General features: G+C 72.4%; 53 protein-coding genes (2 of these 53 running past the window's edge). 12 read left to right on the forward strand and 41 right to left on the reverse strand.

Translation table 11 applies throughout. From position 1 onward, the window contains the following. The 16 genes from whiG to AC3ET3_RS20375 all read right to left on the reverse strand — a co-directional run. Window positions 1–797, reverse strand: the 5' portion of a protein-coding gene (gene whiG / locus AC3ET3_RS20300) for an RNA polymerase sigma factor WhiG (protein ID WP_432137922.1). The gene continues 46 nt to the left of window position 1, outside the view; 797 of the gene's 843 nt are visible here — the first part of the coding sequence; its start codon is at window positions 795–797; the stop codon falls past the left edge of the window. Between the two features lie 254 nt (window positions 798–1,051). Next, entirely contained in the window at window positions 1,052–2,209 is a 1,158-nt protein-coding gene (gene dprA, locus AC3ET3_RS20305; RefSeq protein WP_435612609.1) for a DNA-processing protein DprA, read from the reverse strand. After that, window positions 2,206–3,831, reverse strand: coding sequence for a YifB family Mg chelatase-like AAA ATPase (locus tag AC3ET3_RS20310; RefSeq protein WP_435612610.1), 1,626 nt, complete (start codon window positions 3,829–3,831; stop codon window positions 2,206–2,208). The genes dprA and AC3ET3_RS20310 overlap by 4 nt, the downstream gene beginning before the upstream one ends. A gap of 1 nt (window position 3,832) precedes the next feature. Next, complete coding sequence (locus AC3ET3_RS20315; RefSeq protein WP_432138889.1) at window positions 3,833–4,234, reverse strand: YraN family protein; 402 nt, start codon at window positions 4,232–4,234, stop codon at window positions 3,833–3,835. Between the two features lie 88 nt (window positions 4,235–4,322). Beyond that, window positions 4,323–4,631, reverse strand: a complete 309-nt coding sequence (locus tag AC3ET3_RS20320; protein ID WP_003965949.1) for a DUF2469 domain-containing protein — start codon at window positions 4,629–4,631, stop codon at window positions 4,323–4,325. 56 nt (window positions 4,632–4,687) lie between these two features. Then, on the reverse strand, window positions 4,688–5,206 hold the full coding sequence (locus tag AC3ET3_RS20325) for an NUDIX hydrolase (protein WP_432138942.1): 519 nt from the start codon (window positions 5,204–5,206) through the stop codon (window positions 4,688–4,690). 229 nt (window positions 5,207–5,435) lie between these two features. After that, complete coding sequence (gene lepB / locus AC3ET3_RS20330; protein WP_432138890.1) at window positions 5,436–6,200, reverse strand: signal peptidase I; 765 nt, start codon at window positions 6,198–6,200, stop codon at window positions 5,436–5,438. Between the two features lie 98 nt (window positions 6,201–6,298). Further along, on the reverse strand, window positions 6,299–7,279 hold the full coding sequence (lepB, locus tag AC3ET3_RS20335) for a signal peptidase I (protein WP_432138891.1): 981 nt from the start codon (window positions 7,277–7,279) through the stop codon (window positions 6,299–6,301). Then, complete coding sequence (gene lepB / locus AC3ET3_RS20340; protein WP_432138892.1) at window positions 7,167–8,258, reverse strand: signal peptidase I; 1,092 nt, start codon at window positions 8,256–8,258, stop codon at window positions 7,167–7,169. Before lepB (AC3ET3_RS20340) ends, lepB (AC3ET3_RS20335) begins: the two co-directional genes overlap by 113 nt. Further along, window positions 8,251–8,943, reverse strand: a complete 693-nt coding sequence (lepB, locus tag AC3ET3_RS20345) for a signal peptidase I (RefSeq protein WP_432138893.1) — start codon at window positions 8,941–8,943, stop codon at window positions 8,251–8,253. Before lepB (AC3ET3_RS20345) ends, lepB (AC3ET3_RS20340) begins: the two co-directional genes overlap by 8 nt. Window positions 8,944–8,988: 45 nt before the next feature. After that, window positions 8,989–9,339 carry a 50S ribosomal protein L19 gene (gene rplS, locus AC3ET3_RS20350; RefSeq protein WP_037886451.1) on the reverse strand — a complete coding sequence of 117 codons (351 nt, stop codon included), beginning with the start codon at window positions 9,337–9,339 and terminating at the stop codon, window positions 8,989–8,991. A gap of 133 nt (window positions 9,340–9,472) precedes the next feature. After that, window positions 9,473–10,306: a tRNA (guanosine(37)-N1)-methyltransferase TrmD gene (gene trmD, locus AC3ET3_RS20355; protein ID WP_432138894.1), complete on the reverse strand. Its 834-nt coding sequence runs from the start codon at window positions 10,304–10,306 to the stop codon at window positions 9,473–9,475. Continuing rightward, complete coding sequence (gene rimM / locus AC3ET3_RS20360; protein WP_432138895.1) at window positions 10,306–10,851, reverse strand: ribosome maturation factor RimM; 546 nt, start codon at window positions 10,849–10,851, stop codon at window positions 10,306–10,308. The genes trmD and rimM overlap by 1 nt, the downstream gene beginning before the upstream one ends. An 88-nt stretch (window positions 10,852–10,939) precedes the next feature. Beyond that, entirely contained in the window at window positions 10,940–11,179 is a 240-nt protein-coding gene (locus tag AC3ET3_RS20365; RefSeq protein WP_003973401.1) for an RNA-binding protein, read from the reverse strand. Window positions 11,180–11,181: 2 nt separating this feature from the next. Then, window positions 11,182–11,601 (reverse strand): 30S ribosomal protein S16, encoded by a 420-nt coding sequence (gene rpsP, locus AC3ET3_RS20370; protein WP_432138896.1) that lies wholly within the window; start codon window positions 11,599–11,601, stop codon window positions 11,182–11,184. 361 nt (window positions 11,602–11,962) lie between these two features. Then, on the reverse strand, window positions 11,963–12,559 hold the full coding sequence (locus AC3ET3_RS20375) for a hypothetical protein (protein ID WP_432138897.1): 597 nt from the start codon (window positions 12,557–12,559) through the stop codon (window positions 11,963–11,965). A gap of 601 nt (window positions 12,560–13,160) precedes the next feature. Between AC3ET3_RS20375 and AC3ET3_RS20380 the strand changes: the two genes are divergently transcribed. Further along, window positions 13,161–14,021 (forward strand): SAM-dependent methyltransferase, encoded by an 861-nt coding sequence (locus AC3ET3_RS20380; protein ID WP_435612611.1) that lies wholly within the window; start codon window positions 13,161–13,163, stop codon window positions 14,019–14,021. Between the two features lie 97 nt (window positions 14,022–14,118). On the opposite strand, the gene ffh is transcribed toward AC3ET3_RS20380, so the two are convergent. From ffh to nsdA, 5 genes are all read right to left on the reverse strand, one after another. Further along, entirely contained in the window at window positions 14,119–15,669 is a 1,551-nt protein-coding gene (gene ffh / locus AC3ET3_RS20385) for a signal recognition particle protein (protein ID WP_435612612.1), read from the reverse strand. Between the two features lie 121 nt (window positions 15,670–15,790). Further along, the gene (locus tag AC3ET3_RS20390; RefSeq protein WP_435612613.1) at window positions 15,791–18,235 is read right to left on the reverse strand and encodes a [protein-PII] uridylyltransferase; all 2,445 of its coding nucleotides are present in this window, start codon (window positions 18,233–18,235) and stop codon (window positions 15,791–15,793) included. A 26-nt stretch (window positions 18,236–18,261) separates the two neighbouring features. Further along, window positions 18,262–18,600: a P-II family nitrogen regulator gene (locus AC3ET3_RS20395; protein WP_003997576.1), complete on the reverse strand. Its 339-nt coding sequence runs from the start codon at window positions 18,598–18,600 to the stop codon at window positions 18,262–18,264. Next, window positions 18,597–19,895, reverse strand: a complete 1,299-nt coding sequence (locus AC3ET3_RS20400; protein WP_432138901.1) for an ammonium transporter — start codon at window positions 19,893–19,895, stop codon at window positions 18,597–18,599. The genes AC3ET3_RS20395 and AC3ET3_RS20400 overlap by 4 nt, the downstream gene beginning before the upstream one ends. Before the next feature lie 351 nt (window positions 19,896–20,246). After that, on the reverse strand, window positions 20,247–21,737 hold the full coding sequence (gene nsdA, locus AC3ET3_RS20405; RefSeq protein WP_432138902.1) for a transcriptional repressor NsdA: 1,491 nt from the start codon (window positions 21,735–21,737) through the stop codon (window positions 20,247–20,249). 471 nt (window positions 21,738–22,208) lie between these two features. Between nsdA and AC3ET3_RS20410 the strand changes: the two genes are divergently transcribed. Next, window positions 22,209–22,865: a bifunctional DNA primase/polymerase gene (locus AC3ET3_RS20410; RefSeq protein ID WP_435612614.1), complete on the forward strand. Its 657-nt coding sequence runs from the start codon at window positions 22,209–22,211 to the stop codon at window positions 22,863–22,865. Between the two features lie 141 nt (window positions 22,866–23,006). Here the strand turns inward: AC3ET3_RS20410 and ftsY are convergent, their stop codons facing one another. Next, window positions 23,007–24,215, reverse strand: a complete 1,209-nt coding sequence (gene ftsY / locus AC3ET3_RS20415; protein WP_432138904.1) for a signal recognition particle-docking protein FtsY — start codon at window positions 24,213–24,215, stop codon at window positions 23,007–23,009. A 288-nt stretch (window positions 24,216–24,503) separates the two neighbouring features. On the opposite strand from ftsY, the gene AC3ET3_RS20420 reads away from it, so the two are divergent. Further along, window positions 24,504–25,475: an LLM class flavin-dependent oxidoreductase gene (locus tag AC3ET3_RS20420; RefSeq protein ID WP_435612615.1), complete on the forward strand. Its 972-nt coding sequence runs from the start codon at window positions 24,504–24,506 to the stop codon at window positions 25,473–25,475. 81 nt (window positions 25,476–25,556) lie between these two features. Here the strand turns inward: AC3ET3_RS20420 and AC3ET3_RS20425 are convergent, their stop codons facing one another. From AC3ET3_RS20425 to AC3ET3_RS20440, 4 genes are all read right to left on the reverse strand, one after another. Next, a complete protein-coding gene (locus tag AC3ET3_RS20425) occupies window positions 25,557–26,975 on the reverse strand; it encodes a sugar porter family MFS transporter (protein ID WP_432138906.1) in 1,419 nt (472 codons plus the stop codon). 228 nt (window positions 26,976–27,203) lie between these two features. Continuing rightward, entirely contained in the window at window positions 27,204–31,250 is a 4,047-nt protein-coding gene (locus tag AC3ET3_RS20430) for an AAA family ATPase (protein ID WP_435612616.1), read from the reverse strand. Between the two features lie 261 nt (window positions 31,251–31,511). Further along, the gene (locus AC3ET3_RS20435) at window positions 31,512–31,715 is read right to left on the reverse strand and encodes a hypothetical protein (RefSeq protein ID WP_031485142.1); all 204 of its coding nucleotides are present in this window, start codon (window positions 31,713–31,715) and stop codon (window positions 31,512–31,514) included. Window positions 31,716–32,094: 379 nt separating this feature from the next. Further along, a complete protein-coding gene (locus AC3ET3_RS20440; RefSeq protein WP_432138908.1) occupies window positions 32,095–32,376 on the reverse strand; it encodes an acylphosphatase in 282 nt (93 codons plus the stop codon). Between the two features lie 166 nt (window positions 32,377–32,542). Here AC3ET3_RS20440 and AC3ET3_RS20445 point away from each other — a divergent pair, with 166 nt between their 5' ends. Beyond that, window positions 32,543–33,712 carry a CAP domain-containing protein gene (locus tag AC3ET3_RS20445; protein ID WP_435612626.1) on the forward strand — a complete coding sequence of 390 codons (1,170 nt, stop codon included), beginning with the start codon at window positions 32,543–32,545 and terminating at the stop codon, window positions 33,710–33,712. 69 nt (window positions 33,713–33,781) lie between these two features. Here AC3ET3_RS20445 and AC3ET3_RS20450 read toward each other — a convergent pair whose 3' ends face one another. Continuing rightward, window positions 33,782–34,372 (reverse strand): flavodoxin family protein, encoded by a 591-nt coding sequence (locus tag AC3ET3_RS20450; protein ID WP_435612617.1) that lies wholly within the window; start codon window positions 34,370–34,372, stop codon window positions 33,782–33,784. Window positions 34,373–34,533: 161 nt separating this feature from the next. Here AC3ET3_RS20450 and AC3ET3_RS20455 point away from each other — a divergent pair, with 161 nt between their 5' ends. After that, window positions 34,534–34,971: a winged helix-turn-helix transcriptional regulator gene (locus tag AC3ET3_RS20455; RefSeq protein WP_432138910.1), complete on the forward strand. Its 438-nt coding sequence runs from the start codon at window positions 34,534–34,536 to the stop codon at window positions 34,969–34,971. On the opposite strand, the gene mutM is transcribed toward AC3ET3_RS20455, so the two are convergent. From mutM to recG, 8 genes are all read right to left on the reverse strand, one after another. Further along, window positions 34,944–35,804: a bifunctional DNA-formamidopyrimidine glycosylase/DNA-(apurinic or apyrimidinic site) lyase gene (gene mutM, locus AC3ET3_RS20460; RefSeq protein ID WP_435612618.1), complete on the reverse strand. Its 861-nt coding sequence runs from the start codon at window positions 35,802–35,804 to the stop codon at window positions 34,944–34,946. The genes AC3ET3_RS20455 and mutM overlap by 28 nt on opposite strands. An 80-nt stretch (window positions 35,805–35,884) precedes the next feature. Next, window positions 35,885–36,712 carry a ribonuclease III gene (gene rnc / locus AC3ET3_RS20465; RefSeq protein WP_432138912.1) on the reverse strand — a complete coding sequence of 276 codons (828 nt, stop codon included), beginning with the start codon at window positions 36,710–36,712 and terminating at the stop codon, window positions 35,885–35,887. 7 nt (window positions 36,713–36,719) lie between these two features. Beyond that, the gene (rpmF, locus tag AC3ET3_RS20470; protein ID WP_003951102.1) at window positions 36,720–36,893 is read right to left on the reverse strand and encodes a 50S ribosomal protein L32; all 174 of its coding nucleotides are present in this window, start codon (window positions 36,891–36,893) and stop codon (window positions 36,720–36,722) included. Window positions 36,894–36,895: 2 nt separating this feature from the next. After that, a complete protein-coding gene (locus AC3ET3_RS20475) occupies window positions 36,896–37,543 on the reverse strand; it encodes a YceD family protein (RefSeq protein WP_432138913.1) in 648 nt (215 codons plus the stop codon). A 144-nt stretch (window positions 37,544–37,687) separates the two neighbouring features. Then, window positions 37,688–38,845, reverse strand: a complete 1,158-nt coding sequence (locus tag AC3ET3_RS20480; protein WP_432138914.1) for a cell division initiation protein — start codon at window positions 38,843–38,845, stop codon at window positions 37,688–37,690. Between the two features lie 57 nt (window positions 38,846–38,902). Next, a complete protein-coding gene (gene coaD / locus AC3ET3_RS20485) occupies window positions 38,903–39,382 on the reverse strand; it encodes a pantetheine-phosphate adenylyltransferase (protein WP_432138944.1) in 480 nt (159 codons plus the stop codon). A 26-nt stretch (window positions 39,383–39,408) separates the two neighbouring features. Further along, window positions 39,409–39,993 (reverse strand): 16S rRNA (guanine(966)-N(2))-methyltransferase RsmD, encoded by a 585-nt coding sequence (rsmD, locus tag AC3ET3_RS20490; RefSeq protein WP_432138915.1) that lies wholly within the window; start codon window positions 39,991–39,993, stop codon window positions 39,409–39,411. A 173-nt stretch (window positions 39,994–40,166) separates the two neighbouring features. Continuing rightward, window positions 40,167–42,386, reverse strand: a complete 2,220-nt coding sequence (recG, locus tag AC3ET3_RS20495) for an ATP-dependent DNA helicase RecG (protein ID WP_435612619.1) — start codon at window positions 42,384–42,386, stop codon at window positions 40,167–40,169. Between the two features lie 163 nt (window positions 42,387–42,549). Here recG and AC3ET3_RS20500 point away from each other — a divergent pair, with 163 nt between their 5' ends. Together AC3ET3_RS20500 and AC3ET3_RS20505 are read left to right on the forward strand one after the other, a co-directional pair. Further along, window positions 42,550–44,379 carry an HSP90 family protein gene (locus AC3ET3_RS20500; protein WP_432155504.1) on the forward strand — a complete coding sequence of 610 codons (1,830 nt, stop codon included), beginning with the start codon at window positions 42,550–42,552 and terminating at the stop codon, window positions 44,377–44,379. Next, window positions 44,376–47,333, forward strand: coding sequence for a tetratricopeptide repeat protein (locus AC3ET3_RS20505; protein WP_432155503.1), 2,958 nt, complete (start codon window positions 44,376–44,378; stop codon window positions 47,331–47,333). The genes AC3ET3_RS20500 and AC3ET3_RS20505 overlap by 4 nt, the downstream gene beginning before the upstream one ends. Window positions 47,334–47,366: 33 nt before the next feature. On the opposite strand, the gene AC3ET3_RS20510 is transcribed toward AC3ET3_RS20505, so the two are convergent. Continuing rightward, window positions 47,367–49,313, reverse strand: coding sequence for a DAK2 domain-containing protein (locus AC3ET3_RS20510; protein WP_435612620.1), 1,947 nt, complete (start codon window positions 49,311–49,313; stop codon window positions 47,367–47,369). 279 nt (window positions 49,314–49,592) lie between these two features. Between AC3ET3_RS20510 and rpmB the strand changes: the two genes are divergently transcribed. Continuing rightward, complete coding sequence (gene rpmB / locus AC3ET3_RS20515) at window positions 49,593–49,778, forward strand: 50S ribosomal protein L28 (protein ID WP_003993230.1); 186 nt, start codon at window positions 49,593–49,595, stop codon at window positions 49,776–49,778. Between the two features lie 107 nt (window positions 49,779–49,885). On the opposite strand, the gene thiD is transcribed toward rpmB, so the two are convergent. Together thiD and AC3ET3_RS20525 are read right to left on the reverse strand one after the other, a co-directional pair. Then, window positions 49,886–50,722: a bifunctional hydroxymethylpyrimidine kinase/phosphomethylpyrimidine kinase gene (gene thiD / locus AC3ET3_RS20520; protein ID WP_435612621.1), complete on the reverse strand. Its 837-nt coding sequence runs from the start codon at window positions 50,720–50,722 to the stop codon at window positions 49,886–49,888. Then, the gene (locus tag AC3ET3_RS20525; protein WP_432138921.1) at window positions 50,719–51,684 is read right to left on the reverse strand and encodes a thiamine-phosphate kinase; all 966 of its coding nucleotides are present in this window, start codon (window positions 51,682–51,684) and stop codon (window positions 50,719–50,721) included. The genes thiD and AC3ET3_RS20525 overlap by 4 nt, the downstream gene beginning before the upstream one ends. Window positions 51,685–51,884: 200 nt before the next feature. On the opposite strand from AC3ET3_RS20525, the gene AC3ET3_RS20530 reads away from it, so the two are divergent. Further along, window positions 51,885–52,118, forward strand: a complete 234-nt coding sequence (locus tag AC3ET3_RS20530) for an Lrp/AsnC family transcriptional regulator (protein WP_037677600.1) — start codon at window positions 51,885–51,887, stop codon at window positions 52,116–52,118. A 20-nt stretch (window positions 52,119–52,138) separates the two neighbouring features. Further along, window positions 52,139–52,630, forward strand: a complete 492-nt coding sequence (locus tag AC3ET3_RS20535; RefSeq protein ID WP_432138922.1) for a DUF3515 domain-containing protein — start codon at window positions 52,139–52,141, stop codon at window positions 52,628–52,630. A 39-nt stretch (window positions 52,631–52,669) separates the two neighbouring features. On the opposite strand, the gene AC3ET3_RS20540 is transcribed toward AC3ET3_RS20535, so the two are convergent. The 3 genes from AC3ET3_RS20540 to AC3ET3_RS20550 form a co-directional block, all read right to left on the reverse strand. Beyond that, on the reverse strand, window positions 52,670–53,827 hold the full coding sequence (locus AC3ET3_RS20540; protein WP_432138923.1) for a D-alanine--D-alanine ligase family protein: 1,158 nt from the start codon (window positions 53,825–53,827) through the stop codon (window positions 52,670–52,672). A gap of 80 nt (window positions 53,828–53,907) precedes the next feature. Beyond that, window positions 53,908–54,918 carry an NAD(P)H-dependent glycerol-3-phosphate dehydrogenase gene (locus AC3ET3_RS20545; protein ID WP_432138924.1) on the reverse strand — a complete coding sequence of 337 codons (1,011 nt, stop codon included), beginning with the start codon at window positions 54,916–54,918 and terminating at the stop codon, window positions 53,908–53,910. Beyond that, entirely contained in the window at window positions 54,915–55,679 is a 765-nt protein-coding gene (locus AC3ET3_RS20550; RefSeq protein ID WP_432138925.1) for a lysophospholipid acyltransferase family protein, read from the reverse strand. Before AC3ET3_RS20550 ends, AC3ET3_RS20545 begins: the two co-directional genes overlap by 4 nt. A gap of 218 nt (window positions 55,680–55,897) precedes the next feature. Here AC3ET3_RS20550 and cofC point away from each other — a divergent pair, with 218 nt between their 5' ends. Beyond that, on the forward strand, window positions 55,898–56,536 hold the full coding sequence (cofC, locus tag AC3ET3_RS20555; RefSeq protein WP_432138926.1) for a 2-phospho-L-lactate guanylyltransferase: 639 nt from the start codon (window positions 55,898–55,900) through the stop codon (window positions 56,534–56,536). A 10-nt stretch (window positions 56,537–56,546) separates the two neighbouring features. Continuing rightward, on the forward strand, window positions 56,547–56,622 hold the start of the coding sequence (locus tag AC3ET3_RS20560) for a hypothetical protein (RefSeq protein WP_432138927.1). Its footprint extends 128 nt past the window's final position; 76 of the gene's 204 nt are visible here — the first part of the coding sequence; it begins with the start codon at window positions 56,547–56,549; the stop codon falls past the right edge of the window.

Raw genomic sequence — 56,622 nt, forward strand, 5'->3', positions numbered from 1 at the left:
TTGGTGTGGATCTGGCTGACCCTGCTCTCGGTCACCCCGAGCACGTTGCCGATCTCCGCGAGTGTGAGTCCCTCGTAGTAGTAGAGCGTGACGACGGTCTTCTCCCGGTCGGGGAGCGTATTGATCGCCCTGGCCAGGAAACGTCGCAGCTCGCGGTCCTCGGCCACCTCGACGGGGTTGTCGGCGGCGGGGTCCTCCAGCGTGTCCATGAAGCTGAGTCCGTCCCCGCTCTCACCCCCGACGTGCAACAGCTCCTCCAGCGCCACCACGTTCGCCAGGGACAGCTGGCTGAACACCGCGTGCAGCTCGTCCACCCCGATGCCCAGTTCGCCCGCCACCTCGACCTCGCTCGGGGTGCGCCGCAGCCGCGCCTCCAGCGTGGCGTACGCCCGCTCCACGTTGCGCGCCTTCTGCCGGACCGACCGCGGGATCCAGTCCAGGGCGCGCAGCTCGTCGATCATCGCGCCCCGGATCCGGGTGATCGCGTAGGTCTCGAACTTGATCTCCCGGTCGATGTCGAACTTCTCGATCGCGTCGATCAGCCCGAACACGCCCGAGGAGACGAAGTCGGCCTGCTCCACATTGGGCGGCAGCCCGACACTGACCCGCCCCGCCACGTACTTCACGAGCGGCGAGTAGTGCAGGATCAGTTGTTCCCGCAGCCGCTCGTCCCCTGTCGCCTTGTACGACCGCCACAGCTCGTCGAGCGTGGAGGGAGCGGGCGGCCGCACGCTGCCACCGTCGCGGGCGGCTGGGGGGATCGCCGCCCGGTCGGACCCGGAGGTGTGCTGGGGCATTCGTCGCCTTGTGCCGTTCTGCCGTGAAGTACGAGAGGTAGGGGTGCCTGGGGTCGGTCTGTGCCGGAATCCTCGTGAGCGTAGCGTGACTGGACTGTCGCGGTGTGCGAAGAGATGGACGGAGCCCATGCGCAGATACGTTCCGCCAGGCGTCCTCACGGGGGTCCGGGGAAATCCGCGCGACCGTCCGGAGGCGTCAACTGGGGGAATTCCCAAGGGGGTCCGCGTTCCCCCGGACGGCCGAACCGGACGGGTCAGCACTGACGCCGGTCCATCCTGACGGAGAGCACCGCCTGGCGTGTCAACTTCCAGCCGTCGCCGTGACGTTCGACGTAGCCCAGTGCGCGCAGCTCGTACAGTCTCGCGACGGCCTCGTCCTCGACGGTCTGCGCGCCGCGCGCGATCTCGTCGACGGCGGCGGCCCGGCGGGCGGGCAGCGCGGCCAGGACCCGGCGGGCGCCGGGGGCCAGCAGGTCGCGCGGGAGGACGGGCCCGCGCCGCTCGGGGGCCAGCTCGCCCATGTCCCCGACGAGTTCGACCACTTCTGCGGCGTCGTTCACGAGCACCGCCTCGCCGCGCAGAAGCTCGTGCACGCCGGCGGAGAGGGCGCTGGTGGCCGGGCCCGGCACCCCCATCGTGTGCCGGCCGAGGCGCTGCGCCGCCCGCGCGGTGACGAGGGAGCCGCTGCGGTGGGCCGCCTCCACGACGACGGTTCCCCTGGTCAGAGCGGCGATGACCCGGTTGCGCAGGATGAACCGGCTCGGCGTCGGGTGGTCGCCCGGCGGCAACTCGCCGACGACCAGGCCCTGGTCCGCGATCCGGTTGATCAGTTGAGTGTGGCCGCGCGGGTAGGGCCGGTCGACTCCGCAGGCGAGGACGGCGACGGTGGCGCCTCCGGCGCCGAGTGCTCCGCGGTGGGCGGCGCCGTCGACGCCGTAGGCTCCGCCGGAGACGACGACCCAGCCGCGCTCGGCGAGTCCGGCGGACAGGGTGGCGGCCATGTGGGCGCCGTACTCGGTGCAGGCCCGTGCTCCCACCACGGCGACCGACCGCAGTGTCCACATCCGCAGGCTGGGCCTGCCCCGGATCCACAGTCCGAGCGGCCGGGCGTCGCCGAGGTCGTCCAATGTTCCCGGCCACTCCACGTCGCCCGGGACGACGAACCGCACCCCCGCCGCCGCGGCGACCGCCAGATCCCGCTCCGGCTCGGCCCGCTCGGCCCGGGCACGCAGCCCGGCCCAGCGGTTCTCACTCAACCCGGGCGGCGCGGCCCCGCCGCCCCGCAGTCTGCGCACGACCTCCGTGGCCCCCGCCTCCCGCACCCACCGCCCTCCCACCTCGTCCCCCGGCTCGATCACCCGTCCGAGGAAGATCCGCGCCCACCGCTCGCCGCCCGGTCCGCCGCCGCTCACAGCAGGGCTCCGATGGCCATGGGCACCCCGCGGGGCACTCCGGTGCGCAGGTGCAGCGCCAGGGCGACGTCCGTGGCGTCGGGCCGGTCGTGTCCGACCAGGTCGGCGATGGTCCAGGCGACGCGCAGCACCCGGTCGAGCCCCCGGACGGTGAGCACGCCCCGCTCCAGGCTCCGCTCGGCCTCGTCCATGGCGCCGCCTGCCGCGTGCCACCGGCTGCGCAGTTCCCGTCCCGGGACCTCGCTGTTGGTACGCCACGGGGTGCCGGCCAGCCGTCGCGCGGCCCGCTCGCGGGCGGCCAGCACCCGGGCGGCCACGGTCGCCGTGGACTCCCCTCCGGCGCCCCGGTGGGCGAGTTCGGACCGGCTGACCGGTTCCACCTCCACGCGCAGGTCCACCCGGTCGAGCAGGGGCCCGGACAGCCGCGCCTGATAGCGACGGATCGCGGAGGGCGGGCACTCGCAGAGGGTGTCGCGCTGCGAGAAGCGGCCGCACGGGCAGGGATTGGCCGCCAGGGCCATCAGGAAGCGGGCGGGGAAGCGCACCACCCCGGCGCTGCGGGCGATCACCACGTGGCCCGCCTCCAGCGGCTGCCGGAGCGCGTCCAGGGTCTGTCCGCTGAACTCGGGCGCCTCGTCCAGGAAGAGCACCCCGCGGTGAGCCAGGGACACGGCCCCCGGCCGGGCGACGCCCGGGCCGCCGCCGACGAGCGCCTGCATGGTGGCCGAGTGGTGCGGGGCGCAGTAGGGCGCAGCGCCGATCAGCGGTTTGCCCGGCGGCAGCAGGCCGGCCACCGAGTGCACCGCCGTGACTTCCAGCGAGTCCTCCCTGGTCAGTGGGGGCAGCACGGTCGGCAGGCGTTCCGCGAGCATGGTCTTGCCGGCGCCGGGCGGGCCTTCCAGGAAGAGGTGGTGGCCGCCCGCCGCGGACACCTCGACCGCTGTCCGCGCCGGGATCTGGCCCACGACGTCCGCCAGGTCGTGTCCCGGGTCCTGGTGGGCGGCGCGGGCGCTGTGCAGCCCGGTGGCCGCGCCGGTGCCGGGGACTCGCAGGCCGGTCAGCAGCGGGTCGGGGCGGCCGTTGTCGTCGGGCTCCTCCTCGGGTACGGGTTCGTCGGCGAGCACCGCGATCAGCTGGCGCAGACTGCGCACGCCGAGCACGGACACCCCCGGTACGAGCGAGGCCTCGGCGGCGGCGCACTCGGGGACGACGACCTGTTCGTACCCGGCGTCGGCCGCGGCCAGCACCGCGGGCAGGATGCCCCGCACCGGGCGCACCCGGCCGTCGAGGCCCAGCTCACCGATCATCACGATGTCGGCGAGCACCCGCGGGTCGATCCGCTCGGCGGCGCCCAGCACGGCGCAGGCCACGGCGAGGTCGAACCCCGAGCCGGCCTTGGGCACGGAGGCGGGGCTGAGTCCGACGGTGAGCTTCTTCTGCGGCCACTCGCCGCCCGAGTTGACCACGGCGGCCCGGACCCGGTCCCGGCTCTCCGTCAGGCTCTTGTCGGGGAGGCCGACGAGGGTGAAGGCGGCGACGCCGGGTTCGAGGTCGGCCTGGACCTCGACGACGACGCCCTCGACGCCGACCAGCGTGACCGAGCAGGTACGCGCGAAGCCCATGTCAGGCCACCCCCCGCGCATGTTCGACGAGCGGGGCGCCCCGCTCGGGCAGGACGACGCCGACGAGGTCGATGCGGACGCCGCCCGGTGGCGCTCCTCCGTGGGTGTGCAGCCATTTCTCGGCGAGGCTCCGCAACCGCCGGGCCTTCTCGGGCGTGACCGCGGCCATCGGATGCTCGTATCCGCCGCCCCGGCGGGTCTTCACCTCGCAGATGACCAGCACGTCGCCGTCCCGGGCGACGATGTCGATCTCCCCGTCGCGGCCACAGCGCCAGTTGCGCTGCAGCACGCTCATCCCGGCGTCGGCCAGCCGCCGCGCGGCCAGTTCCTCGCCATACCTGCCGAGTGCCCTGCGGGCCAGGTCCGTGTGCATGTCGGCACCACCTCCGGCACCGACGATCACCCGGATCCGGCCCGGGAGTGGATCTTGGTGGACAAGTCGGTGGGTGTGGAAAACTCCGTCACCCGTCCGAGTGTCTACCGCCCGCCACTCACCCGCCCGGCAGCTCCAGGTCGCTCTTGTTCAGCTCTTCGATGTTCACGTCCTTGAACGTGAGGACCCGCACCTGCTTCACGAACCGAGCCGGTCGGTACATGTCCCAGACCCACGCGTCCGCCATGGACACCTCGAAGAACACCTCACCCTGGACCGAGTGGACCTGCATCTCGTAGTCATTGGTGAGATAGAAGCGCCGCTCGGTCTCGATCACGTACTTGAACAGACCGACGACATCGCGGTACTCCCGATAGAGCTTCAGCTCCATCTCGGTCTCGTACTTCTCGAGGTCCTCGGCGCTCATGGCATGTTCCCCTTCAGCCGTGCGATCCCCCCATTGTGCGCCAGTCCTGGGCGCCCCTAGACGATTTCCGTGTCCAGGGTCACGGGCCTGGCCGGGGGACCGTCGTCGAGCAGGCCGCGCAACAGCTCGGCGAGTCTGGTCGGATACACCGTCTCATGCGACCCGGTCAGTTCCGCACAGGTCCACCACCTCGCCCCCGCCACGCTGCGCCGCTCCAGTTCGGTGAGCGCCGCGGCGCGGGTCGCCGTCGTCGTGGTACGGGCCAGGTAGTACCACTCGTCCTGGTCCCAGCGGCGGCCCGCGAACGGGAACGAGCAGCGGCGCCGCCACAGCACCGGGCCCAGTTCGACCTCGGTGATACCCGTCTCCTCCGCGAGTTCCCTCAGTGCGGCCTCTTCACGACTCTCCGTGCCCTCCAGGCCGCCGCCGGGGGTGAACCACCAGTCGTCGGTCGGATCGTCCGGTTCGTGGCCGTGCAGCAGCAGGATGCGGTCCTCGGGGTCCAGCAGCACCACCCGGGCCACCTTGCGCAACCCGTCACCGAGCCCGTCAGGCCCTACGTCACCGCGCTCCACGTGTGCGGTCTCAGCATCCCCGGGCTCCGCGGACACCGTCTCAGCGTCGCCGCGCTCCGCGTACACGGTCTCAGCCGCGACGGGCTCCACCGGGGCAGTCACTGCCCCTTCCGGCGGGACCCGCCGTCCTCTTTCGCCGGCCGCCCCGTCCAGCGGCGCCCGTCGCTCCCCGTTCCAGGCCGGCTCGTCCGTCCGCGTCGCACCGGCCGCTCCGGGCCCCTCCGCCGGCTCAGCGCGCACCGGCAGGCTCCGTCCGTCCGCGCCGGGACAGCAGCTTGGCGACCGGGCCGTACGCGCCGCCGCCCAGCACCAGCACGGCGCCGGCGACGATCAGCGCGACGATGGTGCGCAGGGGGCCGGGCGAGGACAGCGCGCCGAGTGCCTCGAACCCGGTCGGCCGCTTGAGCATGCCGTCCATGGGCCAGACCACGGCGTCCACCCGGGCGGTGACCGCGCCGCGCGCGACCGTGCCGCTGGCCGCGTCGGTGATGTGCGCGGTGGAGTCCAGGGAGCCGGCACGCTCGTCGCCGAGGAGGAAGAGCCGGCCCTCGGGGACGGTGACGGTCGGAAAACCGGTGAGCTCGGCCCGGCTGCCCGGGGTCAGATAAGGTTCGTCGATCTTCTTGCCGTTGACGGTCAGCTTGCCGTCGGTGCAGCAGGCGACCGTGTCCCCACCGACGGCGACGACCCGCTTGACGACCGGCGCGTTGGAGACCCAGTTCTCGTCGGTGAAGACGACGACGTCGCCGCGGCGGACCTCGTCACCGTCCACCCGCTCGGCGAGGACCCGCTCCCCCGCCTTGATGGTGGGGGTCATGGAGTTGGTGGGCACGGTGTACGGCCGGTAGACCAGGGCCGCCCATGCGAACCCGCCGAGGAACAGCACCAGGCCCAGTGCCACCGCCAGCCCGGACAGCCGTTGTCCGGTCCGGCTGCCCACCAGGTCGTTGCCGCCGCCGCGCGGAGCCGTCCGTGTCCCGCTCTGACCACCCATGGGTCCGCACCCTACCCGGCAGTACCGAACGGGGGCAGCCCCCGTCCCGGCGCCTCGGTCACAAGCTTGGGGAAGGGTTTACCCGGGGGGCCGTCGGCTCAGCGTGTCTCGGCCGGCGCCGGGCGCCTGCGCCGCCACAGGACCAGCGGTACCGCACCGAGGAGTGCCAGGCTCTGCGGCGCCACGGTCAGCGCGGCGGACGGCGCGGCCGAGGTACCGAAGTTCTGGTCGAAGGTGTCCGGCACCGGGAGCGTGCCCCAGCGGTTGATCGGCCAGGCCTTCACGATGGCGCGCCCGACGACCTCGTCGACGGGGACCATGCCGTGGTGCCGGTCGGCCTGGTTGTAGCGGGAGTCCCGGGAGTTCTGGCGGTGGTCGCCCATGACCCAGATGTAGCCCTCGGGGATGGTCACCTTGAACTGGCCGCCGGTGTCGTCGACCGTGCAGGGGGTGTTGCCCGGGTAGACGTAAGACTCCTCGTCGAGGGGCTTGCCGTTGACCTTCACCGGGCCGGTGCCCTTGCACTCGACGGTGTCGCCGCCGACGCCGATGACCCGTTTGATCAGGTCCTTCTCCTCCGCCGACGGCATCAGGCCGATCCAGCTGAGGGCGGTCTGGAAGGCGTTCGGCGTCGGCGGTTCCTCACCGGCAAGCCAGTTGTCCGGGTCGTGGAAGACGACGACCTCGCCCCGCTCTGGCTCGGAGCCGAACCACGGGGTCAGCTTGTCGACGAGGACGCGGTCGCCCTCCAGCAGCGTGTCGTTCATCGAGGCCGACGGGATCGAGAACGCCTGCACCAGGAATGTCTTGATCAGGAGCGCCAGGACCAGCGCGATGCCGATCAGGATCGGCAGCTCCTTCCAGAAGGAGCGCGGCTTCTTCGCCTGGGGCGCCGAGTCCCCGGGGCCCTGTCCGCCGGGTCCGGCCGAGGCGCCCGCCGTGGGCTCGTCCTCGGGGGCCCCGGGCTCACTCCCGGAGGTCACTGTGTCGTCCGCGGCCGGATCGGCCGCTTCCACGGGGTGTCCGCGGTGCTCCTCGCCGTCGTGTCCGGATCGTGCGCCAACCGCCACATCCCCCACGCCAACTCCTAACTCTGTGCCGCTGCCTGCCCCGGATGCGACGCAGGCCCACCACTCCCATAACGAGCGGGAGTTCCGCAGGGGTCGGGAGGTGGATCGTTCCGTTCGGGTCGTGGTCAACCCTAAGCGACCGCCCGGGGGTGGTCGGGGCAGCGACGGCGGCCGAGTCGGCCACGGCGGAAAAGGTTTGCGGTTCCTTGAGACTGTTCCAGTGGCCCATGGGCCACGCGATGACCATGGCACGGCCCACCACCTGGTCGAGGGAGACCGTGCCGCCGTCCTCGTCCTGGTGGCTGCGGGAGTCCGCGGAGTTGTCCCGGTGGTCGCCCATGACCCACAGCCGTCCCTCGGGGACGGTGATGTCGAAGGGGGTCTCGGAGGGAGCGCTGCCCGGGTAGAGGTAATCCCCCTCGTTCAGGGGAACGCCGTTGACGGTGATTCGCCCTTGCGTGTCACAGCACTTGACATGGTCGCCCCCCACGCCGACGACCCGCTTGATGAGATCCTTCTCGTCGTCGGACGGCAGCAGGCCGATGAAGGTCAGGGCCTGCTTGACCTGCTTGATGACGACCGGGTCGTCCTTCTTCGCGGTGGTCTGCTCGTCCTTGAGCCAGCCGCCGGGGTCCTTGAACACGACGACGTCCCCACGCTCGGGCTCGGAGCCGAACCACGGGGTGAACTTGTCGACCAGGACCCGGTCGCCGATCTGGATGGTCTGCTCCATGGAGCCCGACGGGATCACGAAGGCCTGGACGAGGAAGGTCTTCAGGACCAGCGCTATGAGAACCGCGACGCCGACCAGGAGCGGAATCTCCCTGATGGCGGAGCGCCTGCGCTTGCGCTTCACCTTGCGCTGCAGTTTGCGCCGCTCCGCGCGGGTGCGTCCGCTCGACGGGGCGGCGGCGCGCCGCGTGCCGGTGGGCAGGAGGTTGTCCGCGGGGCTGCCGGCGCCTCCTCGGGGCTTGCCGCGGCTACCCATGCGCACCGCCGGCGACGGGCACGCGCGCGTAGGCGCTCGGCCGGTGGAGTCGGGTGAGGTGGCCGAACGGCCAGACGATCCAGTCGACGCGCCCGATCACGTCGTCCACGGGGACCATGCCGCCGCCGGGCGAGCCGAGGTGGTCGCGGGAGTCCCTGGACGCGCCGCGGTGGTCCCCGAGGAGGAACAGGGTGCCCTCGGGCACGGCCACGTCGAAGGGCACGCCGGACGGGCTGTCACCCGGGTACAGGAAGGTCGACTCGTCGACCGACCGGCCGTTCACCTGGATCCTCCCCTCCTGGTCGCAGCAGACCACGTGGTCTCCCCCGACCCCCACGACGCGTTTGACGTAGTCACCGTCACCGAAATACCCCGTGCCGTCGAACACGACGACATCGCCGCGTCGTGGCTCGGCACCGAAACGGTACGCCAACTTGTTTACGAGAACGCGGTCGCCGATCCTCAATGCGTTCTCCATGGACCCGCTGGGGATCTGGAAGGGCTGCACCACGAAGGTGGCCAGGAGCAGCAGGAAGACCAGGCAGCTCAGCAGGGTGAGGCTGATCCGGCCGCCGGGGATGAGATCCGCGATCCGCGCCGCCAACGACGAGCGCGACCGCTCCTCCGTACCCTCACCAGGGCGGGAGGAGCGGTCGCGCTCGCTCGGCTGTGCTTCGGTGTCCATCGAGGCCAGATGCTATCCGGCCCGCCTGTGACGCCGGGGAGGCGCTCAGTTCTCGCGCTTCTCCTTGATCTTCGCGGCCTTGCCGCGCAGCTCGCGCAGGTAGTACAGCTTGGCGCGACGGACGTCACCCTTGGTGACGAGCTCGATCTTCTCGACGATCGGGGTGTGCACCGGGAAGGTGCGCTCGACGCCGACGGAGAACGAGACCTTGCGGACCGTGAAGGTCTCGCGGACACCGGCGCCCTGGCGACGGATCACCACGCCCTTGAACTGCTGCACACGAGAGCGGTTGCCCTCGATGACGCGGACGTGGACGTTGACGGTGTCACCCGGGCGGAAGGCCGGGATGTCGCTGCGCAGCGACGCGGAGTCGACGGAGTCGAGCAGGTGAGACATTTCGTCTGCTTTCTTCGCCGATGCCACAGGTCATCAGCGGTAGCTAGGTGTGTGCACGAAGCAGTGTGCGGTCGGGGCGGGCGTCGTGTCCCCCTGTGGCAGGGGCGCACGCCGGACGGCGCACAGCAGCGGCCTATTCTTCCACGCCGTCGACCCTGCGCCAAAATCGGCCCTGGGCTTCGCCTGCGGGGTCCGGTGCCCAGCCGAGGATGGAGAGCATCTCGCGGTCCTTCTTGTCGAAGGCCTTGGGGTCGCAGCGCTCGATGAGGTCGGGACGGTGGCTGGTGGTGCGTCGCAGCGCCTCGTCGCGGCGCCAGCGGGCGATCCTGCCGTGGTGGCCGCTGAGCAGCACCTCGGGGATCTCCCGGCCGCGCCACTGGGGCGGTTTGGTGTAGACGGGGCCTTCCAGGAGGTTGGCCATGGCGCCGGGCGCGAAGGAGTCGTCGCGGTGGGACTCGGCGTTGCCGAGGACGCCGGGCAGCAGCCGGGCCACGGCCTCGGTGATCACCAGGACGGCCGCCTCGCCGCCGGCCAGGACGTAGTCCCCGATGGACACCTCGTAGACGGGCATGCGGGTGGCGTACTCGTCGATGACGCGCCGGTCGATGCCCTCGTAGCGGGCGGGGGTGAAGACCAGCCAGTCCCGCCCGGACAGCTCGACGGCGAGTTCCTGGGTGAAGGGGCGGCCGCTGGGCGTGGGGACGATCAGGGCCGGACCGTGGGAGCCGGTCTCGTAGCCGTCGGCGAGAACCGAGTCGAGGGCGTCGCCCCAGGGCCCGGTCATCATCACCATGCCGGGGCCGCCGCCGTACGGCGTGTCGTCGACGGTGTTGTGCCGGTCGTGGGTCCAGGAGCGCAGGTCGTGCACGTGGACGTCGAGCTGTCCACGCGCGCGTGCCTTGCCGACCAGGGAGACGTTCAGCGGCTCCAGGTACTCCGGGAAGATGGTGACGACGTCGAGCCGCATCAGGACTCCTCGTCCCGGGAGGAGGCGATCTCCGCGCGGTCGTCGATCAGCCCGGGCGGCGGCGAGACGACCGCCTTCTGCTCGGCCAGGTCGATCTCTGTGACGATCTGCTCGACGAAGGGGATCATGACCTCGCTGCCGTCGGGCCGTTCGACGATGAACAGGTCCTGGGAGGGCAGGTGGGAGATCTCGGTGATCCGGCCGATCTCGGTGCCGTCCTCGGTGACGACGTCCAGGTCGATCAGCTGGTGGTCGTAGTACTCGTCCTCCTCCTCGGGCAGCTCGTCCGGGTCGACCTCGGCGATCAGGAGAGTGTTGCGCAGCGCCTCGGCGGCGGTGCGGCCGGCGACGCCTTCGAACCGCAGCAGGAGGCGGCCGCTGTGGACCCGCCCGGCGGCGATGGTGAGCGGCCCCACGGCGGCGGGGTCGGTGGCGAGGACGGCGCCGGGCGCCAGCCGGAGTTCCGGCTCGTCGGTGCGGACCTCCACGGTGACCTCGCCCTTGATGCCGTGGGCACGGCCGATCCGGGCGACTACGAGCTGCACGAGTCCCAATCTCCTGTCATACGACTACGGGCCGGGGAGGCCCAACGGCCCTCCCCGGCCCGAGCCGGCGCTGTTGCTGTTTGAAGCGTCAGCGAACGTGGTCCACGTCGACGAGGTCGACCCGGACACCGCGTCCGCCGATGGCGCCCACGACGGTGCGCAGAGCGCGTGCGGTGCGGCCGTTACGGCCGATCACCTTGCCGAGGTCGTCGGGGTGGACCCGGACCTCCAGCACACGCCCGCGACGCAGGTTGCGCGAGGCGACCTGCACATCGTCAGGGTTGTCGACGATGCCCTTCACGAGGTGCTCAAGCGCCTCTTCGAGCATGCTCAGGCCTCGGTCGACTCGGACGCAGCCGCGGCCTCGTCCTTCTTCTCAGCCTTCTTCTTCTGGGTGATCGCCTCACCCTTGCCCTCGTCGTCGCCGCCCAGGGCCTCGAACGACGGGCGCGCCTTCTTGGGCTCGGCGGTCAGCAGCGGCGCCGGGGCGGGCTCGCCCTTGAACTTCTGCCAGTCGCCGGTCTTCTTCAGGATGGCGAGCACGGGCTCGGTCGGCTGGGCGCCGACGGAGAGCCAGTACGCCACGCGGTCGGCGTCGACCTCCATGACGGACGGGTTGTACGTCGGGTGGTACTTGCCGATCTCCTCGATCGCACGGCCGTCACGGCGGGTGCGGGAGTCGGCGACGACGATGCGGTAGTGAGGCGAACGGATCTTGCCCAGACGCTTCAGCTTGATCTTGACTGCCACGGGAGTGGGTTCTCCTGGATTTGACGTGGTTGGGCACGGCGAGATTGCCGCGTGGGGTTGCGGTACCCGAGTGCCCGACGGACGCGTCAGCCGGAGGAGAGAGGGGTCCTGTGCGGCTGTCGAGTACAGCTAGCCATTGTGCCATACCCCGCGGACCGCTTCCGGCCGAGGGTCCGCGGAACGGCCCTGCGAGGACAGGGGAAGGGCCGCGGACGGCCGGTGAGGGACCGAAGGACGGGAGAGGGCCGGAAGGCCGCGTCGGGCACGACTGAGGGGGGTGCCGCGCCGTGGGGAGGCGACGGCACCCCGGGTCGTCCGGCCGCACCGGCAGCCACGAGATGCCGGTACATCCGACGCGCGTCTAGGCCGCGCCGACCACCTCGGGGATGCGGAACGGCTTGCCGCACCCGCCGCACACGATCGGCGCCTGGGCGAGCACCGACGGGACGACCCGTACGTTGCGTCCGCAGTCGCAGACCGCCTTGACCCGTACGCCGCCACCGGAGGAGCCGTGGCGGGCGGCCGGGCCCCGGAAGGAGCGCGTGGTGTCGGCGGAGGTGGCCGCCATGTGGGCCTTCAGGGCCCGCTGGAGGCGCTCGATGGTCGGCCGGTAGCGCCGCTTGGCCTCGGGACTGAGCGTGACCAGGGAGAAGCCGCTGCTGGGGTGCGGCTCCTCGGGGTGGTCCAAGCCCAGTTCCTCGGCGATGGCGAGAAATCTGCGGTTGTGGTATCGGCCGGCACGGGAGGTGTCACGCACGCCGCGCGCGGCGGCGATGCCATGGACCGCCTCATGGAGCAGTCGCTCGAAGGAGAGCTCGTGACCGCACGCGGACGACGACTCCCCGATCAGGGATTCGGGCGCGGCAAGGTCCGGCAGTTCGGGGTGGTGCCGCTGAATGTCGGCCCACGCCTGTGCCAGCTCTGCGGCGAGAACAGGTGGTGTCTGTGTCGTGCTCACGTAATGACAACGAGCGGGGGTGCCGCTGTGTTCCTATTCCGGGGCATCCCAAATAATTTGCACGTACCCGTCAGTTGCCACTGATGCCCCCCGACGAGGGCGGGTGCGCTGATCTGCGGAGAAGCCACGCAGCTCATCCCAAGCTGGTGCGTAGACACCCGTACGTACCGGCGCGTACGCAGTCTCCTCGCGCCGGGGTGCGAAGGCGTGGGTGGGGCGCAAGGGGAGTTCCGGCCGCTCTCACGCCCCACCCCACGCCTCGTTCAGCGCGCGCCACGCCCGCGACGTTACCCGGTGCGTCCTCGTCCCGGGCACCGACCCGTCCTCCGTGGCCGGAACAATGCCTGGTCCTCCGGCCGGCCGCCCCGGGACGACGGGTGTCCGCGCCATGGCGCGATGGTACGGGCCCGCATTGCCGGAACGTGAATTCCCGCCACGCGCGCCCCCCGCCCGCAAACCGGGCTCCACAACCTCTGGACGCGGTCGCGGGCGGGGAGTTACCTGACATACGGGGGGAGTGCGAGCGCACTGCACGGGGGCCAGGACAGACGGGCACGGTGGAGAACTCTCTCGAACTCTCGGCGGATTGGGGCGCTTATCCATGACACCTACGCTCGTGCGGCAGCACCGGACCCACACGGGAGCGCATCCCCGCGTGGACCGCGATGCACGCGCGCGTGACTGGTCAGAGATCCAGGAGCGCATGCTCGTCCCGCTCTACGAGGCCGTCTACGAACGGCTGGAAGTGGGCCCCGGCACCCGGCTGCTGGGCCTGGGCTGCGGTTCCGGACTCGCGCTGCTGATGGCGGCCGCCCGGGGCGCCACCCTCACCGGCGTCGAAACCACCCACCCGGAGCGGCTCGCCCTCGCCCGGCAGCGACTGCAGGCCGAACCGCCGGGCCCGCACGCGCGCGTGGACGCGCGCCTCCTCGACGGTCCGCCCCAGGACGCCGTCGGCCCGCGCACACCCCCGTACGACCTCGTCACCGCCTTCGACCCCGTCGGCTGCGCCGGCGGGGACCCCGAGCGGCTCGCGGGCCTCCTGAGCGCCGCCCTCCCGCTCGCCGAGCACGGCACGGCCGTCGTCCTCACCGGGTGGGGGCCGCCCGAACGGTGCGCCACTTCGGCCGTGCTGCGGGTGGCCGTCGAGCTGGCCGATCCCCTGCCGGGCGGCACCGGCTCCCGGCACACCAGCCGGCGCGACGACCTGGAGGACATCGCCCGTCGGGCCGGCCTGCGGCCCGACGGCTCCGGCCGGGTCGCCTGCCCCTTCGGCTACGCCGACACGGACAGCGCGGTCCGCGGGCTGCTCTCCACCGGCCTCTTCGACGCGGCCGTCGCCGCCACCGACCCGGCCCAGGTCGACAAGGAACTCACCGAGGCGCTCCACCCCCACCGCCGACCCGACGGCACGGTGTGGATGCCGAACGTCTTCCGCTACCTCATCGCACGCGTGCCCTGACCGGCGACGCGCCCGGCACGCGTCGAGGGCGCCCCTCGGAGAAGGGCGCCCTCGACGGTGTGTACGCGGCTCCCCCGGACGGGAGCCTTCGGCCCGGTCAGCCCATGAACTTCTTGAACTCGTCCGGCAGCTCGAACTCCTGCCCGCCCTGCTGCGGCACCCCGAAGGCGCCCCCGCCCTGAGCGGCGGCCGCGCGCCGGGCGGCCTCCTCCTGCTCCTGCTGCCTGCGCTTCATCGGGTTGCCGGAACGCTGCTTGCCCTTGGCCTTCTTCGGCTGCTTCTTGCTGCGGCCCGGGCCACCGCCCATGCCCGGCATCCCCGGCATGCCGGGCATTCCGCCGCCCTGGGCCATGCGGGACATCATCTTGCGGGCCTCGAAGAACCGCTCGACCAGGTTCTTCACCGCGCTGACCTCGACGCCGGAACCGCGTGCGATACGCGCCCGCCGCGAGCCGTTGATGATCGTCGGGTCCTGGCGCTCCCCCGGCGTCATCGACTTGATGATCGCGGCGGTGCGGTCCACGTCCCGCTCGTCGAGGTTGTTGATCTGGTCCTTGATCTGCCCCATGCCGGGCAGCATCCCGAGGAGCTTCGAGATGGAGCCCATCTTCCTGACCTGCTCCATCTGGGCCAGGAAGTCGTCCAGGGTGAAGTCCTGGCCCTTCTTCGACGCCAGCTTGGAGGCCATCTTGGCGGCCTCTTCCTGGCTGAACGTCTTCTCCGCCTGCTCGATCAGGGTGAGCAGGTCACCCATGTCGAGGATGCGCGAGGCCATCCGGTCGGGGTGGAACGCGTCGAAGTCGTCCAGCTGCTCGCCGTTCGACGCGAACATGATCGGCTCGCCGGTGATCTGCCGGATCGACAGCGCCGCACCACCGCGGGCGTCACCGTCGAGCTTGGACAGCACCACACCGTCGAAGCCGACGCCGTCCCGGAACGCCTCGGCGGTGTTCACGGCGTCCTGGCCGATCATGGCGTCGACGACGAAGAGGATCTCGTCGGGGCTGACCGCGTCGCGGATGTCGGCGGCCTGCTGCATCATCTCGGCGTCGATGCCGAGCCGGCCCGCGGTGTCCACGATCACGATGTCGTGGACCTTGGCCTTCGCGTGGTCGATGGAGTCCTTGGCGACCTGGACCGGGTCACCGACGCCGTTGCCCGGCTGCGGCGCGTACACGGCGACACCGGCGCGCTCGGCGACCACGCTGAGCTGGTTCACGGCGTTCGGGCGCTGCAGGTCACAGGCGACCAGCAGCGGTGAGTGCCCCTGCTCCTTCAGCCACCGGCCCAGCTTGCCCGCGAGGGTGGTCTTACCGGCGCCCTGCAGACCGGCCAGCATGATGACGGTCGGCGGCTGCTTGGCGAAGCGGAGGCGGCGGGTCTCGCCGCCGAGGATCGTGACGAGTTCGTCGTTCACGATCTTCAGTACCTGCTGCGCCGGATTCAGGGCCTTGGAGACCTCGGCCCCGAGCGCGCGCTCCTTGACGTTCTTGATGAACGTGCGGACCACGGGCAGGGCCACGTCCGCTTCGAGGAGCGCGATGCGGATCTCGCGCGCGGTGGCGTCGATGTCCGCCTCGGAGAGCCGTCCTTTGCCGCGCAGGTTCTTGAAAGTCGCTGAGAGGCGATCGGAAAGAGTATCGAACACGGCGCTCGCGGTCCTCGGGGTCGGGGTCGGCTTCGGGAATCGCCCTCCAGGGTATCCCGGAGCGACAGAACCGGGTCACGGTCGTGTCCAACACCTCGCCGACCCGGCCCGTCGCCCCGGTTCACCCGCGCAGCGTCGTCTCCAGCTTCCCCGCCACCGCGGCCGCCTCCTCGCTCGGCAGGGGGGCACCGCCGGCTCCCGTGACGTAGAAGGCGTCGACGGCGTTCGCGCCCAGCGTGCTCACGTGCGCACTCCGCATCCGCACCCCCGCGTCCTCCAGCGCCCGTCCGATGCGGAACAGCAGCCCGGGCGCGTCCTGGGCACGGACCTCGATGACCGTGGCGTGGCGCGAGGCAGCCGGGGCGACGGTCACACGGGCCGGGGGCGCGGTCCAGCCGCGGCGCCGGGGGTAGGCGGCGTCGCGTTCGGCGAGCCGGCCGGCGATGTCCAGGGAGCCGTCCAGCGCGCGCACGAGATCCGCGCGCAGGCGCGCGGCCTGGGGCAGGGAGCCGTACTCCGCCGCCACCCGCCAGTCCAGCAGCAGCACCGAGCCCTCGACGCCGTCGGGCAGCGCCAGGGCGCGCAGCTCGGCCGTGCGGACCGTCAGGCGGTGCATGGCCAGGACTCCCGCCACCGCCGGCAGCACCCCGGGCTGGTCGGGTACAGCGATCAGCAGCTCGACGCCGAGCGGCTCCGGTTCCCCGGTCGCCTCCTCCCCCGGCGGCTCGGTCTGGGCCCGCAGCGCGAGTACCGGCCCGCCGGTGGCGACCGCCTCCAGGGCGAGCCGTTCCTGTTCGGCGGTGGGCGCCGCGGCCTCCGGCTCCTGCGGCGCGTCCCCGGCGAGGACGGCGGCGACCCGCTTGACGAGGTCGGTCACCAGGGAGCCGCGCCAGGAGGACCAGGCCGCGGGGCCGGTGGCCAGCGCGTCGGCCTCGGTGAGGGCGTGCAGCAGTTCCAGGGTGCTCTGCGTGCCGACCGCATCGGCGACCAGCCGCACGGTCGCCGGGTCCTCCAGGTCCCGCCGGGTCGCCGTCTCGATCAGCAGGAGGTGGTGGCGTACGAGCGTCGACAGGACGGCGACGTCGGCGCGGTCGAAGCCGATGCGCGCGGCGACGTCCTTGACGATGATCTCGCCGGCGACGGAGTGGTCGCCCGGCCAGCCTTTGCCGATGTCGTGCAGGAGGGCGGCGACCAGGAGCAGGTCGGGCCGGCTGACCCGGCGGGTGAACTCGGAGGCGCGCACGGCGGTCTCGATGAGGTGGCGGTCGACGGTCCAGACGTGGACGGCGTTGCGCTGCGGGCGGCAGCGGACCCGCTCCCAGTCGGGCAGGAGGCGGGTGACCAGGCCCTCCGCCTCCAGCGCCTCCCAGACCTCGACCGTGGGGCGGCCGGAGCCCAGCAGGGTGACGAGTTGTTCGCGGGCCTCGGCGGGCCAGGGGGCGGGCAGGGGGCGCACGGTGGCCGCCATGCGCCGTACGGCGTGCAGGGAGAGCGGGAGGCCGGCCTGCGCGGCGGCGGCCGCGGCGCGCAGGGGGAGCACGGGGTCGCGTTCGGGGCGCGCGGCACGGGCGAGCACAACCTCGCCGTCCTGCTCCACGACGCCCTCGGCCAGTGGAGAGCGCTCGGCGGTCGGTTTCCCGCCGCCCAGCATGGCGCGCAGCCGGGGCCGCACGGCGCGCGATCTCAGCACGCGCCCCACCTCGCGCCAGGTGACGTCACTGGCGTACGAGATGACCCGCGCGGCCTCGTAGACCTGCCGGAGCAGGGTGTCGGCGTCGAGCAGGCCCAGCTCGGCGGCGACCTGGTCCTGTTCCTGCAGGGCGAGCCGGTCGGTGGCGCGCCCGGTCGCGAGGTGCAGGGCGTCGCGGACGTCGAGCAGCCGGCGCCGGGCGTCGTCGAGGCCTTCGCGGGGGGCGTCGGCGAGCCAGGAGGCGGCGACGGCGCGCAGGGCGGTGGCGTCGCGCAGTCCGCCCCGGGCCTCCTTCAGGTCCGGTTCCAGCAGGTACTGCAGCTCACCCTGGCGTTCGGCGCGTTCGGCGCAGAGCTCCTGGAGCTCGGGCAGGCGCCTGGGGGCCTGGTTGCGCCAGTCGGCGAGGACGGCGGTGCGCAGTCCGGCGGTCAGGCCCAGATCGCCGGCGAGGTGGCGGGCGTCGAGCAGGCCGAGCTGGACCTTGAGGTCCTCCCCGGCGGTCCTGCGGGCCTCGGCGGGGGTGCGCACGGAGTGGTCGAGGGCGAGGCCGAGGTCCCAGACCGGGTACCAGAGGCGGTCGGCGAGGGCGGCGACGGCCTTGGGGTCGCCGCCGTCGTGCAGCAGGAGGAGGTCGAGATCGCTGCGGGGGGACAGTTCGCCGCGGCCGTAGCCGCCGACGGCGACCAGGGAGACGCCGCGCTGGTCCGTCGCGGCCGCGGCGAACAGGCCGCCGAGCCAGTCGTCGGTCAGTGCGGACAGGGCCGAACGGCGCGGCGGCCCGGACCGCGCCCCCTCGGTGAGGAGGCGCAGCCGGGCCGCCGCGTAGCCGCTGGGTCCCGAGTCATCTGCTTCGTTTCGCACGTCCGTACTCGTCACCCAGCGACTCCTGTTCGTTTCTGCGGTCAGAGCGCGTCCGGGCCGCGCTCGCCGGTGCGGACCCGTACGGCCGTCTCGACCGGGAGGGACCAGACCTTGCCGTCACCGATCTTGCCGGTGCGGGCGGCCTTGACGATGACGTCGATCAGCTGCTCGGCGTCGTCGTCCTCGGCCAGCACCTCGATGCGGATCTTGGGGACGAGGTCGACGGTGTACTCGGCACCGCGGTAGACCTCGGTGTGTCCCCTCTGACGACCGTAACCGCTGGCCTCGGTGACCGTCAGGCCGTGGACGCCGAAGGCCTGCAGGGCCTCCTTGATCTCGTCCAGGCGGTGGGGCTTGACGACGGCGGTGATGAGCTTCATGCGTCCACCTTCTTGCTCGCGGCGGCGGTGCCGGCGGGGGCGGGGGCGGCGGAGGCGATGTGGGAGCCGGCGGCGCCGCTGAAGTCGTATGCGGTCTCGGCGTGGGCCGTCTGGTCGAGGCCGGTGACCTCGTCGTCCTCGGAGGCCCGGAAGCCGATCGTCTTCTGGATGACGAGGGCGAGGACGTAGGTGACGACGAAGGTGTAGCCCATGACGGAGAAGGCGCCGATGGCCTGGGAGACGAACTGCTTGCCGCCGCCGACACCGCCGATGGCGAGGAAGCCGACCATCAGGGTGCCGATGACACCGCCGACCAGGTGGACGCCGACGACGTCGAGGGAGTCGTCGTAGCCGAGCTTGTACTTGAGGCTGACGGCCCAGGAGCACAGGACGCCGGCGACGACACCGATGAGCAGGGCGCCGAAGACGTTGACGCTGCCGCCGGAGGGGGTGATCGCGACCAGGCCGGCGACGGCACCGGAGCAGGCGCCCAGGGTGGTGAACGCGCCGTGGCGGATGCGCTCGTAGGCGAGCCAGCCGAGCATGGCGGCGCCCGTGGCGACCTGGGTGTTGATGGCCATGGTGGCGGTGATGCCGTCGACGCCGAGTTCCGAGCCGGCGTTGAAGCCGAACCAGCCGAACCACAGCAGGGCGGTGCCGAGCAGGACCAGCGGGAGGCTGTGCGGTCGCATCGGGTCCTTCTTGAAGCCGATGCGCTTGCCGACGACGAGGACGGCGGCGAGTCCGGCGATGCCGGCGTTGATGTGGACGGCGGTACCACCCGCGAAGTCGATCACGGCGGGGTCGAGCTGGGCGAGCCAGCCGCCGCCCCAGACCCAGTGCGCGACGGGGAAGTAGACCACGGTGACCCAGACGCCGATGAAGACCATCCAGGCGCCGAACTTGATGCGGTCGGCGAGGGCGCCGCTGATCAGGGCCGCCGTGATGACGGCGAAGAGCATCTGGAAGAGCGAGAAGGCGAAGGTGGAGATCTGGTGCGCCTTGCCGTTCGCGTCGGTGACGAAGCTGTCCACCACGCTGTCGGCGTTGACGCCCTTCAGCCCGATCATGTCCAGGTTGCCGATGAAGCCGCCGGTGTCACCGCTGAAGGCGAGCGAGTGCCCGTACAGCACCCACAGCACGCTGACGATGCCGAGGGAGATGAAGGACATCATCAGCATGTTGAGGACGCTCTTGGAGCGCACCATGCCGCCGTAGAAAAGGGCCAGCCCAGGCGTCATCACCATGACGAGCGCTGCACTGATCAATACGAATCCGGTATCTGTGCCGTTCAATGCCGGTATCTCCTCGTCGTGAGTACGGCCCCGTGCGGGCGAAGCCTGAGCGGAGTGAGGGGGTGGGCCGGTTATGCGCCAAGAGATTGACGCAGCGCGGTTTCGGTGGAAGCCCCTGGTTGTTTCGCACGGGTGACGAAGGCGCCCGGTGTGTTACGCGTCGGTGAAGTGGGAGATGCCGGGCCGCGGGATCGTTATCGTGGCGCAACCTTCCCGCGCATTCGGGAAGTGGCCCGGTCGCGGGCAGGGAAAACCGGCCGCGGCGGCCTTCCGATGACCTGGCATGGGGGGAGCCGAGTCGGGCAGTTCGGGAGGGCCGGCCGCGGCCGGTGTATGGGGGGGCGCCGCGGCTCAGACCGCTTCGGCGGTCTCGGGCAGCTCGACGGCGAGGGTGTCGGTGAGGTCGACGATCTCGGCGAGGGCGCCGAAGTCGCGGACCGCGGTGTCGACGGTCTTGCGGATACGGGTGTTCACCCGCTCGGAGCGGACCTTCTTGGCGGCATGCATGGCCTGGGTGGCGTACTGGGCGCCCTGTTCGGGGTCGCGGCGCAGCAGGTGGACGGTGGCCATGCCGATGAGGTTGAGGGCGTAGGAGCGCTGGTAGTCGCCGCCTTCCGCGGCGAAGAGCTGCACGGCCTTCTGCATGAGGGGTTCGGCGAGGGAGGCGTAGGTGGGGCTGCGGCCCGCCACGTAGGCGAGGTCGCGGTAGGAGTGGGAGTTCTCGCCGTACAGCTCGGCCTCGTTGAAGAAGCGGATCCAGTCGGGCTCGGGCTCGTCCCAGTCGTCGGCGTCGGCGAAGGTGTCCTCGGCCATCCGCACGGCCCGCTTGCAGCGTCCGGGCTGACCCATGTTGGCGTAGGCGCGGGCCTCCATCGCATACAGCATGGACTGGGTGCGGGGGCTGGCGCAGTCGCGGCTGCCGTACTGGGCGAGGTGGATGAGTTCCAGGGCGTCCTCGGGCCGGCCGAGGTGGATCATCTGACGGCTCATGTTGGACAGGACGTACGAGCCGAGCGGCCGGTCGCCGGCCTCCTTGGCGGCGTGCAGGGCGAGGACGAAGTACTTCTGCGCGGTGGGCTGCAGCCCGATGTCGTACGACATCCAGCCGGCCAGTTCGGCCAGTTCGGCGGCCACCTTGAAGAGCTTCTTCGCGGTGGCCTCGGGGTGGGGTTCCTGGAGGAGGTCGGTGACCTCGTGCAGCTGGCCGACGACCGCCTTGCGGCGCAGGCCGCCGCCGCACTGGGCGTCCCACTGCCGGAACATCACGGTGGTGGATTCCAGCAGGTCCAGTTCGGGCTTGGAGAGGCGGCCGCGCGCCCGGCTGTTCGGCAGTGGCCGGTCGGGGTCCTGGCGGGGGGCGGGCGGGCTGGGGACCAGCCAGCGCTGCATCGGTTCGATGAGGGTCGGGCCCGCGGACAGCGCCAGCGAGCTCCCGAGGAAGCCGCGCCGCGCCAGCATCAGGTCGCTGCGCGAGAACTCGCTGAGCAGGGCCACTGTCTGCGGGCCCGTCCAGGGCAGGTCGACGCCGGTCGCGGAGGGTGCCTGCCGCGCGGTGCGCAGACCGAGGTCCTCGACGGAGACCACACAGCCGAACCGCTCGGAGAACAGTTCGGACAGGATCCGCGGAATGGGTTCGCGGGGGTTCTCGCCGTCCAGCCAGCGGCGGACTCGCGAGGTGTCGGTGGAGATGTGGTTGGCGCCCAGCTGGCGGGCGCGGCGGTTGACCTGGCGGGCCAGTTCGCCCTTGGACCAGCCGCTGCGTACGAACCACGACGTGAGGAGTTCGTTGGGGCGCTTGTCCGCGCTCGCAGCGTTCGTCCCGCCACCGTCGTTGCCGCTCACTGGAACGCCCCCATCCCTGAGACCGCCCGGCGCCGTGCCGGGCCTTTGAGTGGGCCAACCCTTATCAGAATGCCGGTGGGCGCTGCCGTTCGTCCGCCGGTTCTCACCCTTCGAACGGGGTGTCGACTTGCCTCCGGCATACCCACACGTGCATGTGCCTTGCGGCTTCGTGCACCCAAAGTAGTCCTACGATCACGGGCTCAGCCATGTGGATCCCGGAAACGCCACCATTCGCCACCCCTTCGAATGAACTGACGATGGCCGATACGCGATTCACTTGACACAGACCGGCCGGGAGTGAGCGGAGCGAAGCACCCAGGGGCGCACATCGCCCGGCACACCACCCTGCACGCTCCAAGGCGCTGGTCATACGGGGGTGCCTCGGGAGGCATGAGTACAGGCATAAGTACAGAGCGTCACGTTCCGCGTCCGCTACGTAACCACCGGTGCGTCGGACCCGTTGGAGGGGGCATGGGCTTCACGATCGGCGGCATTCGCGAGATCCGCTCCGGCGCGCGCAGGCGCGGCCGTCCGTCCGAGTGCACGGCCGTCGCGGAGTGCACCGCGCTGTGGGGCTGGGAGGTGGTGCCCGGCGCCCGTGCCTCGGGCGGCGCGTGTTCCTGCGGTCGCCGCGACTGCCGTGCGCCGGGCGCGCACCCGCTGGACTTCGCGCCGCAGTTGCCGGCCGGCGCCACGCTGGACGAGGTGACCAAGGTCTGGGGTGGGTTTCCGGGGGCGTCGGCGATGCTGCCCGTGGGGCGCGCCTTCGACGTGATCGAGGTCGCCGAGCCGGCCGGCCGGCGGGCGCTGGCCCGGCTGGAGCGGATGGGGCTGCCGACGGGTCCGGTCGCGGTGACGCCCGAGGGGCGGGCCCAGTTCTTCGTCGCACCGGGTGCCGCGGCCGAGCTGCCCGCGCTGCTCTACCGCATGGGCTGGGACGATCCGGCCGCACTCGACCTGCGCGGTCTCGGGCCGGGTACGTTCGTCACCGCGCCGCCCTCCGACCGGGCCGGCCTCGGCCCGGTGCGCTGGCTGCGGGAGCCGGAGCTGGACACCGCGGCCCGGCCACCGGCGGCCCGGCTGCTGCTGGGCACGCTGGCGTACGTGGCGCACCGGTCGCGGGCCTGACGGGCGGTCGGCCCTTCCGAAGCCCCGAAGCGAAGCGCCCGCTCCCCGACTGCACCTCGGAGGGCGGGCGCTTCTCGCGGTCCCCGGCCGGCGGGACCGTCGCCGACGCGACCCTGCACGGCTTCTCGCGGCTGGTCGGCGTCACTCCCCGATAAGGGCGTCAACGAACGCCTCCGGCTCGAACGGCGCGAGGTCGTCCGCGCCCTCGCCGAGCCCGATCAACTTGACCGGGACGCCCAGCTCACGCTGGACCGCGACGACGATGCCGCCCTTGGCGGTACCGTCCAGCTTGGTCAGCACGATGCCGGTGATGTCCACGACCTCGGCGAAGACCCGGGCCTGGACGAGGCCGTTCTGGCCGGTGGTGGCGTCGAGGACGAGGAGCACCTCGTCGAGCGGGGCGTGCTTCTCGACGACGCGCTTGACCTTGCCGAGTTCGTCCATGAGGCCGGTCTTGGTGTGCAGACGGCCGGCGGTGTCGATGAGGACCACGTCGACCCCCATCTCCTTGCCCTCCTTCACCGCGTCGAAGGCGACGGAGGCGGGGTCACCGGCCTCCGGACCGCGCACGGTGTAGGCGCCCACCCGCTCGCCCCAGGTCTGCAGCTGGTCGGCGGCGGCGGCGCGGAAGGTGTCGGCGGCGCCGAGGACGACGGTGCGGCCGTCGGCGACGAGGACCCGGGCGAGCTTGCCGGTGGTGGTGGTCTTGCCGGTGCCGTTGACGCCGACGACCATCACGATGCCGGGCTTGCGGTCGGCGGGCTCGGTCTTCACGGTGCGGTCGACGTCGGTGCCGACCAGCTTGAGCAGTTCGTCGCGCAGCAGTCCGCGCAGTTCCTGGGGCGTGCGGGTGCCGAGCACCTTGACGCGCTCGCGCAGGCCCTCGACCAGCTCCTGGGTGGGCTGGACGCCGACGTCGGCGGTGAGCAGCGTGTCCTCGATCTCCTCCCAGGTGTCGTCGTCGAGGTGCTCGCGCGACAGGAGGGTGAGCAGGCCCTTGCCCAGGGCGTTCTGGGAGCGGGACAGCCGGGCGCGCAGGCGGACCAGTCGGCCGGCGGTGGGCTCCGGGATCTCGATCGCGGGCGCCTCGACGAGGTCGGCGGGTGGTTCCTCGACCTCGGTCGGCGCGGTGCCGCCCGGGAGGTCCACCTCCTCGATCGTGCGGCGCGGTTCGTCGCGCGGTGTCTCGGCCTCTTCGCCGACGTGCGGCTCGGCCGGGGGCGCGGTGATGTCGGGGGCGGCCGGGGGCGGCGGCGGCAGCGGCTTCCGGCGCCGTGTGCCGACGATGAGCCCGCCGATCACGCCGAGCACGACCACGGCGATGATGACAGCAAGGATGACGGTTTCCATAACGGGTCCAGTATCCATCCCCCACCCCGAGGGGCCCGTCGGACGCCACGGCCGGGCGGCGGGCGGCGAGGGCGGGGAGCGGCGGGCCCAGCCGACGAGTCCGGGCCCGGGCGAGCGGCCCGCACCGGGAAGGGCGGCCGCGCCGGCCACGTCGCCGGGGCGGGCGCGATGCCCGGCGAGCCGTTCACGGCACGGCCGGCCCGGGCTCCCGGGCCCAACGCCACCCCCTGGCCATCTGATGCCCCGTCAGTTAGTGTCCCCGGCGGACCGCACCGGAAGGGGACCCGCATGCCCGTCACCGTCGTCCGCTTCAACCTGGTCGCACCCGGGGCCGGCCCCGCCGAGCTGCGGGAGAGGTACCGCGCCGCGCTGGAGATGGCCGCCTACGCCGACGAGCGCGGGGTCGGCACCGTGCAGACCGAGGAGCACCACGGGGTGGCGGACGGCTGGCTCCCCTCCCCGTTCGTCTTCGCGGGCGCGGTGCTGGGGGCGACACGGCGGCTGTCGGTCACGGTGTCGGCGGCGATCGGACCGCTGCACGATCCGCTGCGGCTGGCGGAGGACATCGCCGTGCTGGACCTGCTGAGCGGCGGGCGGCTGGTGACGGTGGCGGGGATCGGGTACCGGCCGCAGGAGTACGCGCGGGCCGGGGTGGACTGGCGGCGGCGCGGGCGACTGCAGGACGAGCTGCTGGAGACCTTGCTGGCGGCGTGGACCGGCGAGGAGTTCACCCACCGGGGCCGTACGGTACGGGTCACCCCGCGGCCGTACACCCGTCCGCACCCCTTGTTGCTGGTCGGCGGCTCGTCGCGGGCGGCGGCGCGGCGGGCGGCGCGGCTGGGGCTGCCGTTCTTCCCGAGCGCGCATCTGCCGGAGCTGGCGGCGTACTACGAGGAGCGGCTGGCGGAGTACGGCACCAAGGGCTGGTCGATGATGCCGGCGCCCAGGACACCGCTGCTGCACCTGTCGGAGGACCCGGAGCGCGCGTGGGCGCGGTACGGGCGGCACTTCCTGTACGAGGCGCGGACGTACGCCTCCTGGCAGTCCGGTGGGGTCCGGTCGGCGGTGACGTCGGCCGCGACGACGGTCGAGGAGCTGCGGCGGGAGGGCGTGTACCGGATCGTCACGCCGGACGAGTGCGTGGCCGAGGGGCTGGAGACCTGTGTGCTGCATCCGCTGGCGGGCGGGATGCCACCGGAGGAGGGGTGGCGCGGGCTGCGACTGCTGTGCGAGGGCGTACTGCCCCGGCTCTCGGTCTGACGGGCCGGGGCAGTACGCCTCACGGGTGTCGAGGAGCGGGCAGCGGGGACTGGGCCCGGATCCTCGAGTTCACGGGGGTGGTCAGCCCATCTCCTCCAGCGTCTTGCCCTTGGTCTCCTTGACGAACTTCAGGACGAACGGCACGGAGAGCGCCGCGCAGACCGTGTAGATCACGTAGGTCGTGGAGAGGTTCCAGTCGGCCAGTGAGGGGAAGCTCGCGGTGATGGCCCAGTTGGCGATCCACTGCGCGGCGGCGGCCACGCCCAGGGCGGCGGCGCGGATCCGGTTCGGGAACATCTCGCCGAGCATGACCCAGACGACCACGCCCCAGGACAGGGCGAAGAAGAGGACGAAGACGTGGGCCGCGATCAGGGCGGTCCACCCCTGGGCGGCCGGGAGCTTGCCGTCGACCAGGTCGAAGGAGAAGGCCCATGCCTCCAGGGCGAGGCCGGCCACCATGCCGACCGAGCCGATGATGGCGAGCGGGCGGCGGCCGACGCGGTCCACGAAGATCATCGCGACGACGGTGCCGACGATGTTGATGATCGACGTGGTGAAGGAGTAGAAGAACGAGTCCGTCGGGTCGACGCCGACCGACTGCCACAGCGTCGAGGAGTAGTAGAACGCGACGTTGATGCCGACGAACTGCTGGAAGACCGACAGGCCGATACCGACCCAGACGACCGGCTTGAAGAAGAAGGTGCCGCCGAGCAGGTCCTTGAAGGTGGACCTGTGCTCGCTCTTCATCGCGTGCTCGATCTCGGCGACGCGCGCGTCGAGGTCGATGTCCTCGCCCTCGACCTCGGCGAGGATCTCGCGTGCGCGCTCGCGCCGGCCGACGGAGAGAAGGAAGCGGGGGGACTCGGGGATGGCGAAGGAGAGCAGGCCGTAGAGGACGGCCGGGATCACCATGACGCCGAGCATGACCTGCCAGGCCTCCAGGCCCATCAGGGTGCCGCGCTGGTCGCCGCCGGCGGCGTTGAGCAGGCCCCAGTTGACCAGCTGCGAGATGGCGATGCCCACGACGATGGCAGCCTGCTGGAAGGAGCCGAGGCGGCCCCGGTAGGCGGGCGGGGCGACCTCGGCGATGTAGGCCGGGCCGATGACGGAGGCCATACCGATGGCGAAGCCGCCGACGACGCGCCACAGGGCGAGATCCCACAGGGCGAACGGGAGCGCGGAGCCGACGGCGCTGACCGCGAACAGCACGGCGGCGATCTGCATCACGCGGATCCGGCCGATACGGTCGGCGATCCGGCCGGCGGTCGCGGCGCCGATGGCGCAGCCGATCAGGGCGATGGCGATGACCTGGGCCAGCGCGGCGGAACCGATGTCGTAGCGGCCCCGGATCGCCTCGACGGCGCCGTTGATCACGGCGCTGTCGTAACCGAAGAGGAAGCCGCCCATCGCGGCCGCCGCCGCGATGAAGATGACGTGCCCGAGGTGATCGGGCGGAGCCACCCTGGCTGCTGTCCTGGCTGACTGCGCTGTGCTGGTCACGTGAACTCCTCGGGCCACCGGCAACGCCGCCGGCGCGTGGGGGTGAGTCCCCCCAGTGGGGCACGGCATACCGCCGACCACCAACTGAAGGTAAATACAACGCGGCCGAGCCTATGTCTTCAAGTTCCGAAATCAAGTGCTCAGAGATGTGACGTAAATGGCATCACAGCTGGCGTTTGAGTTCAAAACTTGAACGAACGAGGGAAGGGGAAGGGGAAGGCGTGAGGATCAGCGCAGGCGCTGACTGATCACCTTCGACACGCCGTCACCCTGCATGGACACGCCGTACAGCGCGTCGGCGACCTCCATGGTCCGCTTCTGGTGGGTGATGACGATCAGCTGCGAGGACTCCTGCAGCTCCTCCATGATGCGGATCAGCCGCTGCAGGTTGGTGTCGTCGAGGGCGGCCTCGACCTCGTCCATGACGTAGAACGGGCTGGGGCGGGCCTTGAAGATCGACACCAGCAGGGCCACGGCCGTCAGCGACCGCTCGCCGCCCGAGAGCAGGCTGAGCCGCTTGACCTTCTTGCCCGGCGGCCGCGCCTCGACGTCCACTCCGGTGGTGAGCATGTGGTCCGGGTCGGTCAGGACCAGCCGCCCCTCGCCCCCGGGGAAGAGCCGACTGAACACGCCCTCGAACTCACGGGCGGTGTCCCGGTAGGCCTCGGTGAAGACCTGCTCGACCCGTTCGTCGACCTCCTTCACCACCTGCAGCAGGTCGGCGCGGGTCTTCTTCAGGTCCTCCAGCTGCTCGCTGAGGAACTGATGGCGCTCCTCCAAGGCCGCGAACTCCTCAAGAGCGAGCGGATTCACCTTTCCGAGCTGCTGGTACGCCCGTTCGGCCGACCGCAGCCGCTTCTCCTGCTCGGTCCGGACGAACGGCCTCGGCCGGTTGCGCGGGTGCTCCGGATCCTCGGGGAGCTGTTCCCCCTCGGCCGGCAGGGAGGGCGGCACCAGCTGGTGCGGGCCGTACTCGGAGACGAGCCCGGCGGGCTCCACGCCCAGTTCCTCCAGCGCCTTCGTCTCCAGCTGCTCGATCCGCAGCCGCTTCTCGGCGCCGAGCACCTCACCGCGGTGCACGGAGTCGGTGAGCTTGTCGAGCTCCGCCTTCAGGTCGCGCCCCGCGGTGCGGGCGGCGGCCAGTTCCCGCTCGTGGCGTGCCTTGGCCGCCTCGGCGGCGCCCCGCTCCCGGTCGGCACGCTCCAGTGACACCTCGACGTGTGCCAGCAGCTGCCGGGAGCCGGAGGCCACGGCCTCGGCCACCGAGGCCTCGTGGCGCAGCCGGGCCCGCCGCTGCTCGGCACGCGCGCGTGCCTCGCGTTCCGCGCGCGCGGCCCGGTCGAGCGAGTCGGCGCGGCCGGCGAGCCCCTTGACCCGTTCCTCGTGGGTACGGACCTGCAGGCGCGCCTCCATCTCGGTCTGCCGGGCGTTGGCGCCGTCGGCGGCGAGCCGGTCCCGCGCCGAGGTGTCGGGCTCTTCCGCGCCCTCGCCCGCCGGGGCGCTCTCCTCGGCGACGGCCAGCCGTTCGGCGAGTTCCTCGACCTCTTCGAGAGCCCGGTCGAGCGCTTCCTGTGCCCGTGCGGCGGCCGCGACGGACCGCTCGGCCTCGCCGGCCGCACCGCGCGCCTGTCCGGCGAGCCGCCCGAGCCGCTGCGCGACCGCCGACTTCTCCCGGTCGGCGGCCCGGCGCCGCTCCGTCAACTCCTCCACGAGCGCGGCGGCCTCGGCGCGCCGCTCCCCCTCCGCGCGCTGCGCCTCGCTCAGCTCCTCGCACCGTACGGCCAGCTCGGCCAGCTCGGCGGCGGCCTCGTCGACGGACGCCTGCACCTCCAGCAGGCTGGGCGCCCCGGCCGACCCGCCGTGGGCGACATGCGCACCCAGCAGATCGCCGTCCGCGGTGACCGCCGTCAGCGACGGCTCCGCGTAGACCACCTCCTCGGCCTCCTCCAGCGTCCCGACCACGACGACATCCCGCAGCAGCCGCCGCACGGCGGGCATGAGCTCTGCAGGGCCCCGGACCAGGCCGGCGGCGAACGTACGAGGACTGCCTGAGGCGGGGCCCGCGGAGGAGGCCCCGGTGGGCGGGCGGTCGGCCGGGCCGACAGTGGGAGTGGCTACCGGCCCCGGCGACTCGGCGGCGGCCGAACCGGTGGTGGAGGCGGCCGGCGACCCCGGCGGCTCGATGGCGCGCGAGCCGGCGGCGGACGCGGCCGACGCCCTCGGCGACTCGGCGCCGGTCGAGCCGGCGATGGCGGTGCCCGACGACCCCGGCGACTCGATGCCGGCCGAGCCGACGGCGGACGCGGCGGCCCGCCCCGGTGGTCGGGCACCGGGCGGCCCGGCGGTGGCGGGGGCCGATCCGTCTCGGTCGGGGGCCGATCCGTCTCGCGAGAGGTTCGTCGACCCGGTGGCGAGGGCCGAGTGGTGCCGGGCGGCGACGGCCGAGTCATGCGGGGCGGCGGCGGTCGGCTCCGGTGGCTCGGCCGGAACGCGTTCGCCGGCGCCCCTCGCCGACTCGCGTTCCGCGGTCGCCGGGCTCTGCCCCGGCTCCTCCGGCGCGCCCGCCAGGAGGAGGGTCGCCCGGCCCGCGTCCTGTTTGCGCAGGAGGCGGAGGGCCTCGGCGGCACCGGCGGGTGTGGCGACTGCGACGGCGTCGGCGGCGGCGCCGAAGGCGGCGGCGAGGGGGACCTCGTATCCCGGGGTCACCGTGAGCAGTTCGGCCGCCGGACCCAGCAGGCCGGTCAGCCGGTCCCGCGCCGCGAGCAGCGCGCCCGTTCCGTCCTTGCGGCGCAGCCCCAGCGCAAGGGTGTCGTGGCGGGCCTGGGTGGCGGCACGCCGGCGCTCCGCCGCGCCGGCCGCCTCGCGGGCGGCGGTGAGGGCGGCCTCGGCCTCGCTGAGCCGCCGCTTGGCCGCGTCGTGCCGTTCGGCGAGGTCCGCGTCGTCGGCGTCGAGGCCGTCGACCTCGGCCTTGAGCGCCTCGTACTCCTCCTGCGCGGCGACGGCACGTTCCTGCGCCTCGTCGCGCGCCGCGGCGAGCCGGTCGATCTCGGCCTGCGCGGAGGCCGCGCGCGAGCGGGCCGCGTTCACCTGCCCGCTGAGCCGGGCCAGTCCCTCGCGCCGGTCGGCGATGGCGCGCGCGACATCCCTCAACCGCCTTTCCTCCGCGGCGAGTTCGCGCTCCAGTTCGGCGCGGTGGGCCACGGTGTCGTCGAGGGCGCGCCGGGCCGCCTCCAGGGCGGCCTCCAGTTCTGCCTCCTGCTCGCGGACGCGGGCGGCCTCGCGTTCCAGGTCCTCGGGGTCGCGCCCGCGCCGCTCGTCGGGCGGCGCGGAGGTGGCACTCTTCACGCGCGCGTCGGCGAGCGAGATGGTGCCCCGGACGCGTTCGGCGAGCTGGGAGAGCTCGTACCAGGTCTGCTGGGCGCGCTGGAGGCGCGGGGTGAGCCGGCGGACCTGGTCCTCCAGCAGGGCCTCCCGACGCAGGGCCTTGCGCAGCTCCTCCTCGGCGGCCTCCTTGCGCTCCTTGAGCGCGGCCTCGTCGGCGATCTCGGCCCGCAGCGCCTCCCGCAGGCGTACGAGATCGTCGGCGAGCAGGCGCAGCCGGGCGTCGCGCAGGTCGGCCTGGATCACGGCGGCCCGGCGCGCCACGGCGGCCTGGCGGCCGAGCGGCTTGAGCTGCCGGCGCAGTTCGTCGGTCAGGTCCTGCACGCGCGCGAGGTTGGCCTGCATCGCGTCGAGCTTGCGGAGTGCCTTCTCCTTGCGCTTGCGGTGCTTGAGCACACCGGCGGCCTCCTCGATGAAGGCGCGGCGGCCCATCGGGTCCGCGTGCAGGACGGAGTCGAGCTGCCCCTGGCCGACGATGACGTGCATCTCGCGGCCGATGCCGGAGTCGCTGAGCAGTTCCTGGATGTCGAGCAGCCGGCAGGTCTCACCGTTGATCTGGTACTCGCTGCCGCCGTTGCGGAACATGATCCGCGTGATGGTGACCTCGGCGTACTCGATGGGCAGCGCGCCGTCGGAGTTGTCGATGGTCAGGGACACCTCGGCGCGGCCCAGCGGCGGGCGGCCGGTGGTGCCGGCGAAGATGACGTCCTCCATCTTCCCGCCGCGCAGCGACTTGGCGCCCTGCTCGCCCATGACCCAGCTGAGCGCGTCCACGACGTTGGACTTGCCCGAACCGTTCGGGCCGACGACGCAGGTGATACCCGGCTCGAACCGGAGGGTGGTGGCCGAGGCGAACGACTTGAAGCCGCGGAGGGTCAGGGCCTTGAGGTGCACGCCGTCGGACTTTACCTCCCGGGGTCGTCTCACGGCGTGAACCGGTAGTTTCACCCTTGAACGTCCAGGGCACACCACTCGTTAAAGAGACTGAAAGGTGCGCGGGGCAACGAGGCGGGTCGCCGGTCAGGGCACCGGGGGAGGCGGGCAAGAAAGAAGGGACGCCGAAGCGTCCCTTGCAACTCTGACGGCCAAGCGGTTCGACGCGGTTGATACGGACAGACACAGCCGCTGCGAGCGCTGTGGGGAGCGGTGCAGCGATCAGGTGAGCGCAGGCTCCGCCTGGTGTGCGTCGATGCTCTCCATGATCCTGTCGTGAGAAGCGGCAGCCTGAAGGGCGTCCTTCTCGGCCTGGATCCTTACGAGTTCGGATTCCAGGTCCTGGACGCGCTGCTGGAGCCGTCGCATCTCGGCGAGGAGTCGCGGGTCGGAGCCGCCGACGTAACCGAGAAGCGCCTTTGCCATGATGGATGGTCCTCCACAATGAGTGACCGACCGATGCGGTGTGGGTCGTGAGGGATTCGCACCCGCGGTGCTTGGCAGGATCTTGTTCGTGCTGCCGTTCATCCATGCCAAACAGCTGGGTGCGCGGGGTACTTTCAGCGTCTCACCAAAAAGTTTGACGGTCAACACGATCACGCCCCGTATTGGCGGGCAACCCTGCTGCGCGCGGCCTGACACGGCACGCTGCGACTCCTGCGGGACCCCCGGGGCGTGGCGATCATCCTTGCGTGCGGAGCGCGCCACCGCAAGCTCTTCTCGGCAACCACCTGCTCCTTTCTCCCGGCCTGGTTGCCCTTGGCATAGTCCGCACCCTTCCGGGCCGACCGGGACGGCGGCGGGCTCAGCGGATCGCGAAACCCTCGTAGCCGCCGCGAGGTGTGTCCCAGATCTCTGTGACACCCTCCACGCGGCCGGGCGTGTCGTCACTCTGAAGCCACTCCAGGAGACCCTCGCAGCCGGTTCGCGGACCCTCGGCGACCACTTGGACGCGCCCGTCGGCCAAATTGAGAGCAAAACCACTCAGGCCGCCGATCTCAAGCGCTTTCGCCCGCGTGAACCAGCGGAAACCCACACCTTGGACATGTCCGCGCACCCAGGCGACCAGCCGTGCATCCTCGCTCATGGCTGCAACCTAACCGGCCGATGTCCCTCGGGACACTTCCTCCCCTCGTGCCATGCGGTACCGTCCCCACCCAATGCATCTCATATGAAACTCACTCCTTCGAGTGAGTCGCGTTGACCGTGGGGGACGCGTCGACCACCAGGACGAGGACGAGGAAGGCCAGGACATGGGACGCCACCGACGCTCCGACGCCGGCCGCGCCGCCACGGACCGTGCCACGGGCGCCGGCCGGCCGGACGGCCCGTTCATACCGACCCCCGCGGCCGGCGAGCCGTACGGAGGCGAGCACACCGCGAGGGGCGTCGCACCGTATCCGCACCAGCAGGCGTACGCCGACGCCAACGCCCGGAGCGAGCAGTACCTCTTCTCGACCGAGGGCTCGACCGAGGACTCCCCCGCCGCCCCCGCCGGGAACGCCTTCTTCCCGGACGACGGCCGGGACACCGCACGGACGGCCGTGCTCCCCGTCGTCGACGGCGACGGCCGCCCGGCGGGCGGGCACCGGCGCCGCAGGAAGACGGCGACCCCCGTCAGGACGGGCCTGCTCGGCGTCTCCGCCGCGGTCGCCCTGGGTACGGTGGCCGTCGCCACCGGTGTGGTGCCCGGCCTGGACAACTACCGGCTCGGCGGCAGTACCAGCACCGGCGAGGAGGTCAGGGCCGGGGACGCGCCGTCGAACTCGGCCTCGGAACAGGGCGGCACCTCCGGCTCCGTCGAACGCCCCACGACGACGCGGACCGCCGGCCCGGGCACCGGCCGTTCGGCCTCTCCGTCGGCCTCGCCCTCACCGTCGGCGTCGGCGTCGGCCTCGGCGACCCCGAGCGGGACCGTCTCGGTGAAGCCGTCGCTGACCCCGACGAAGCCCCCGGCACCGAAGCCGACCCCGACGCCGACGCCTTCCCGGACGGCCACCAAGGCTCCGCAGACGCAGCCCGGCACGGCTTTCGCCGTCTCGGCGGAGGACCAGGCGGCGGCCGAAGTGCTGCGGCTCGTGAACGAGGAGCGGGCCAAGGTCGGCTGCAGCGCGGTCTCCGCGAACAGCGCCCTCGCCCAGCTGGCCCAGGCCTTCAGCGAGGACATGGCCGCGCGCGGCTTCTTCGACCACACCGACCCCGACGGCAACACGCCCTGGGACCGCGCCGAGAAGGCCGGCGTCTCGGGCATGGGCGGCGAGAACATCGCCCGCGGCCAGGCGGACGCCGCCGCGGTCATGGAGGCCTGGATGAACAGCCCCGGCCACCGCGCCAACATCCTGAACTGCGACTTCAAGACCCTCGGCGTCGGCGTCCACTTCGGCTCGGGCGGGCCGTGGTGGACCCAGGACTTCGGCTACTGAGGACTTCGAGCTCCGAAGTCCTCGATCGCCGAGGTCACCGGGACCGCCGTCCGGCGGCCCGCCGGGTGGTCAGGCCGCCGTCGCCGCCCGGCCGAGGATGAGGACCTTCGCCGTCTCGGTGACCCGGCGGCCCAGGTGTTCGGCAGTGGCGGCGTCGGCCTTGTGGACGGCCTCCGGGCCCTCGTCGGCGTTGGTCTGAGCCGCGGCGCCGGAGAAGAAGCCGAGGCGGTTGAGGTCGTTCTCGGAGGCCGTGCTGCTGTTCCAGCCGGGCAGCAGCCCCAGGTTGACCCAGTGCATGCCGAGCTGCGCGGCGAGCGTCTGGAAGAACTGCAGGGTGTGCAGCTTGTCGCCGCTCTTGGAGGCGGAGTTGGTGAAGCCGGCGGCGAGCTTGTCCTTCCACGCCTGGGTGGCCCAGCGCTTGGAGGTGGCCTCGGCGAAGACGTGGAAGGCGCCGGACGCGGTGCCCATGTAGGTGGGCGAGCCGAAGACGATCGCGTCGGCGCGGTCCAGCAGCTCCCACTGCTCCTCGGTGATCTCGTCGACCTTGATCATGTGCACCTCGGCACCGGCGTCCCGGGCTCCGGCGAGGACGGCCTCGGCGAGGACGGCGGTGTGGCCGAAGCCGGAGTGGTGGGCGATGGCGACGACAGGGGTGTTCACGGTGGGTACTCCTCGGGCGGCAGCGAAGTGAACGGGGAAACGGCAGCCGGAACGAGCGGGGCGCGGCGGGGCCGCGACTCATCGGCACGAGCAAAAGGAAAGCACTAACTTTTGGTTAGTGCAACCCGAAAGTTAGCGCTGCCGTCGAGTACGCTGACGTCATGACCACCTCGCGGGAACGCACACCGGAGCGGGAAGGCTCGCCCGAGCAGGAGCGCACGCCGGAGCAGGAACTGCCGTACAACGTGTTCGCCAAGGCCTGCCCGTCGCGCGGCACGCTGGAGCACGTCACCGGCCGCTGGGGCGGGCTGACGCTCGGCGCGCTGCATGAGGGGGCGCTGCGCTTCAACGAGCTGCGGCGCCGCGTCGACGGCGTGAGCGAGAAGATGCTCTCCCAGACGCTGCAGGCCCTGGAGCGCGACGGCCTGGTGCACCGCGAGGCCCAGCCGACCAACCCGCCGCGCGTCGACTACGAACTGACGCCGCTGGGCCGGGAGGTCACCGAGCGGCTGCTGGGTCTGATCCACCTGGTGGAGGGCCGCATGGACGACGTCCTCGCCGCCCGGGAGCGCTACGACGCCACGCGCGGCGCCCGCTGACACTTCGGGCAGAAGTGGCTCGACCGGTTCATCCAGGCCCGGCGGCGCATCGGCGTACCGCAGCGCCGGCACGGCAGACCCTCGCGTCCGTAGGCGTCCAGTGACCGGTCGAAGTAGCCGGACTCGCCGTTGACGTTGACGTACAGGCTGTCGAAGCTGGTGCCGCCGACGGACAGGGCGTCGTTCATCACGTCCCTGACGTGGCCGAGCAGTTCCGCGGTGCGCGCGCGGGTGAGGGTCGCGGTGGGGCGCTCGTAGTGCAGGCGGGAGCGCCACAGCGCCTCGTCCGCGTAGATGTTGCCGACGCCGCTGATGAGTGACTGGTCCAGCAGGGCCCGCTTGATCGTCGTACGCCTGCGGCGCAGCGCCCGGTGGAACGCCTCGTCGTCGAAGAGCGGGTCGAGGGGGTCGCGCGCGATGTGCGCGATGACGTCGGGCAGCCCGTCGGGCGTGGTGTCGTGCAGGGACAGTCCGCCGAAGGTGCGCTGGTCGACGAAGCGCAGCTCGGTGCCCTGCAGGTCCGCGAACCGCACCCGGATCCGCAGGTGCTTCTCGGCGGGCGCCTCCCGCGGTTGCACCAGCAGTTGTCCGCTCATCCCGAGGTGGGCCAGGACCGCCTGGTCGGTGTCCTCCAGCGGCAGCCACAGGTACTTGCCGCGCCGGCCGGGCGTGCCGATGCGGTGTCCCCGGAGTCGGTGGGCGAAGTCGTCGGCGCCGGCCAGGTGACGGCGTACGGCGCGCGGGTGCAGCACCTCGGCGTCGGCGACGGTCCGGTGGGCGACCCACCGCTCCAGACCGCGCCGCACGACCTCGACCTCAGGCAATTCGGGCATGGCTCCCCCGGGACGACCGGTGTACGAGCCGAGCGCCCGCCCCGGGCAGGGGGCGGGCGCTCGGGATGCTGCTGTGGGTGTCAGGCGGAGGCGGGGGCCTCGTCGGCGCCCTCGGGAGACGGGACCGCCTCGGCGACCGCCTCGGCCGCCTGCTTGGCGCGTTCGTCCGCGGCCGCGCGGATGGACCGCCAGGCCGACTCGGCGGCCTGCTGCTCCGCCTCCTTCTTGCTGCGGCCGGTGCCGGTGCCGTACGAGACGCCTCCGACGCGGGCGGCAGCAGTGAAGGTCTTCTCGTGGTCCGGGCCGGTCTCCGTGACCAGGTACTCGGGGACGCCGAGCCCTTCGGTCGCGGTGAGTTCCTGGAGGCTGGTCTTCCAGTCCAGGCCGGCACCGAGGTTCGAGGACTTCTCGATCAACGGGTCGAACAGGCGGTGCACCAGTTCGGAGGCCGCGTCGAGACCCCGGTCGAGATAGACCGCGCCGATCACCGCTTCCAGGGTGTCGGCGAGGATGGATGCCTTGTCCCGGCCGCCCGTGCCCTCTTCACCGCGGCCGAGCCGGATGAAGGAACCCAGGTCGAGACCACGACCGACCTCCGCGAGCGCACGTGAGTTGACCACCGCGGCCCGCAGCTTGGCCAGCTGGCCCTCGGGCAGGTCGGGGTGGGTTCGGTACAGCGTGTCGGTGACGACGAGGCCGAGGACGGAGTCACCGAGGAACTCCAGCCGCTCGTTCGTCGGCAGACCGCCGTTCTCGTACGCGTAGGAACGGTGGGTCAGGGCTCGCACCAGAAGGGCGGACTCGACCTGGTAGCCGAGCCGCCCTTCCAGAACTGTGTGGGACGAGGCCTGCGGACCACCCCCGCGTTGGCGGGGACTACCCTTCGCGTCAGACACAGTGCCTCTCACCAGCCGCTCAGACCTCGAGGACCTGGCGCTTGTTGTAGGTGCCGCAAGACGGGCACGCGATGTGCTGCTGCTTGGGCTCGTGGCAGCGCTCGCACGCAACCAGGGTGGGGACCGCAGCCTTCCACTGCGACCGGCGGTGGCGCGTGTTGCTGCGCGACATCTTCCGCTTCGGAACAGCCACGGCTACTTCTCCTGCTTCTCGTCGACACCGGCTTCGGCGTCGCTCAACTCGTCCTTCTCGCCGTCCTTGAGTGAACCGGCGAGTCCCTGCAATGCCGCCCAACGGATGTCGGCGGCGTCATGGTGGTGGTCCGGGTCGTCCGCGAGCCGCTCTCCGCACTCGGAGCACAGTCCCGGGCAGTCTTCCTGGCACACCGGCTGCATCGGCAGTGCGAGCACCACCGCATCGCGCAGCAGAGGTTCGAGGTCGAAAAGTCCGTCCTCAAGGAAGAGCCTGTCCTCGTCGTCCTCGGCGTCGTCGCCCGGTTCCGCGTGGTGGACGCGGCCCCGGTCGTCGGCGTCAGGGTACGAGAACATCTCCTGGAAGTCCGCTTCCACGTCGAGCTGAAGCGGCTCCAGACACCTTACGCACTCCCCCTCGGCGCGTGCACGGGCGGTGCCTGTGACGAGCACCCCTTCCATGACCGACTCCAGGCGGAGTTCGAGCTCCACCGGGGCGCCTTCCGGCACCCCGACGACGTCCTGGATCCCGAGATCCTTGGGGGCGTCGACCGTGCGGGTCAGGCGCTGCAGCGCACCAGGACGCCGCCCCAGCTCGTGTGTGTCGAACACGAGGGGGTTGCGGTGGTCGAGGTGGGCGTTCAGAGCCATTCCTGCTTTCGGTTTCCGAGCTCGGGGACGCGCTGCCCGGTGTCCTGGGGCAGCGCTGATCGCGGTCATACACGCGACCGAAGAGCCAGGATACTGGAGCTTTCGCTCACAGCCCAATCCGGCCCCTGGGCCCCGAAGCCGTGGTCAGAGCCCGCGTTCCTGCTCGTACGCGCGCAGCTGCTCGGCGCTGATCATGCTGGTGTCGAAGAGGCTGGTCTCGTCGAGCGCGTTGGACTGGGCCGGGACGTGGGGCTGCTGCGGGTAGCCCTGCTGCGCCTGGCCGGGGTCGTAGCCGCCCTGCTGGGTGTCGTAGCCGCCCTGCTGGGTGTCGTAGCCCTGGTAGGCGCCCCCCGTCCGGGAGTAGCCGGTGGCGGCGTACGGGTCGGCCTGCTGGTACCCGTAGGCGTCCTGCTGGTAGGCGTACGCGTCCTGGCCCGCGCCGTAGGGGTCGGGCTGCTGCGGGACGGGGTCGCCGCCCGCCGGGGCGTAGCCGGGGGCGGGAGAGTACGCGGGCTGCGGCTCGTAGCCGGGCTGCTGGGGCTGTTGATGAGGCTGCTCGGCCGGGGCGTCCTGCTCGGCGAGGGCGGCCAGGTCTGCGAGGTAGTCGGCGTCGGAGGAGTGCTGGAAGGTCGTGGTGTCGTCGGCGAGGGCACCGAGGTCGTCGGTGGCGATCCGGCCGTGCAGCTTCTGCCGGCCGCGGCCGACCGCCTCCAGGGTCTTGGCCAGCACCGCCTCGAAGGCGCCCAGCTTGGCGTCGACGTAGCTGTCGGCGTCGCGGCGCAGGGTCTCCGGGTCGTGGCTGCGCTCGGGGGCGTCGTCCTCCGCGGGGTCCACGTACCCCTGCTCGTCCGGGGCCGGGCCGGTGCCCAGCAGTTTCTCGCGGCCGCGGCCGACCGAGCCGAGGGTCTTGGTGAGGACCACCTCGAAGTTGGCCAGCTTGGAGTCGACGTACTCGTCGGCCTCCGCGCGGATGTCCTCGGCCTCCTTGCGGGCCTCGGCGAGGATGCGGTCCGCCTCCGCCTGGGAGCGGCGGGCGATCTCGGTGTCGGAGATCAGGGAGCCGCGCTCGGCGTGCGCGCCGGCGATGATCTGCTCGGCCTCGTGGCGGGCCTGCTGGACCATCTGCTCGCGGTCGCCGATCAGCTCCCGGGCCTGGGCGAGGGAGTCGGGGAGGGCCGCCCGCACCTCCTCCAGCTTCGAGAGCAGTTCGGCGCGGTTGACCACGCACGAGGCCGACATCGGCATCGACCGGGCACTGGAGATCGCGGAGACGATCTCGTCGAGCTTGTTCTGCACGTCCACCGTGTGTCGCCACTCTCTACAGCTGTGTTGGAGACGGTCGGGACGACTGTAGCCCCATCAGTCCGCGTTCAGGCGAGCGTTCAGGGCCTCCAGCACGGCCGGCGGGACGAGGTGGGAGACGTCGCCGCCCCAGGTCGCCACCTCCTTGACGAGGGAGGAGGACAGGAAGCTGTAGGTGGGGTTGGTGGGGACGAACAGGGTCTCCACACCGGACAGGCCGTTGTTCATCTGGGCCATCTGCAGCTCGTAGTCGAAGTCGCTGACGGCGCGCAGGCCCTTGACGATGGCCGGGATGTCGCGCTCCTTGCAGAAGTCGACGAGGAGGCCGTGGAAGGCCTCCACCCGCACATTGCCGTAGTCGGCGGTGACCCGGCGGATCAGGTCGATCCGCTCGTCGATCTCGAACAGGCCCTTCTTGGACTTGTTGATCATCACCGCGACGTACACCTCGTCGTAGAGGCGGGAGGCGCGGGAGATGATGTCGAGGTGTCCGTTGGTGATCGGGTCGAACGACCCGGGGCAGACGGCGCGGCGCACTTGTGATCCCTCGCTCTCCGGTCCGGTCATCGTGCGTCTTCGCACGTAGAGGCGGCGCGACCGTACCAAAACGTTCCCTCGCCGTAGCGACGGGAGCGAAGCGGTTCGAAACCGTCCGGCCAGGCGAATTCGCCGCCTCTGGTGCTGCGCTCCACGGTGACGAGCGCTTGCTTATCGAGCCAGCCCTCCGAGCGGAGTGTGAGCAGGATCTCCCGAAGATCGTCGTCTGTGACCGCATATGGGGGGTCCAGGAAGACGAGGTCGTAGGGGTGCGGGGGCGGCGTCCTGATGATCTGTTCCGCCTTGCCGTGGCGCACCTCGGCGCCGGGCAGGCCGAGGCCGCGCACGTTGTCCCGGATGACGCGGGCCGCTCTGGCGTCGGCCTCGACCAGGAGGGTGTGGCCCGCGCCCCGGGAGAGGGCTTCCAGGCCTACGGCACCCGAGCCGGCGTAGAGGTCCAGGACGCGGTCGCCGTCCAGCGGGCCGCCCAGGAGCGACTGCCACGTGGAGAAGAGACCTTCGCGGGCCCGGTCGGAGGTGGGGCGGGTTCCGGTCCCGGGCGGGACGGCCAGGCGACGTCCACCGGCTGCTCCGGCGATCACGCGGGTCATCTGCGGTCCTTGGTCGTGGGTGGTTACGGACTAAGTGTGGCAGCCCCCGTCACGCCTTCTCCTTCACCTCTTCTCCCAGCGCAGCCCGCTTCGTCCCTTCAGCCCTTGGTTCCCTTTCAGCCCTTCGTTGCCTTCAGTGCTTCGTTCCCTTCAGCCCTTCGGCTCTTCGCCCCTCACCCCTTCTCCAGGTACTGCTCCCTCTCCTCGTCCAGGAGGGCGTCCAGGGCCGTCCTCAGTCCGGGGAGGGAGGTCAGCTCCGGATCCGAGGCCACCACCGCCGTCGCCTCCTCCCGCGCCTGCGCGATGATCTCCTCGTCGTCGATCACGGTGAGGACCCGCAGGGAGGAACGGGCGCCGGACTGGGCCTGGCCGAGGACGTCCCCCTCACGGCGCTGTTCCAGGTCGATGCGGGAGAGTTCGAAGCCGTCGAGGGTGGCGGCCACGGCGTCCAGGCGCCGGCGGGCGGCACTGGCCTCGGGCATCTCGGTGACCAGGAGGCAGAGGCCGGGAGCGGAGCCGCGGCCCACGCGGCCGCGCAGCTGGTGCAGCTGGGAGACGCCGAAGCGATCGCCGTCCATGATCACCATGACGGTGGCGTTGGGCACGTTGACGCCGACCTCGATGACGGTGGTGGCGACCAGGACGTCGGTGTCGCCGGCGGCGAAGCGGCGCATGACGGCGTCCTTGTCGTCGGGGGCCATACGGCCGTGCAGCACCTCGACGCGAAGCCCCCGCAGCGGGCCGGCGGCCAGCTGGGCGGCGACGTCCAGCACGGCGAGCGGGGGACGCTTCTCGGCCTCGTCCTCGGCGGACTTGCGGCCCTTCCCGGCGGCGTCCTCCTCGTCGCCGATGCGCGGGCAGACCACGTACGCCTGATGTCCCTTCGACACCTCCTCGCGCACCCGCTCCCAGGCGCGGGTCAGGAAGTGCGGTTTGTCGGCGGCCGGGACGACATGGCTGGCGATGGGTGAGCGGCCGGCCGGGAGCTGGTCGAGGACCGAGGTCTCCAGGTCGCCGAAGACGGTCATGGCTACGGTGCGCGGGATGGGCGTGGCGGTCATGACCAGCAGGTGTGGGGAACGCTTCTCCCCGTCGGGGGAGTGTGCCTTGCCGCGCAGTGCGTCGCGCTGTTCCACACCGAAGCGGTGCTGTTCGTCGACGACGACCAGGCCCAGGTCGTGGAAGCGCACCTTGTCCTCGATCAGCGCGTGGGTGCCGATCACGATGCCGGCCTCGCCGGTCACCAGGTCGAGCAGGGCCTGCCGACGGGCGGCGGCCCCCATGGACCCGGTGAGCAGGACCACCTTGGTGGCGTGCTCGGAGCCACCGAGCATGCCGCCCTCGGCCAGCTCACCCATCATCTCCACGATCGACCGGTGGTGCTGCTGGGCGAGCACCTCGGTGGGCGCCAGCATGGCGGCCTGCCCGCCCGCGTCGACGACGGCGAGCATGGCGCGAAGGGCGACCATCGTCTTTCCCGATCCGACCTCGCCCTGCAGCAGGCGGTGCATCGGGTGCTCCGTCGCCAGGTCGTCGAAGATCTCCTTCGAGACCTTGCGCTGGCCGTCCGTGAGGGTGAAGGGGAGGCGGTCGTCGAAGGCGGCCAGGAGGCCGTCGTGCCGGGGAGTCCGCGGCAGCGCCGGAAGTTGGGCGTCGGTGTGACGGCGGCGGGCGAGGGCGACCTGGAGGACGAAGGCCTCGTCCCACTTGAGGCGGTCCCGGGCGGCGGCGATGTCGGCCTTGGTGTGCGGGCGGTGGATCTTGAGCAGGGCCTCGGGCAGGGGGAGCAGAGCGCGGCCCTGGCGCAGGGTGCCGGGCAGCGGGTCGAGGGCCTCCTGAGCGCTGGGCAGGACCGTCTGCACGGCCTTGGCGATCTTCCAGGACTCCAGTTTGGCGGTGGCCGGGTAGAGGGGGATGAGGGCTCCGGCCCAGCTCTCGACGGTCTCCTCGGTGTCCGAGCGCAGCAGTTCGTAGGCGGGGTGGGCGAGTTGGAGGCGGCGGTTGAAGACGGAGACCTTGCCCGCGAACATCGCGCGGGTGCCCGGCAGGAGCTCCTTGTGGGGTTTGTGCACGCCGTGGCCGAAGAAGACCAGCTGGAGGCGGCCGCTGCCGTCGGTGATGGTGACTTCCAGCCGCTGCCCCTTGCCCCGGGGCGCCTTGGCCGAGGCGAAGGTGTGCAGGCGGGCGTCGGCGACCTGGGCGACCACGGTGACGTGCTCGTTCATGGGGAGGTCGGCGAGGTGGGTGAGCTGGCCGCGCTCCTCGTACCTGCGCGGGTAGTGGTGGAGGAGGTCGCCGACGGTGTGCAGGCCGAGGTGCTCGGCCATCACCTTCGCGGTGGCGGCGCCGAGCACGTTCTTCAGTGGTTGTTCCAGTGCGGGCACGAGATCCATTGCACACCACGGCACTGACATTCCCGTAGACGCCCGTCGAAGGACCTGGTCAGGCGCGTCGCTCCGGACTTAGGATGGCCCGCTCCAGCCATCCCGCGGCCACCGCCCCACACGGGACCGCCCGACCCCGCGCCGTCCCGAGCCCCCCACCGGCGCAGCGACGATGGACTCCCAGACCTCACAGTCATCCCAGTCAGCTCCTTCACCCCATACGTTCCAGGTCGACCTGCGCGGTCTGGTGGACCTGCTCTCCCATCACCTCTACTCCAGCCCCAAGGTCTACCTGCGCGAACTGCTGCAGAACGCCGTGGACGCCATCACCGCCCGGCGGGCGGCGGAACCCGACGCTCCGGCCAGGGTCCGGCTGGCCGCCGAGGGCGGTGCGCTGCGGGTGGAGGACTCCGGCGTCGGGCTGACCGAGGCCGATGTGCACGACCTGCTGGCGACGATCGGCCGCAGTTCCAAGCGGGCCGACGGACTGCGGGAGGCGCGCTCGGACTTCCTCGGGCAGTTCGGGATCGGGCTGCTGGCCTGTTTCGTGGTCGCCGAGCGGATCCGGGTGGTCAGCCGCAGCGCGCGCACCCCGGGGGCGCCTCCCGTGGAGTGGACGGCACGCGACGACGGTTCGTACACCGTGCGGACGCTGCCGGAGGAGGCGCGGACCGAACCCGGCACCACCGTGCACCTGGTGGCGCGGGCGGGCGCCGGGGAGTGGCTGGCGCCCGACCGGGTACGGGCGCTGGCACGGGACTTCGGGTCGCTGCTGCCGTACGACGTGCGGGTGGACGGGGAGGCGGTGACCGAGCTGCCGGCCCCCTGGGACCGGGCGTACCCGTCGCCGGCGGGCCGTCGGGTGGCGCTGGCCCGGCACTGCCACGAGTTGTTCGGCTTCACCCCCTTGGACTCGATCGACCTGTCGGTACCGGTGGCGGGGATCAGCGGGGTGGCGTACGTGCTGCCGTCGGCGGTCAGCCCGGCTCAGCGGGCCGGGCACCGGGTGCACCTGAAGGGCATGCTGCTGACCGAGCGTGCCGAACAGCTGCTGCCCGACTGGGCGTTCTTCGTGCGCTGCGTGCTGGACACCGACAGCCTGCGGCCGACGGCGTCCCGGGAGGCGCTGTACGAGGACGAGACGCTGGCCGCCGTGCGGGAGGCTCTGGGCGAGCGGATCCGGGGCTGGCTGACCGGGCTGGCGGCGGGCGATCCGGAGCGGCTGGCGGCGTTCCTGGCGGTGCACCACCTGGGCGTGAAGTCGCTGGCGCGGCATGACGCGGAGATGCTGCGCACGATGCTCCCGTGGCTGCCGTTCGAGACGACGGACGGCCGGCTGTCCCTGGAGGAGTTCGCGCGCCGCCACCCGGTGGTGCACTTCACGCGCACCGTGGAGGAGTACCGGCAGGTCGCGCCGATCGCCTCGGCGCAGGGCATCGGCGTGGTCAACGGCGGCTACACGTACGACGGCGAGCTGGTCGAGGCGCTGCCGGACGCGCGGCCGGGCACGGTGGTCGCGGAGCTGGACGCGGAGACCGTGACGGCGCACCTGGACCCCGTCGAGCCCTCGCGGGAGCTGGCGCTGTCGGGGTTCCTGGCGGCCGCGCGGGCCCGGCTGGATCCGCTGGGCTGCGACGTGGTGCTGCGTTCCTTCCATCCCCTGTCGGTGCCGGCGCTGCACCTGGACGACCGGGCGGCCCGCCATGAGCAGGCCCGGGCCGAGGCCGAGGCGCGGGCGGACGACCTGTGGGCGGGCATCCTCGGCTCACTGCGGGGCGAGGCACCACGCGCCCGTCTGGTGCTCAACCACCTCAACCCGCTGGTGCGGCGGATCAGTTCGGTGGCGGACCCGGAGCTGGCCGGAACGGCCACGGAGGCGCTGTACGGGCAGGCGCTGCTGATGGCCCAGCGGCCCCTGCGGCCGGCGGACTCGGCGCTGCTCAACCGGGCGTTCATCGGTCTGCTGGAGTGGGCCACCCATGGCGAGGAGGGACCGGGATGAGCGAGATCACCGACTTCGACTCGCTGCGCCGGGCGATGGCGGAGAACTCCGAGCAGCCGGAGGGCCCCGCGCGCAACGCGCGCGCGGAGGAGTTGCTGGCGGCGGCCGAGCGGCTGGACGTCCCGCTGGCGGTGATCGAGGCGCTCGGGCACCAGCTGAAGGTGTACAACTACAGCTCCGAGAAGGACAAGATGTTCGTCCCCTTCGCGCGGCTGCTGCGCATGTGGGACGAACGGCCGGAGGACTTCGACGCATACGAGGCGCACTCGCTGCACTGGGTGTTCAAGTGGATGACGGCCGGCATGCTCGACCAGCCGCACGTCCCGCTGGCGTCGGTGGAGAAGTGGCTCGGCGAGATGGAGCACCGCTACCGGCTCGCCGGGCACTCCGAACGGGCGGTGCGCGGTGCCGAGTTCGGTGTGGCCGCGCACGTCGGGGACGCAGTGCGGGCCGAACGGGCGTTCGCCGCCTGGCTGGCGGCGGACCGGGACGAGATGGCCGACTGCCTGGCGTGCGAGCTGCACGGGCAGGGCTGGTGGCGGGCGGAGCAGGGCCGTGACGAGGAGGCCCTGGAGCTGTGGGGGCCGGTGCTGGACGGAACCTACACGTGCGCGCACGAGCCGCACACGGCGCTCGCGTCGTCGCTGGTGCCCCTGTTGCGCCTGGGCCGTACGGAGGAGGCCCGCGCGCACCATCTGCGCGGCTTCCGGCTGGTGCGGCCCATGGAGAGCATGCGCGCCGCGTACGCGGACCACGTCGAGTTCTGCGCGCTGACCGGCAACGAGGCGCGGGCCCTGGAGCTGCTGGCCCAGCGGCCGGCGTACTTCACGGACGACGGGCATCCGCGCAGCAAGCTGGAGTTCCTGAGCGTGGTCGTGCTGCTGATGGACCGGCTGTGCGCGCTGGGTCTGGCCGGACAGCGCGTGCCGGGGCCGGCGGGGCGGGCCTGGACGGCGGGGGAACTCGCCGCGCACGCGCGCGTGGAGGCGTCCGCGCTGGCCGCCAGCTTCGACGCGCGCAACGCCACACCGCACGTCGGGGAGCGGGCACGCGCGCGCATGGCGCGCCGGCCCCTGGTGGAGCGGCTGCCGCTGGGCGTGCGCGCGGCGCGGCCGCCGGTGGCCGCGCCGACGGCGCCGGTGGTGGCGGTGGCGCCCGACCCGGGAGGTGAACTCGGCGAGCTGCTGGCCCGGGCGCGTGCGCTGTCCGACGGGTTGCGGCCGAACGCCGTGGAGGCCTGGGCGGCGGTGGCCCGGGCGGCCGAAGGGGCCGCCGGGGTGGTGCTGGACGCGCGGGACCGCGCGGAGATCGCCGACCACGAGGCGATGGGGCTGGGCACACAGGGCGCCGAGGCCTTCGAGCGTGCCGCCGCCCTGTACGCGGAGGCCGGCGACCCCGGCGAGGCGCTGGCCGCACGCACGCGTGCGGCGTACGTCCGCGCTCTCGGCGGGGACGTGCCCGGCGCGCTGCGGGCGGTCGCCGAACCGTACGACGCGGTCCTCGCGCTGTACGCCGAGGGCGGGACGGGGGTACGGCAGGCGGCGGGGGTGCTGATCGGCCGGGCCCGGATCCTGATGCGCCGGGTCCACGAGGCGCAGGCCGACGGGGCCGGGACGGTCGGCGGGGCCCGGACCGGCGCGCCGGCCGAGGCCGCCGTGCGGGAGCTGCTGGCACTGGTCGAGGGGCGCGTCGACGGCGATGTCCTGCTGGCGACCCGGGTCGCGGAGGGGCATGCCATGCTCGCCGAGCTGGCCGTGCGGTCGGGCGACCCGGAGTCCGGGGCGGAGCTGTTCCGGCGGTCCGCGCGGGAGTTCACCGAGGCCGGGGTGGCCTGGTTCGCCGTGGAGTACGAGGCCCGGCTGGCCGGTCTCGCCCATCAGCTCGGCGACCCGGCGGAGGCGGAGCGGGCGCTGCGGTCGGCCCTGACGCACGGCGGAGCCCATCTGGAGCCGGTCGGACGGGCTCAGCTGCATCTGCAGCTCGCCGAGGTGGTCGGCGGCCGGGGTGAGTGGGCGGAGGCCGCCGAGCACGCCCTGGAGGCGGCGCACTGGGCCGACGAGGCGGGCGAGGGCCCGACGCTCGGCGCGTGGGCGCGGCACCAGCTCGGCGGGTTCCTGCTCCGGCAGGGCCGGTGGGCCGAGGCCGCGGAGGTGCTGGAGTCCGCGCTGGCGGACCTGGACCCGGCCGGCCACGGCGACGGTGCGGTCGTGCAGACCCGGTGGTGGCTCGGGGACTGTCTGAGCGAGCTCGGTGAGCACCGGGCCGCCGCCGAGCACCGGCTGCGGGCCGCGGACATCGCCCGGCGCTGGCCCGAGCAGCACGACCACGCCACCCTGGCGCATCTCGCCGCCGACTCCCTCGGCCAGGCGGGGATGCCCGCCGAGGCGGAGCAGGCCTACCGGCGCGCGGGCGACCTGTGGCGCTCCCTGGGCCACACGCACGGCGTGGTGCGCGCCCTGCGCGCCCGCGCGTGGCTGGCACTGGGCACCGGCGTGGACGGCGCTCGGGACGCGCGCGAGCTGATGGAGAGCGCCGTGAGCGAGTGCGCCGACGCGCTGGGGGCGGTGGGGGACGACGAGGAGGCGCGGCCGGCACTGGTGGTGGAGCTCGGCCACACGCACCGCCAGTTCGGCGATCTGCTGGCCCGCTCCGCCGCCGAGGACGCCGACGACGAGTCCATCCGGGCGACGCTGGAGGCGGCGCTGTCGCAGATGGCGCAGGCGGTGGCCGTCTTCGCCCCGCTCGCCGGCGCCGCCGTGCACGCCCGTACCGGCGCGGACCTGGCCGCCGGCTGGCTGGAGACCGACCTCGGGCGGCCCGCCCGGGCGGCGGCACGCGCGCGTGCGGTGCTGGCGGCGTACGGCGACCCGGCCGGCGACGACGAGCCGGCGCGGGCCCGCCGGGCCGAGGCGGAGCAGCTGCTGGCCACGGCGGAGGAACCGGAGGCCGGCTGACGGGGCCCTCTCCTGCACGGGGGCGTCGGGACGCTACTCCACGCCGATGAGGAGCAGCGAGCCCTGTCGGCCTCCCCGGTACACCACGGTGTCGACGGCGAGGTAGGCCTCGCGCACCCGGGCCTGCAAGTGCTCCGCGATGCCGTCGGGGGCCTCGTCGCCGAGCACCAGGGTGACGAGTTCGCCGCCCGCCGCGAGCATCCGGTCGAGGACGGTGCGGGCGGTCTCGGTGACGTCCGCGCCGATCACCGCGACGTCGCCGTCGATGAGGCCGAGGACGTCGCCGGCCTGGCAGATGCCGGCCATGGTCCACGACTGGCGCTCGGCGACGGTGACCTCGGCGTAGCGGGTGGCGCCGGCCGCCGAGGTCATCGCCACGACGTCCTCGTCGAAGCGCCGGCCGGGTTCGTGGACGGCGAGCGCTGCGATGCCCTGGACCGCGGAGCGGGTGGGGATCAGGGCGACACGGATGCCCTCGGCGCGGCTCTGCTCGGCGGCCGCGGCGGCGGTGTGGCGCAGGTCGGCGTCGTTGGGCAGCAGCACGACCTCGCGCGCGTGGGCACGCCGTACCGCCTCGACGAGCTCGCCGCTGGCGGGCGGCTCCCCGGGGCGCGCCAGCACGGTGGTCGCGCCGGCCTCGGCGCACAGCCCGGCCAGGCCCTCGCCGGGCACCACGGCGACGACGGCGCGCTGGACGCGTTCACGGGGCGGGCGCTCGCCTCGCGCGGTGTGCACGTCGCCCGCGCCGAAGTGGGTGATCCTGATCCGGTACGGCCGCCCGGCCTCGATACCGGCCTCCACGGCGGCACCGGCGTCGTCGACGTGCACGTGAACGTTCCACAGGCCGTCGCCGCCGACCACGACCAGGGAGTCGCCGAGGGTGTCCAGCCTCTGCCGCAGGCGTGCCACGGCGGCGTCGTCGGCCTCCAGCAGGTAGATCACCTCGAACGCGGGACCGTCGTCCTCCGCGTGGTCCGCGGGCGCGACGTTCCGCTCCTCGCCCGGCGGCACGCACACGTGCGCGTCGCCGGGCGGTTCCGTGGGCTCCACGCGCGCGTGGCCGCCGGGTGCGCCGTCGCGGTGATGCCGGAAGCCGGCCGAGCCGTCCGTGTCCACCGGGCCGGGTGTCTCCCCCGTGAACGTCTCCACGAGGGCCCCGAGGACCGCCACCAGCCCCCGCCCGCCGGCGTCGACCACGCCGGCCCGTTCGAGGACCGGCAGCTGGGACGGCGTCTCGGCGAGCGCCCGGCACGCCCCCCGGTAGGCGGCCCGGGCCACGGCCCCGCAGTCGCTCCCCGCCGTCCCGGAGCGGCCCGTCGACTTCCCGGCCACTTCGCCCGCCGTCTCACGGCCGGCGTCGCGCTCCGCTCCCGACACCGTTCCGGATCCCGAACCGCCCACTGCCTCGGCCACTGCCTCGGCCGCGGCTTCGGCCGCCGCCGAGGCGACCGACAGGACGGTGCCGGCGACGGGGTGGGCCACGGCCTGACGGGCCGAGTCGGCGGCGCGGCGCAGAGCGAGACTCAGGCCCGGGCCGTCCGTGTGCGGACTGTCGGCGTCGCCGGCGAGCACCTGGGCCATGCCCCTCAGCAGCTGGGCGAGGATCGTGCCGGAGTTCCCGCGTGCCCCGATCAGCGCGCCGTGCGCCATCGCGTGCGTGGCGTCGGCGAGCGAGGGCCCACCGGTCGCCCCGGCAACGCCGCCGCCGTCGCCCCCGTCACCCTCATCGGCCCCGTCAGTCCCATCGGCCCCTCCGCCCGCCTGGACGCCCCGGGCCGCGTACCCCGCGAACACCGCCTCGACGGCGGCCGCCGCCGATTCGACCGTCAGGTAGAGGTTGGTGCCGGTGTCCCCGTCGGCCACCGGGTACACGTTGATCGCGTCGATCTCCTCACGCGCGCGTCCCAGCGCCCGGAGCGCGAGACCGCACCAGGTGCGTACCGCGAGAGCATCGAAGAATGTCTGCGGCACCTGCGCCACCTGCGCCTCCTTGAGCTGCTGGACGTGGGACGCAGCGTAGACCGTGAACGGGTGTGCGCCGGTAAGAGGGCCGTGCGAGGGCGGCCGGGGCCGGGAGCGGTCCCGGCGGCGGCCATGGTAGTTTCGTTCTACGGGAGCAGCCGTTGTATGCTGCTCCGGTTGCCCGATCAAAATCGGGCTTTCCCCCTGGCACCGCCAATCAAGATCTCGGATCCTAGGATCTCGATCCCGGCATGCCGGGATCAACCGTAAGTGCATCTGAAGTCTTTGGAGTGACCCGTGGCTGCCAACTGCGACGTCTGCGGCAAGGGGCCGGGCTTCGGCAACAACATCTCGCACTCGCACCGCCGTACGTCCCGCCGCTGGAACCCGAACATCCAGCGTGTGCGTACCGTGGTCGGCGGGACGCCGAAGCGCGTGAACGCCTGCACCTCGTGCATCAAGGCCGGCAAGGTCTCGCGCTGACGCTCAGCTAAGCGCGCAACCACAGCCGGTTCGCTGCGCGGAGCCGGTCCACCTCGTGTGGACCGGCTTTTCGCATGCCCTCGTCCGGGAGCGGGAGCCCGGCGCGGTCAGCGAACCGGGCGCACGTCTCGCCCGAGCCGCCACCCGTGGTCCACCGGCCCGATGCCCCCGCCGAGCGCGAACCCGGCGGCGATGGCTCCGGTGACGTACTCCTTGGCCGTCCGCACCGCCTCGGGCACCGGCCACCCCCGCGCAAGGCCGCACGCGATGGCGGAGGCGAGGGTGCAGCCCGTGCCGTGGGTGTGCCGGTTGTCGTGCCGGGGCGCCCGCAGCCAGTGCTCCTCGTCGCCGTCGGTGAGCAGGTCGACGGCCTCTCCGGCAAGATGACCGCCCTTGATCACCACCCAGCGGGGTCCGTACGCCAGCACGGCGGCGGCGGCCCGCCGCAGATCACCTTCCGACTCCACCCGCACCCCGGTGAGTTGGGCCACCTCGTCGAGGTTGGGGGTGGCCACGGTCGCGGCCGGCAGAAGCCTCGTGCGGACCGAGTCCAGGGCGGAGGCGGCCAGCAGCGGATCGCCGTGCTTGGAGACGCCGACCGGGTCGACCACCGCGGGCGCGTCGGTGCCGACCAGCAACTCGGCCACGGCTTCGACGAGTTCCGCGGAGGCCAGCATGCCGGTCTTCACCGCCTGGACGCCGATGTCGTCCACCACGCTGCGGTACTGCGCCCGCACGGCCGCCACCGGCAGTTCCCAAGCCCCCTGGACTCCCAGCGAGTTCTGCGCCGTGACCGCCGTGATCACACTCATACCGTGCACGCCGAGCGCCAGCATCGTCTTCAGGTCGGCCTGCACCCCGGCCCCGCCGCCGGAGTCGGAGCCCGCGACCGTCAGCGCCCTCGGCGGCGCGCCGGAACCGGTCGGCCCGCTCGGCGCGTTCACGACTCGATGTCCCCGAAGTGGTCCCAGCCGCCCTTGCTGGTCCAGGGCGCGCCGTCGACGGTCACCTGGGGCAGCGCCGACGGGTTGAGGACCTCGCCGATGACCTTCCACCGGGCGGGCAGTTTCACGTCCGGCGGGAAGGTCGCCACGATGGCGTGGTCCTCTCCCCCGCTGAGCACCCACTGCATCGGGTCGACGCCGACGGCCTGCCCGATGTCGTTCATCTGGGTCGGGATGTCGACGGCGGCGGACCGGATGTCGATGCGCACCTTGCTGGCCTCGGCGATGTGCCCGAGGTCGGCGATCAGCCCGTCGCTGACGTCGCACATGGCGGTGGCGCCGAGCGCGGCGGCGGCCGGACCCGCGTGGTACGGCGGTTCGGGGCGCCGGTGGGCCTCGACGAAGGCGCGCGGCGAGCGGAAGCCGCGGGAGAGCACCGCGTACCCGGCCGCCGACCAGCCCAGCCAGCCGGTGACGGCGACCAGGTCGCCGGGCTGGGCTCCGCCGCGGGTGACCGGCTCCTGGTTGCGCAGATCACCGAGCGCGGTGATCGACACCATGATGGAGTCCCCGCGTACGACGTCGCCGCCGACCACGGCGGCACCGGCCACCTGGCACTCGTCGCGCAGTCCGTCCATGAGTTCGCTGGGCCAGGTCACCGGCAGTTCGGCGGGGACCACCAGCCCGAGCAGCAGGGCGGTCGGCACGGCCCCCATGGCGGCGATGTCGGCCAGGTTCTGCGCGGCCGCCTTACGGCCGACGTCGTAGGCGGTGGACCAGTCGCGCCGGAAGTGCCGGCCCTCCAGGAGGATGTCGGTGCTGGCCACGACCCGGCGGTCGGGCGCGGCCACCACGGCGGCGTCGTCGCCGGGGCCCACCCGCACCGCCGGGGTGGTGGTGAGCCGGGAGGTGAGCTCCCTGATGAGCCCGAACTCCCCGAGCTCACCAACAGTGCCCTTCATTGCCCTTACGCCCCTTCTGTCCCTGTCCGTGCCCGGTCGCGCAGGACCAGTGTCCTCGATACGGTCGAGGTGACCGTCAGCCGTGCCCGCACCCCGGCGCGCGAGCCGTGGCTCCCGCGGGTCTCCCCGCGACGAGCGGCGACGCGATACCGTGGCGTTCCTTTCCCCCACATGATCCTCGTGGCCGCCCTGGAGGTTCCGTGGTACAGGCGTACATCCTGATTCAGACGGAGGTCGGCAAGGCGTCGACCGTCGCCGAGACCATCAGCAAGATTCCCGGTGTCGTCCAGGCCGAGGACGTGACCGGGCCCTACGACGTGATCGTGCGGGCCCAGGCCGACACGGTCGACGACCTCGGCCGGATGGTGGTCGCCAAGGTCCAGCAGGTGGACGGGATCACCCGAACCCTGACCTGCCCGGTCGTCCATCTGTAGCCCCCGTCTACCCTTGGCCGGTGAACTCCTTCCGTCACCGGCACGCCCTCCGTCTCGGACCGCTCGTGCTCGCGCTGTCGATCGCGGCGACCGGTTGCTCCTCAGCAGACGGCACCGCGTCCCCGGCGGTTCCCTCGCCGGGAGCCCGGGCCGCGGCGCTGTGCCGGAACCTGGACGGGGAACTGCCGTCGAAGGTGGACGGCCAGGATCGCCGGGATCCCGAGCCCGCCTCCGCGCTGACCGCGGGGTGGGGGGACCCGGCGATCATACTGCGCTGCGGTGTCGAACGACCCGAGAAGATGTCGGACCCGGAGGCCGACTCCGTCGAGGTGGACGGGGTGGGGTGGCTCATGGAGGAGCGGGACGACGGGTCGTTCCGGTTCACGACGGCGTTGCGCAAGGCGTACGTCGAGGTGACGATCCCTGCCGGGCGCACGGCGCAGGGGATGGCGCCGCTGGTGGATCTGGCACCGGCCGTCAGGAAGGCGGTGCCGGAGGGTGTTGCCGACTGACCGCCGCGGGGGCGCGGTCTCCCGCGCCCCCGGGCCGGGTCAGCGCAGGCCCGTGGAGCGGCGCAGCGCCGCCTCGATCAGCCGGTCGACCAGTTCCGGGTAGGAGATCCCGCTGGCCTGCCACATCTGCGGGTACATGGAGATCGGCGTGAAGCCGGGCATCGTGTTGATCTCGTTGATCACGAACTCGCCGTCCTCGGTGAGGAAGAAGTCCGCGCGGACCAGGCCCTCGCAGGAGGCGGCCTCGAAGGCGTCCACGGCGAGCCGCTGGACCTCGGCGGTCTCCTCCGGGGTGAGCGGGGCGGGGACGATGCCGGGGGTGGAGTCGATGTACTTGGCCTCGAAGTCGTAGTACGCGTGCGCGTCCGGCGGCGGGATCTCCGCGGGCAGGGAGGCGCGCGGCCCGTCCTCGAACTCCAGGACGCCGCACTCGATCTCCCGGCCGCGCAGCGCCGCCTCGACCAGGATCTTGGGGTCGTGGCGCTGGGCCTCGGCGATGGCCTCGTCCAGGCCGGACAGGTCGTCGACCTTGGTGATGCCGATCGACGAGCCCGCGCGCGCGGGCTTCACGAACAGCGGCCAGCCGTGCTCACCGGCGAAGTCGACGATCTTCTTGCGGGCGGCGGACTCGTCCTGCCGCCACTCGCGGGGACGGACCACCACGTACGGGCCGACCTTGAGCCCGAACGAGGTGAACACCCGCTTCATGTACTCCTTGTCCTGGCCGACGGCCGAGGCGAGCACGCCCGAGCCCACGTACGGCACGCCGGAGAGCTCCAGCAGGCCCTGCAGGGTGCCGTCCTCCCCGTAGGGGCCGTGCAGCACCGGGAAGACGACGTCGACCTCACCGAGCGCCTTGGGCACCGATCCGGGCTCGCTGTAGACGACTTCACGGTTGGCGGGGTCGACGGGGAGCACCACGCCGCCCTCCTGGGAGTCGGCGAGCTGGTCGATGTCGGGCGTACGGCGGTCGGTGATCGCCATGCGCTCCGGTTCGTCGGCGATGAGGGCCCAGCGCCCGTCCCGGGTGATGCCGATCGGCAGGACGTCGTACTTGGTCCGGTCGATGGCCTTGAGGACGGCGCCGGCGGTGACCACGGAGATCCCGTGTTCGGAGCTGCGCCCGCCGGACACGACGGCCACGCGCGGCTTGCGTGGCGGCTGCTCGGGGCTCTGGGGGAGGTTCTCGGTGCTCATATCGCGATGAGAGTACCCGGTGGTAGAGCGCCGATACAGCGCCCCCGGGGGGTGCGTCGCCCGGCGCGCCACGGCGTCGCTCAGCGTCGTTCCGGTTTGGCGCTGCGCGACATCAGCTCCTTGAGCGCGACCACCGGCGGCTTGCCCTCGTGGACGATGCCGACGACCGTCTCGGCGATGGGCATGTCGACGCCGTGCCGGCGCGCCAGATCGAGCACGGACTCGCAGGACTTGACGCCCTCGGCGGTCTGCTTGGTGACGGCGATGGTCTCCTGCAGGGTCATGCCCTTGCCGAGGTTGGTGCCGAAGGTGTGGTTGCGCGAGAGCGGCGAGGAGCAGGTGGCCACCAGGTCGCCCAGGCCCGCGAGGCCGGAGAAGGTCAGCGGGTCGGCGCCCATGGCGAGGCCGAGCCGGGTGGTCTCTGCGAGACCGCGGGTGATGAGCGAGCCCTTGGCGTTGTCGCCGAGCCCCATGCCGTCGGCGATGCCCACGGCCAGGCCGATGACGTTCTTGACCGCTCCGCCCAGTTCGCAGCCGACCACGTCGGTGTTGGTGTACGGGCGGAAGTACGGGGTGTGGCAGGCGGCCTGGAGGCGCTGGGCGACGCCCTCGTCGGTGCAGGCGACGACCGACGCCGCGGGCATCCGGGAGGCGATCTCGCGGGCGAGGTTGGGCCCGGTGACCACGGCGACGCGGTCCCGGCCGACCTTGGCGACGTCCTCGACGACCTCGCTCATCCGCATGGTGGTGCCGAGTTCGACCCCCTTCATGAGGGAGACCAGCACGGTGTGCGGGGCGAGCAGCGGGGTCCACTCGGCGAGGTTGGCGCGCAGGGTCTGCGAGGGGATCGCGAGGACGGTGAAGTCCGCGTCGCGGGCGGCCTCGGCGGGGTCGGCGGTGGCCCGCAGGTTCTCCGGGAGTTCGACACCGGGCAGGTAGTCCGGGTTGGTCCGGGTGGAGTTGACCGCGTCGGCGAGCTCGGGGCGGCGTGCCCAGAGCGTGACCTCGCAGCCCGCGTCGGCGAGCACCATGCCGAAGGCGGTGCCCCAGGATCCGGTGCCGAAGACGGCCGCCCTGACGGTCTTGCTCACGTGCCGCTCTCCCCCTCGCGTCCGGTCTGCGCCGCGGTCCGGCGACGCTGCTCGATCCGCTCGCGGCGCGGGTCGTAGGGCGTGTCGGGCGCCTTCTCGCCGCGGATCTCCTCCAGCTGGCGGGTGATGGCGGCCATGATGACCTCGGTGGCCTCCTTGAGGAGTTCCGCGGTCATCTCCTTGTCGTAGAAGCGCGAGAGGTCCACGGGCGGCCCGGCGAGGACGCGGTGGGTCTTGCGCGGCAGCAGCCTGGGCTTCTTGGCGTAGGGCGGCAGCAGTTCGTTGCAGCCCCACTGGGCGACCGGGACGACCGGGCACTTGGTCTGCAGCGCCACGCGTGCGGCGCCGGTCTTGGCGGTCATCGGCCAGCCGTCCGGGTCGCGGGTGAGGGTGCCCTCGGGGTAGAAGGCGACGCACTCGCCGCGTTCCACGGCGTCGATCGCGGCGCGGAAGGCGCTGAGCGCGTCGGTGGACTCCCGGTAGACGGGGATCTGCCCGGTGCCGCGCATGGCGGCGCCCACGAACCCCTTCTTGAAGAGCCCGCTCTTCGCCAGGAAGCGCGGCACCCGACCGGTGTTGTACTGGTAGTGCGCGTAGGCGAAGGGGTCGACGTGGGAATTGTGGTTCACCGCGGTGATGAAGCCGCCCTCGGCCGGAATGTGCTCCATTCCACGCCAGTCCCGCTTGATCAGAACCACCAGCGGCGGTTTGCAGATCACCGCGGCGAAGCGGTACCAGAAGCCGATTTTTCGGCGGGGCACGCGGACACCTTCCTCTAGGACTTGCCAGGACCACCCGGTACTTCTCGCGGCCCGGGGGCCGCACAAGTGTCGCCCCGGGCCGCCGGTCTGTCGAGAACACGGTACGCCCGCGGGTCTCGCCGTACCGCCCTCGCGCGCCCCTTCACCGCCCGCGCCGACGCCGGGAGGACGACCGCGCCGAGTGACAATGGCCGCCACGAGAGAGGGGCGGTACGCCGGTGGACTGGACGTTGGTCATCCCTTTGAAGCCCTTGGCGCAGGCCAAGAGCAGGCTGGCGGACACGGCCGACGAGCAGGTGCGCCCGGGGCTGGCGCTGGCGTTCGCCCTGGACACGGTGGCCGCGGCGCTGGCCTCGCCGGCGGTGCGGGATGTGGCGGTCGTCACGGACGATCCGCTGGCCGGACGGGAGCTCGCGGCGCTCGGCGCGCGGATCGTGCCGGACGCCCCGGGCGCCGGCCTGAACGCCGCTCTGGCGCACGGGGCCGCCGCGGTGCGGTCACTGCGGCCCGGGTGCCCGGTCGCGGCCCTGAACGCCGATCTTCCGGCGCTGCGGTCCGCGGAATTGACCCGTGTCCTCGGTGCGGCCGCTGAATTCCCGCGCGCTTTTCTCGCCGATGCTGCCGGCGTGGGAACGACATTTCTGGCGGTGTCTCCGGGACGGGAATTACTTCCCGCATTCGGCGGGGATTCCCGTGTCCGGCACCGGGATTCCGGGGCCCGGGAAATCGGCCTCACGGGGGTGGACTCGGTGCGCCAGGACGTGGACACCGGTGACGACCTGCGGGCGGCGCTGGCGCTGGGGGTGGGTCCCCGAACGGCCGCGGCGGCCGCGCGGTTGCTGATATCGGGGCAGTAGGCTGCTGCACATGCAGGCCACCGCGTACACGTACGACCCCGAGACCCGCAGCGGGCAGGTGCTGCTCGACGACGGCACGCCGGTGC

It is taken from the genome of Streptomyces sp. bgisy159, assembly GCF_057707805.1.

Excerpts from the sequence above, each read along its gene's own strand:
- ftsY (WP_432138904.1), bottom strand. The coding sequence starts at position 24,215 with ATGGAAACCGTCATCCTTGCTGTCATCATCGCCGTGGTCGTGCTCGGC.
- lepB (WP_432138893.1), bottom strand. The coding sequence starts at position 8,943 with ATGGACACCGAAGCACAGCCGAGCGAGCGCGACCGCTCCTCCCGCCCT.
- mutM (WP_435612618.1), bottom strand. The coding sequence starts at position 35,804 with ATGCCCGAATTGCCTGAGGTCGAGGTCGTGCGGCGCGGTCTGGAGCGG.
- AC3ET3_RS20455 (WP_432138910.1), top strand. The coding sequence starts at position 34,534 with ATGACCACCTCGCGGGAACGCACACCGGAGCGGGAAGGCTCGCCCGAG.
- trmD (WP_432138894.1), bottom strand. The coding sequence starts at position 10,306 with ATGCGGCTCGACGTCGTCACCATCTTCCCGGAGTACCTGGAGCCGCTG.
- AC3ET3_RS20395 (WP_003997576.1), bottom strand. The coding sequence starts at position 18,600 with ATGAAGCTCATCACCGCCGTCGTCAAGCCCCACCGCCTGGACGAGATC.
- AC3ET3_RS20310 (WP_435612610.1), bottom strand. The coding sequence starts at position 3,831 with ATGGGCTTCGCGCGTACCTGCTCGGTCACGCTGGTCGGCGTCGAGGGC.
- lepB (WP_432138892.1), bottom strand. The coding sequence starts at position 8,258 with ATGGGTAGCCGCGGCAAGCCCCGAGGAGGCGCCGGCAGCCCCGCGGAC.
- AC3ET3_RS20525 (WP_432138921.1), bottom strand. The coding sequence starts at position 51,684 with ATGAAGGGCACTGTTGGTGAGCTCGGGGAGTTCGGGCTCATCAGGGAG.
- AC3ET3_RS20420 (WP_435612615.1), top strand. The coding sequence starts at position 24,504 with ATGCCCGTCACCGTCGTCCGCTTCAACCTGGTCGCACCCGGGGCCGGC.
- AC3ET3_RS20380 (WP_435612611.1), top strand. The coding sequence starts at position 13,161 with ATGACACCTACGCTCGTGCGGCAGCACCGGACCCACACGGGAGCGCAT.
- AC3ET3_RS20500 (WP_432155504.1), top strand. The coding sequence starts at position 42,550 with ATGGACTCCCAGACCTCACAGTCATCCCAGTCAGCTCCTTCACCCCAT.
- AC3ET3_RS20475 (WP_432138913.1), bottom strand. The coding sequence starts at position 37,543 with ATGGCTCTGAACGCCCACCTCGACCACCGCAACCCCCTCGTGTTCGAC.
- AC3ET3_RS20365 (WP_003973401.1), bottom strand. The coding sequence starts at position 11,179 with ATGCTCGAAGAGGCGCTTGAGCACCTCGTGAAGGGCATCGTCGACAAC.
- AC3ET3_RS20410 (WP_435612614.1), top strand. The coding sequence starts at position 22,209 with ATGGGCTTCACGATCGGCGGCATTCGCGAGATCCGCTCCGGCGCGCGC.
- AC3ET3_RS20505 (WP_432155503.1), top strand. The coding sequence starts at position 44,376 with ATGAGCGAGATCACCGACTTCGACTCGCTGCGCCGGGCGATGGCGGAG.
- AC3ET3_RS20435 (WP_031485142.1), bottom strand. The coding sequence starts at position 31,715 with ATGGCAAAGGCGCTTCTCGGTTACGTCGGCGGCTCCGACCCGCGACTC.
- AC3ET3_RS20540 (WP_432138923.1), bottom strand. The coding sequence starts at position 53,827 with ATGAGCACCGAGAACCTCCCCCAGAGCCCCGAGCAGCCGCCACGCAAG.
- lepB (WP_432138890.1), bottom strand. The coding sequence starts at position 6,200 with ATGGGTGGTCAGAGCGGGACACGGACGGCTCCGCGCGGCGGCGGCAAC.
- recG (WP_435612619.1), bottom strand. The coding sequence starts at position 42,386 with ATGGATCTCGTGCCCGCACTGGAACAACCACTGAAGAACGTGCTCGGC.
- rsmD (WP_432138915.1), bottom strand. The coding sequence starts at position 39,993 with ATGACCCGCGTGATCGCCGGAGCAGCCGGTGGACGTCGCCTGGCCGTC.
- AC3ET3_RS20320 (WP_003965949.1), bottom strand. The coding sequence starts at position 4,631 with ATGAGCGCCGAGGACCTCGAGAAGTACGAGACCGAGATGGAGCTGAAG.
- rplS (WP_037886451.1), bottom strand. The coding sequence starts at position 9,339 with ATGTCTCACCTGCTCGACTCCGTCGACTCCGCGTCGCTGCGCAGCGAC.
- AC3ET3_RS20445 (WP_435612626.1), top strand. The coding sequence starts at position 32,543 with ATGGGACGCCACCGACGCTCCGACGCCGGCCGCGCCGCCACGGACCGT.
- AC3ET3_RS20440 (WP_432138908.1), bottom strand. The coding sequence starts at position 32,376 with ATGAGCGAGGATGCACGGCTGGTCGCCTGGGTGCGCGGACATGTCCAA.